A 57,465-nucleotide genomic window follows, 5' to 3' on the forward strand; every position below is an offset into this window, starting at 1 on the left:
ACATCGGCCAGTCGGATGGCAAAGCTGTCCACCGGCGCAGCGGGTAGAACGTCGGTGGAAGTCTTGGTCGGACCAGTACAGCCCACTAGTGCCAAGGCCACGGTGCAGAACAGGAGAGTATCCTTCATGAGAGGGAAAAGACGAAGCCCCGGACCCTTTACAACCGGGGCTTCGAAAGTAGAAGGCTCAACACGTTGAACCACCAAGACCGAGCGCCAAGAGCGACGAGCAATGAACCTGTCAGGAACCCTGCTCGAACATTTGCTCCGTGCCTCTGTGCCTCTGTGGTGAGATCAGGCTTCCACCTTTACCTCAGCGGTCTTCACCGCTTCCTTGATCTTCCCTTCCAGTTCTTCGCACAATTCCACGTTGTCCTCCAAGAGCTGGCGCACGGCGTCGCGGCCCTGGCCCAGCTTGTTGTCCTGGTAGGCGAACCAGCTGCCGCTCTTCTTGATGATGTTCATCTCCACGCCCATGTCGATGATCTCCCCGGTCTTGCTGATGCCCTTGCCGAAGAGGATGTCGAACTCCGTTTTGCGGAACGGCGGCGCCACCTTGTTCTTCACGATCTTCACCTTGGTGCGGTTGCCGATGGCGTTCTCACCGTCCTTGATCTGCGTCATGCGGCGGATGTCGATGCGGATGCTGGCGTAGAACTTCAACGCGTTACCGCCGGTGGTGGTCTCGGGGTTGCCGAACATCACGCCGATCTTCTCCCGCAGCTGGTTGATGAAGATGCAGCAGCAGCCCGTCTTGCTGATGGTGCCCGTGAGCTTGCGCAGTGCCTTGCTCATCAAGCGCGCCTGCATGCCCACGGCGCTGTCTCCCATCTCTCCTTCGATCTCCGCGCGCGGCGTCAGAGCAGCAACGCTGTCGATCACCAACAGGTCGATCGCGCCGGAGCGGATCAGGTTGTCAGCGATCTCCAGCGCTTGTTCGCCGTTGTCCGGCTGGCTGATCAGCAGGTTCTCCGTGTCAACACCGAGGCTCTCGGCATAGAACCGGTCGAACGCATGTTCCGCATCAACGATGGCCGCAATGCCACCTTTCTTCTGCACCTCGGCGATGGCGTGGATGGCCAGCGTGGTCTTACCGCTGCTCTCCGGTCCGAAGATCTCCACGATCCGGCCCTTGGGGTAGCCGCCAACACCCAATGCAAGGTCAACCCCGATGCTTCCGCTCGGGATCACTTCCACTTGCTCAACGGCATTGTCGCCCAGTTTCATGATGGCGCCTTTGCCGAAGGTCTTCTCCATCTTGTCCATCGTGAGCTGAAGCGCCTTCAGCTTGTCCTTGTTGATCTCAGCAGCCATGGTATCGTGAGGGTTTTGTGTAGTGTTCAGAAGGGTCTTGACGGATATTCTGTCAGATTCCTGCCGGACAATTAAGCAATGAGTTCTGATCCTGCCAAGCGAAGGGGCCGAAAAAGATCTGAACAGGGGCCCGGGCATCGTCCATCTTCGCACACCCGACCCATCGGGATGCAAGCACATGCGCGTGGTGGTGGAAGTCTGTGTGGCCTCTGTCGATGAGGCGGTGGTGGCCGACAACCTCGGCGTGGACACCATAGAGGTGTGCCAGTGGCTGGCCTGCGGCGGGGTTACGCCCAGCTTCGGGCTGCTCAACGTGTTGCAGGAACGCGTGCGCGCGCGCAAGCGCGTGCTCGTGCGCCCGACCCCCGGCGGTTTCCGATACACCCAGGATGAACGACAGGTGCTCCTGCGCGATGCACTGATGACCGGCGTCGGCGATGATCACTGCGGCATTGTCACAGGTGCACTGGATGCCGACGGCATGCCTGACGCCGAACTGGTGCGCGGTGTGCTCATGGGTGCCAATGGCCGCGAAGTCACCTTCCACCGGGCCATCGAGTTCTCACCCGACATCGACGAGGCATTCGTCCGCTGCATCGACCTTGGCGTGCAGCGCGTGCTCACATCGGGCGGTGGTACTGCGGCCATGGACAGCCTCGATGTCCTGCACGCCATGGTGCGCCATGCCAACGGCGCGCTCATCGTAGCGGCGGCTGGCGGCATCAACCCCGGCAACGTGGTGGAAGTGGTGGAGCGCACCGGCGTGCCTGAAGTCCATTTCTCGGCCTTCCGCAGCAGCATGGTGGTGGAGCGCGGCCATGCCCTGGGCATCGGCGGTAGTGCGGCCAACTTCAGCACCGAGCCCGATGTTGCGAAGATCGAAGGGGTATTGAACGCCTTGGTGAAAGCGGGGTTGAGATGAGGGAGAAGAGCTTTTGGCTTTTGGCCGTTGGCTTTTGGCTGCTGGCGGGCGGGGCCGCTGCGCAGGAAGTGTTCGTTCCGTTGCATGATGGCTGGTCGTTCCAGCAAGTGGGGAAGGAGCAGTGGTTTCCCACCGAAGTTCCCGGCACCGTGCACGACGACTTGCTCCGCAACGGACTGATCCCCGACCCCATGCGCAACGCCAACATCGACAGCGTGCAATGGGTGGAGAACGAAGACTGGGTTTACCGCCGTGCGTTCACACTGAGTGACACGCTTGCCGACAAGAAGAACATCGACCTCGTCTTCAAGGGCCTCGACACCTTCGCTGATGTCTACCTCAACGACTCGCTGCTCGGCAAAGCCGACAACATGTTCCGGCAGTGGGAGTGGCCAGTGAAGCAGTTGCTGCGGTCCGGTGCGAACGAACTCAAGGTCGTCTTCCGAAGCACCATCAATGAGGGCGCAAAGCTCCGCGACGCTTATGGCATCCAACTACCGCATGACAACGACCCCAGCGGTGTGAGCCCCTACGTGCGCAAGGCCGCCTACCAGTTCGGTTGGGACTTCGCGCCGAGGCTGGTGGGTTGTGGGATATGGAGGGAGGTCGGATTGAGAGGATGGAACAAAGCGCTGCTGGATAACATGCTGGTCATGGGACCAGGCTCTAATGGGAAGTTGACCATCGTGCCCCATTACACACGGGTCAGTTCAATGCGGGGTGCGGAGTACTGGACCTGGGTAGATGGAAGATTGGTTGATCGCTCAACATTGAAACGAGCTTGGAAGCACTTGATAGAAACCAACATTCCTGAGGGGGCCGGGCTTCTAGCGACATTGGAGGTTCGAGTTGAGCTGCGAACCAACCGTGGTGTCGAATCGGTTTACACACGCCGCATTCCGCGATCTCGTCACTGGGAAAGATGGGGTACCGAAGACGCGCCTTTTGAGTTGACCGAATATAGAAGAGGGCGCTTCCTGAAGGGAGCCAATGTCATTCCGCCGCGTGCTTCCTCGGATTCGTCTTGGTTGGATATCGTCAGGGTAGCACAGGGAAGCCATTCCGACATGCTCCGCGTTTGGGCAGGGGGTGTGTATCCTCCTGATATCTTCTTTGATGCCTGCGATACCGCCGGCATACTTGTCTGGCAGGATTTCATGCTGGCCAATCTTGTGCCTGACAACGAGTTGATCTTGTTGAGCACTTATATCGAGGCGTTGGAGCAGTTGCGCAGGATTTCCCGTCACCCATCCGTGGCCCTCTTTTGTGGCAACAACGAACTTGACGTGGCCTGGGACAATTGGGGCTGGCAGGAACGGTATGCCCTTCACGGTGCGGATTCAGCCAAAGTCATTGGAGCAAACAGAAGACTCTGGCGGGAAGCACTTTCAGCATTGGTATCTGGGATGGCACAATCCTCCTACACCCCGTCCTCCCCCCTCAGCAACTGGGGCTCCGCCGAGGGCCTCAAGAGCGGCGACCTGCACTACTGGGGGGTGTGGCACGGCGACAGCGCCTTCTCCTCCTTCCGCAACAACGTGGGCCGCTTTGTGAGCGAGTACGGCTTCCAGAGCTACCCCGATAGCGTGACACTGGCGCATTACATCGGCCCGGAGCACCTGTACCTCGGCTCGCCCATGCTGGCCAAGCGCCAGAAGAGCTACAAGACCGACAAGCCCATCTGGACGGCCATCGAGCGCGAGATGGGAGAGAAGCCCACCACGCTCGGCCGCTTCATCGATTGCAGCCAGGTGATGCAGGCCGAGGCCTACCGCATTGCCATTTGGGCGCACCGCACCAACCAGCCGCACTGCATGGGCACCCTCTACTGGCAGCTGAACGACGTGTGGGCCGCACCCACTTGGAGCACCATCGACGTGGACGGTCGCTGGAAGGCGGCCCACTACGAGGTGAAACGCAGCTACGCCGATCGAGTCCTGGCCTTCGAGCCGACCGCAACCGGCGGAACGGCCTTGGAGCTTTGGAGTGACACCGAACTGAACGGCGATAGCGTGGTGCTGGAGCTTTGGACGGATGCGGGCCTATTGCTCGAACGACAGGTCCACCGCCTGGAAGGCTCGGGCAAGAAGCGATTGGTGGAATGGCCAAAGGATGGTTTTCCGCAGGGCGTCGTTGCGTTTGCTTTCGGCTGCGGTGCGGATGCCCGTTGCCACCGGGCCGAAGTGCTGAAGACCATGAACGCCCCGAAACCGGAGTTGACCCTGACCCCCGTGCCCGCTTCCCCTGGTGAGTGGGAGGCCAGTTGCCCGGTGCCCGTCCGCCTAGTGGAAGTGGTGACCGGTCGCGGTGAGCAGCCTTCCGACAACTGGTTCCCGCTCGTGCCGGGCCATCCCAAGCGGTTCAGGATGGAGCCTTTGGACGCTGTCCCGCAGCTTTCCACCTTCCTCCGTTGATAGGGGGACGATCAGTTGTCCGGGGAGCCGGGCACATGGTTACTTTCGGCCGCGACCGCACAAAACCGCTAACCCTACGCGCATGCTTGCTCGTTCACTACGCGTCACCACATTCTCCCTGGCCACCCTGCTCATCAGTGCATCCGCCTTTGCCCAAGGCGACGATTGCACGTTGGCGGTGCCTGTTACTCCTGGCACGTACACCGCAGACGGTCCCGCGACCGGATTCGGTGCCTCGAACATTTGTGCCGCAGGAGCCACGAATGGTGATTGGTACAGCTACACACCTAGCGGCAACGGAACCTGGACCGTGGGCTCTTGCTTGGGGGGAGCCGATACCCGCCTGAATGTTTACTCAGGGGCCTGCGGGGGCCTGCTTTGCATTGGAAATGCGGACGACACGTGCCCGATGACACAAGGTGGCGCCGGTTTCGCCAGCGAGGTGGCCGGACTTCCAGCCGTTGCCGGACAGACCTATTACATTGAATTCGATGATTACTGGACCACGTCGGGGTACGACTGGTACTTGAACTTTTTCTGTTCCGGGGCACCCCAAAGCACTTACGATGTTGTGCCCGACTGCGCCAACAACCAGTTCTTTATCGACGTCACGCTTACGAACTTGGGTACGGCCACATCGGTCGATATCACCAATACAGGTGGTGCACCAACGATCTCAGGCGTTGGTGCAGGCACGTACACCATTGGGCCCTTCGCCCTGAACACCAACGTGAGCTACAGCGTGGTCAATCTACAGGACCCCGGTTGTGATTCCTTCTCGCCGAGCATCACCAACTTCCCTTGTCCGATCGTGAGCTGCGGACCTGACAACTACACCCACTGTTACACGGACAACGAGAACTCGTACTTCGTTTACCAAAGCGCAACCACCTATCCGGTCGCGATCGTTATCAACGCCGGCCAGATGTCCACGTTCGGTGATCTATTGACCATCTACGACGGTGATGACGATCAAGCCCCGATCCTTTATCAAGGGTTCGGGGACGCTAATGGCAATTTGGCAGGTCTCATTTTCGTGAGCACCAATGCGCAGAACGTCCTTACGATAAGCATCACGAGCAATGGCTTCACCAGCTGCTTCAGTGGTGGCCTCACACCGATGGATTACACCGTTAGCTGCCTGGATTGCCTCAACCCCGGTGCCACCTTCACCGTGGTGCCGGATTGCCCGCACCGTGAGTACAGCATCCTGGTGAACGTGACAGGCACGGGCAACGCCACCGATGTGGACATCGTGAACAGCTTGAACACCGACACGCTGCAGAACGTGCCGATGGGTTCCTACACCATCGGGCCTTTCGGTAATGACACCATCGTGGAGATCAGTGTGCAGAACGGGTTGAACAGTCTCTGCCGGTTCAACAGTGGTGAACTCGTTCAAACCGATTCGGCTTGTGTCATCGTCACCTGCGGCATCAACCAGACCTATTGCTACACCAACAATGATGAAGCATGGTGGGTTTACCAAGCCTTGAACCCCGGCCCCATAACAGTGCAGTTCCTGCAAGGGGAAATGCTCGACGGTGACAAAGTGGTGGTGTACAACGGGTCCGATGACCTGAGCGCTCTGCTGTTCAATGGCAACAATGGTGGCGACATGACCGGGCTGGCCGTTAACTCCTTCAACCCCGGCAACAAGCTTGCTATCCGTGTATTGAGCGATGGTACAGGAAGCTGCGCGGGCGGACAGGTGGACGATGAACTGTTGTGGTACGTGAGCTGTGGCGCCGTGAACGTTGATGAGGAGCCCACGGAGAGCGACTTCGTGCTCTTCCCGAACCCCAACCAAGGCACGCTCAATATCGGCTTGAACCACCACTGGACGGGTGTGGTTACGGCCAATGTGTTGGACCTGAGCGGACGTGCCGTGCTGAGCCAGCAGTTGACCGTTCTGGGCAGTGGCAACATCACCACCTTCGATCTGACGGCTTTGAGCAACGGCCAATACGCCGTGCAACTAACTACGGATCGCTGGACCCGTACCAAGCAGATCCAGGTCTTGCGCTGATAGCGCCTGTCTTGAACGAAGAAGCGCGGCCTCAGGGCCGCGCTTCTTCGTTGTGGTCAGTGCGCCGGATGCGGTTGTGCCTTGTTGAGGAGGTATTCGGCAGGCCGGTAGAGCCGTTGCATGTCGCGCTCACGGTCCAACCAGAACTTCAGGTCAGGGCGGCCGCGCTTGATGAGCACGAGATGCGCGCCAACGTCGAAGACTTCCACCACCATCGGCCCGGTGTTCGACGGTTCTATGGTTATGGTATAGATCGGTGACAGGCCCGTCACATCCGATCTGTCGGCGTAGCGGCTGCTGCGCCCCTCACTGAGGGCCTTCATGAACTGATCGGTGCGGTTGGGGTCCGTGGCTTCACCGTTGATCGTCCAGGAGGCGCCGGTGCGGACCATTTCGTAGCCGGTACCATCGCCGAAGCGTAGTTGCACCTTGCGCCACTCCGCAGGTGTGCCGCCAATGAGGATGTGTTCACGCCACGATGCTGTAGGCAGGTCCAAGGCGTGCGTGATACTGCCCTCGATGACGTGGATGCGGTCTTCGCCGTCCACGTTCACGAACGTTTCGCCCGCTTCGCGCGCTTCCGTGTTCACAAGGCCGCAATTGACGGTGATGGGCTCGTCATCGCCGGAACGGAAGGTGATGGACGTTCTCGCGGAGTCCGTCAGTTCATACTTGGAGGCATGCTTGGCCATGCTTCCACCCATCCTCAAGGTCCTAAGGCGTTGGAATCCGCTCAGCGCCATGTCGAAGGATGCCTTGTCCACGGTGTACGTCCCAATGCTATCGGTCACGGTCCACATGCCACCATTACGCTGGAACTCCAACTCGGCACCTTTCAACCGCCTGGGCCGAATGGTCACACTGGTCAGTTCGGCGGTGTCCACCTCAACAACCACACTGCGCACGGTTCCCCGGCCTGCGCCACCACCGTACTTGCTGAACAGCCATAAACCGGCCAGAAGTGCGGCCGCAATGAGCAGTCCCTTCGTGCCGATCCTAGTGAACATGGCCGGGGTCCATCCTCCGTTTGCGTTGTGCTTTGCGCCAGGCAGCTCGCAACAGGCCGTAGAACAGGGCACAAACGATCGGAAGCAGAAGGTTCAACCACTTCAAGGTGTTGCGCTCTGCGTCCGTCACTGCGCGGAGCGGCCGGAAGTTGACCTGCTTGGTGCGCAGTTCGATTAGCCCGGTATCGTCCACCAGCCAGTCCACGGCGTTCACGAAGAGGTTCACGTTGTCCGGGTTCAATCGCTGCTGCTGGCCCTGAGCGCCGTTCACACCGAACCGGCCGTTGCTGAACACTACCATCCGGGCTGTTGTGGGGCCCGCTAGCGGCCCGCTCACTGCGGCACCCAACGTCAGGCCGCTCAATGGAAAGTCCTGCGGTGTCCATTGCCGCTGCGGGTCGACGAACTGCGGGGCTTCCCATGCCTGCGAGTGTTCGCTGGTGCTGAGGAGCGGAGTGAAGGTCACATCGGTGCGTTCGCTCTGCACCAACGGGCTGCAGAACTGCAGCGTAACGGCTTCCAATCCCGTGGTGATGGGAGATCCACCGAAAGCGCGCACCAAAGGGAACCACGGAAAGGCGATGGGCACCTGGAAGAGCATACTGCCGCGCTGCTGGCTCACCTGCACCTGGCCGCATTGCTCATCGCTGACGATCCGTGGTTGTACCGTTACCCCTTTGCCGGCCAGCCAAGGCACGAGGTTGCTCTTGCGAATGTCGAGCATGGGCGACGTGCCCAGGTCGCTCGCGACGTTGCTATAGGCAATGAGCACCGGTCGTCCGCGCGCCAGCATTTCGTCCAGCACGCGCAAGTGATGTTCCGGAAAGGAATCCACGGGATCAACGATCACGAGTGCCGCAAAACGATCGGGCATGGAGAGCGAATCGGGGAGGGGGATGGTGGCCACTTCGTAAAGCACGCTGAGGCTCTCATACACCTCGGGCATCTCGGCCAGACTTGGCTCACCGTGCCCTTGCACGTAGCCGATGGTCTTCTTGCGTTCGATGCTCACGCGTTTCACCGCCATGCCGAGCGTGTGCTCCATGCTGGTGCCTTGCACCACCTCGATGAGGTCGTCGCGCGTGCCCATTTTCACGTGGGCGCTCATGTAGGCGAGCATCTGCTCGAACTTGTCCTTCTGCGGCACGTTCATGGTGAGCGGCCGGATACCGGCATCGGCCGCCTCCTTCTTACGTTCTTCGTCTTTTCCGGGGTCAACGAACTCGAAGACGAGGTTGCCGTCCGATGCATCGTGGAACTCGGTGAGGAGGTCGCGGAACTCTTCGCGCACGGCAGCAGGTTCGGCGGGCAGTTCCTCGCTGAAATAGGCAGTTACCGTAACAGGCTCGGGCAGGGAGGCCAGCAGGTTGCGTGTGGCGGAGCTCAGCGTATAGCGGCCGTCGTCGGTGAGGTCCGCTCGCAGCTTGAAGCGGTCGCCAAGGATGTTGACCAGCACTACGGCCGTGCACAGGACCAAGGTGTAGAGAAGGACCTTGCCCCGGCTCCGAACCGCACTGCGCTTGGCCAGGTTGGCTTCGGCCAGCACGAGCGCGACCGCGGCTATGCTCACGAAGTAGAGCACATCGCGGCTGTCCAGCACACCGCGGCTCAAGCTGGCGAAGTGCGCATCCACGCTCAAGCGATGCAGCACCAAGGCCGCCATGCCGCTTTCACCTTCCACCACGAAACCGAATAGGAAGTGGAAGAAGAAGATGGCGACCAGGGCGATCAGCGCGGCCACCACTTGGTTGTTGGTGAGGCTGCTGGCCCAGATGCCGATGCCGATGTAGGCCGCGCTCATCAGCAGCAGGGCAAGGTATCCGCAGGCAATGGCGCCGTGGTCGGCAGGACCGAGGTAAGCGATGCTGGCCCAGTAGGGCAGTGTGCAAACGAGGGCCAATGCGATCAGCCCCAGGCAGGCGAGGAACTTCCCGAACACGATCTGCCAATCGGTGAGGGCCTTGGTGAGCAGAAGGTCAAGAGTACCCGTGCGGCGTTCCTCGGCCACTGAGCGCATGGTGAGCAGCGGGATGAAGATGAAGAGCGCCCAATAGGCCGAGCCCCAGAAAGCGCCGAGCCCGGCGGTGCCTTGCATGAAGATGTTGCCGCTGGGCCACATCCAGGTGAGGAAACCGCAGAAGCCCAGGAAGAGCGCGAGCAGCACGTACGCGATGAGCGAATCGAAAAAGGCCGCCAGTTCTTTCCGTGCGATGATGAGGGTCTTGCGCATCATCGGGTCAGTTGAGCGTGAGGTTTCGGAAGACTTCCTCCAAGCGTGCTTCCATGGGGCTCAGTTCGGTGAGCAGCCATCCGCTGCGCGAGCAGAGCTGATAGACCTCGGCAGCTGTGTCCGCACTGCCGCTCTGGAGGATGAAAACGCCTTCGCCTATAGCCTCCACGTGTTCTACACCGGGCAATCCGGAGAGGATGGGGGAGACGTACGCGGGATCCGCCACAGGAATGCGGACGCGCAGGACATGCCGCCCCTCGGAACGCTGCCGCAGCGAGCGCGGGTCGCCGTCGGCAACGATGCGTCCTTTGTTGATGATGAGGATGCGGTCGCAGGTGGCCTCGACTTCCGGCAGGATGTGCGTGCTGAAGATGACGGTCTTGGCCTTGCCCACCTCTTTGATGAGTTCGCGGATCTCCACGATCTGGTTCGGGTCCAGGCCGGTGGTGGGTTCATCGAGGATGAGTACGGCCGGGTCGTGCACCATGGCTTGCGCAAGGCCCACGCGCTGGCGGTAGCCTTTGCTCAGTTCTTCCACGCGCTTGTGTCGTTCGGGCCCAAGTCCGCAGGCCTCCACCATGGCGCTCACACGCGCGATGCGTTGGTCCTTGGGCACGCCCTGCACCTTGGCGGTGAAGTGCAGCAGGTCGAGCACGGGCATCTCCACATAGAGCGGGTTGTTCTCCGGCAGGTAGCCGATGTGCTTGCGCACTTCCCCCGCGTTCTTCACCACGTCGCGACCGCCCACTTCAATGTTCCCTTGGTCGGCGGCCACGAGGCCGCAGATCATCTTCATGGTGGTGGTCTTGCCGGCGCCATTGGGGCCCAGGAAGCCGAGCACTTCGCCGGTGCGCACCGTGAACGAGATGTCGTCCACGGCTTTCTGCGCTCCGTAGCTGCGGCTCAGGTTGTTGATGCGGATGTCCATACGGCAAGGTGGACGGCGAATCTATCCGGTGGTGGCTTGGCGGGTGCTTGCGCAGCGTGTGAAGGAGTGTTGATCAGGACAGGCGCTCACCACCTCACCGCAAGTCCAAAGGTGAGCATGACAGCGCGCCAGTGGACCGTCAAGGAGGTGTCCTCGTTGATCGCGCCAGCGGCGCCTGACCTGGAGAGCACAGCGCGCCCGGTGGTGTGCCCGCGCAGGGCTACGAAACCGAGAATGCTCTTGTGGACTTGGCGCAGATACCGCACGCTACCGTTGGCAGACCAACTGTTCGCTTCCTGCGGCAGGCGCTCGTTCAAGCCGCGGAAGGCAAAGGCCGATGAGCCGAAGCCGGTTTCCACTTCAATGGCGTGCAGATCGGTTTGCCATGGACGGTAGGTGCCGTGCACATGCAACAGGGCAATGCGCGCCTGCGCCATGGTGTCCACGCTTTCGGCAAAGCCAAGGCGATCGTAGCGGATGCCCATGCCCCAGTTGGTGTTGAAGGCATAACCGAAGGCGAAGCTGAAATTGCCGCCGTAGGCGCCGGGCACATCGAAGGCACGTAATGGGCTGCGCAGTTCTCCCCAAGCGCCGCCGATGCCCACGGCCGTCACAAGATCCTTCTTGCCCACCAACTGCGCCGACGCTTGCCCGGCGCACAGTGCGGACAGCAGAACCAGGAGGGCGTAGCGGGACATGCGGCCAAAGATGACCAAGGCTCCGAGCCAAATCGCCCAAAGCGTTTCCCAGGCCTTGTTGCGTTCCACCTTTTCCTTGATGAAAAGGTGGAGCCAAAAATCAACCACGATCAAAGCCGCAGCCCGGCTCGCACGGGCCTTCAGCACAAGCGCCCCGAGCCGGGCGCGGCCGCGCTGATCGTGGACATCCCCCCGCGACTGCCTGCCGATACAAGCACGCGTGGGCAAACTGCGGCCACCCCGAACGACATTGCTTGGGGTGCGCGATACCTTCGGAACGGATCAGCGTTTCAATATCCGTGACCGCCTTCTTTCTCAGTGCAATGGGCCTGCTCGCGTTGGCGTACGTGGGCGTGTGCCTGTTCTATTGGGTGGCGCAGGAGCGCTTCATCTTCATCCGGTTCCGGTTGCCGCAGGATTTCCGGTTCAAGTTCCGCGCAGGGCATCCGCCACATGAGGAGCGGTGGTTGCGGCCGGGGCCGGACGTGGTGCTGCATGCGTTGTACTTCAAAGCGCCACAACCGAAAGGCGTGGTGCTCTACTTCCACGGCAACACGGGCAGCTTGCGGCGCTGGGGGCGCCGGGCGAACCGCTTCACGCAATTGGGCTACGATGTGCTGATGCCCGACCCGCGTGGCTACGGCAAGAGCCGTGGCCGACTGAGCGAACCGGCCCTGCACGCCGACGCACAGGCGTGGTATGATGAGTTGCGGAAGGACTGGTCGCAGGAGCGCACGGTGTTGTACGGCCGATCGCTCGGCGGCGGACTGGCAACGCCCTTGGCGGCGGCCAACAGGCCCAAAGCCCTCATTCTCGAAACGCCTTTCGCGAACCTGCGCGATGTGGCCTTGCATTACAGCGTGTTGCTGCCGTACCGTCTGTTGCTGCGCTATCCGTTCCGCAACGACAGGGCGGTGGAGGGCGTGCAATGCCCAGTGCTCATCATGCACGGCCGCCGCGACAATGTGGTGCCGTACACCAGCGCATTGAAGCTGTACGCCGCCGTGCCTGCCACGGTGCACCGCGAGATGGTGGCCTTCCCGCGTGGCCACCACAGCGATCTGGCACGTTTCCCGGACTATCAGGCGAAGTTGAGGGAGTGGTTGGGGAAGTGACTGCGGCCAGCAGCCATCGTGCCGCCCATCACTTCATCTGATTTCCGTCCTCGATATGCCTGGATGTTGAAAGAAGTGGATCACAGCTGGACATGTATGTGGTCTGCGTGGCTGACAGCATGACAACCATGGAACCTGATCTTGCTGTTGTACAATCCCCATCGCGTTGCCAGGAACGGCTCTACGAAGACCTTATTGATCCGTGGGTCCGAAACGAACCGTTCCACCAGTTCTTTCGTGCGAGCTTCGTCGAGTCTGAGATCTCTGTTCTTGGGAAGTAACCCTAGCCTGCTGTACCACCAAGAGCCTCTGGCTGCGCACTCCGCATGCGTGTCGCGTTCACCACGGAACCGATCGGCAAAGGAGCCATATCCGATCAATGTTGGCGTGGACCAGAACTCCGTGGTGCCATCGGATCTCCGATAGCGGAAGGCGATATCGACCTTGTCTCCATCGTTGTGGCTGAGGTGAGGCAGGAGAGGGAATCCATCCCAAAAAGGGAAACACGCATCAAGATAGAGGATCGTGCTTCCCGGGTAGGAGCTCAGGGTGCCACGCTCCACGTCCCGCAATACCGAATACAGTTCTGTGGAGACGTAATGCCGGTTCAAAACAACAGTCCAGATCGTCCTCGGCATCAGTCCTTTTTCGGCGCCCATGGGTAGGGGACGCCGACCGAATGCTGGTGCCAGAAGCGGAACGATCAAACCGGTTGCGAGTCCGTAGGAAATGAGGAACAGGATTATGCCTGCGGTACGCGGGTGGTTGAGCTTGTGCTTTCGATCGATCCAAGTTTGGAGCAACAGCGATGCTACGAGGACAAGTCCACCTATCTGGGTAAGGGTCGTCAGGACACAGAACCCGAACAGGCGCCAAAACCACTTCAGGGCTAAACCGAATGCCCTCACGGTCCTCACTTCATCTGGCTCCCGTCACGTGCGCACAGCACTGGAATGCCTGCATCGTTGAAGAGCAGGCGCTCCTTCTCGGCGTCGGCGATATGGTGCATATCGGGGGAGGCATCGGCGATGACGGCGATGAGACCGGCGTTGACCTTCTTGGCGTAGCCGATGATGTGCTGGGCATAGCCGATGGAGAAGGTCTCGGGCGGCAGGTTGGCTTCCACGTGCACGATGCCTTCGGCCTGGAGGCGGTAGAGCATGTCGCGCTTGTTGAGGAGGAGCTGCTCGCTGGGCTGGTCCATGGGGCGCATGGCTTGGAAGACGTGCACCTCGGCGCCGAAGGCTTTGGCGGTGGCGCACACGGCATCGAGGAGGTGCTTCACGTCCTTGTGTCCGGCCACGGGCATCACGATGCGCGACATGGGGTTGGGCGAGGACTTCTCCTGCACCACGATGCTGGGCACGTGCACCTTGCGCACCAGCTTGAGCACATCGGCGCCGAGCAGTTGCTGCTTAAGGTTGCGCAGGCCGTGGGTGCCGAGCACCATCATTTGGTGGTGGCCCTCGGCGATGGCGCCCGGGATGGCGTGGAAGATGTCGCCCTCGTGCACCAGCGCTTCGCACTCGATGCCCTTGGTGCGCACCATGGCGGCGATCTGGCCGAGGTCGGTCATGCTGCTGCCGTGTTCATCGGCATGGCGCACCACGTGCAGCAGGTCCACGTGCGCACCGGTGCGCTGCGCCATGGCGGTTGCGGTGTCGATGGCGTGGTCGCCAGCGCTGCTGAGATCGGTGGGGCAGAGGATGCGTTGCATGCGGTGCGTGGTTCGGTGCGAAAAGTAGCCGGGGGCGCGAGTACCAAGCGGGTTAAAATTCTAACCGCAACGGCGCGACGGGCGCCACGATGGGGCCGGGCTGGTAGCGGGGCCGACCCTTGATCTGGCGGGTCGTTGCGCCGTTGCGGGGTCTGTTAGATTAAGTGTGTCACGATCTTGATCACTGATGTTGTTGATGTAGTTGGGTTTTCAACGAGGGGGTCTGGGGGAGACTGATAACGTGTTGATCGGTGTTGGCCAGTTGTGGATCGAAGCGCGGTCCGAAGAGCAAGCGTAACTCGGCTGCGATCTCACGCCAGGCGAAGATGGGCTTTGCGGCCATCTTCTCCACGATGCGCTGCTGGGCCAAGAAGAGCAGTTTGAGCAGGGCCATGTCGTTCTCGAAGACGCGCTTGGTCTTGGTGTATTTGCGCAACTGGGCATGGAAGCCCTCGATGGGGTTGGTGGTGTAGATCAGCCGCCGGATACGCTCGCTGTACCGGTATTGGCTGGCCAGAAGCGGCCAGTTGATGCGCCAGGAGTTCACCGCTTGCGGATAGCGCTCGCCCCATTTGTCGCTGAACACTTCCAGTGCTTGCAGGGCACGCTCCTCGTTGGGTGCCCGGTAGATGGCCCGCATGTCCTTGACCACTTCCTTGTAGTGCTTGTAGCTCACGTACTTCAAGGTGTTGCGCACCTGATGCACAATGCACAGCTGGATGTCGCTCTGCGGGTACACCAGCGCGATGGCCTCGGAGAAGCCGCTGAGGTTGTCGATGCACGCGATCAGCATGTCCTCCACCCCGCGCTGGCGTAGGTCGTGCAGCACGCTCAGCCAGAACTTGGCGCCTTCGTGCTGGCCAACGTAGAGGCCAAGCAGGTCCTTGTGGCCATCGGGGCCCACGCCAAGGGCGGTGTAAACGGCTTTGTTCACCACGCGACCCTCTTCCTTCACCTTGAAATGGATGGCATCGAGCCATACGATGGCGTAACGCGCTTCCAAGGGGCGCTGCCGCCATGCCTGCACATCGGCGACCACCTGGTCGGTCACCGCGCTGATGGTGGCTTCGCTCACTTCGATGCCGTAGAGGTCGCGCACATGGTCGCTGATGTCGCGCTGGCTCATCCCCAGTCCATAGAGCTTGATGATCTTCAGGTCCAGCTCGGCGTTCAGAACCCGTTCCCGTTTAGGCAGCAGCAGTGGGTCGAAGGTCCCGTTCCGGTCCCGCGGGGTGGCGATGTCCACCTCCCCGTGTGCGGTCTTCACCCGCTTGCGGCCGTGCCCGTTGCGCCGGTTGGCCTTGCCGGTGTCCTCTTCCAGATGCGCGCTCAGCTCTCCCCGTAGGGTGGCTTCCATCAGCCGTTTTACCAAGGGCGTCAGCACCCCTTCGCTGCCGCTGAGCGGCTTGCCCAGAAGCAATTGCTTCATGGCCTCCTTCTCGAAGGCTTCGTAATCGAACTTGTCCGTCTTGTCTTCCATGGGTCAGGGTTTGAAGTTCGCAACTCCGGCCTGACACACTTTACTGAACAGTCTCTGCACTGGCACATCCCAACCTTGATTGCTCGCCTCGCCCATGCTGCAATCTATGCTCAACACCGGACTGCATGGGCGTTCCCCCGCGCATCCTCGCGTATCACACCTCCCCGCCCTCGCTCGTGTAGTACACTTCGTTCGTTGATCTCAGCAGGAATACCGCCGCACTTGCTCGCGTGTTGCACTGTGGGGGTTGATCGCACTCGGCTGCCGCTCGGCTTCGCAAGCAGCCGCTCGGCTCAACACTTTGCGATTGCTGGGTTTGCGCGTGCCGATTGGCTTTCGGTCGTGGGCTTGTGGCCCCGTGATCATCCCTTTTCCTCAGCAGCGCGTTGCGCATTGGCCCACAAGCCCCCTCCCCCTCGTCCAATATGATGAGCCCCCTACAGGCATCTTCGCCCAAACCACCTCGTCCATCCCTTGAACCGCTCAACGGTCTTGCCCTATGCGCACAACCATCGCCCTTGCCCTGCTCCTTTCCACAGCAACGCAGGCCCAGCACAATTGGCAGTGGGACATCTGTCCGGACTTCACGGTAACGGACATCAACGGCAACAGCCACAACCTCTACAGCTACCTGGACCAGGGCTACACGGTCTATCTCGACATCGCCGCGACATGGTGCATCACGTGCTGGGAGATCCACACCAGCGAAACCCTCGACAGCCTCTACCTGCTCTATGGTCCTGGAACGCCGGAGAACAAGGTGATGGTGCTACTGATCGAATCGGATGCGAACACGGGGTTGAACGAATTGCAGGGCATCAGCGGTGCCACCCAAGGCGATTGGATTACCGGCACGCCCTACCCCATCATCGACGATGCCTCGGTGATCTCCCTGCTGCAATGCCCCGGCTATGGGCACGTGCATGCCATCTGCCCGAACAGGCAGGTGATCGGCGGCTGGCAGTACACCACCGCCCAGATGTGGCAGGATGCACAGTACTGCGCGATGTACACGGCCACCACACAGAACGATGCCACCTTGAGCTACATCCCCGACCATGGGATCTGCGATGGTTCGGCGCCACAGATCAACATCCGCCTGCAGAACACCGGCACCAATACCCTCTCCTCCGCCGCTATTGAGACAACGGTCCACTACCACCAGGACCAAACGAACGCCACCGCCGTGGACACCTTTTTCTGGAGCGGTGCCCTTGCCACCTACGCCTATGAGGAACTCACCGTTGCCCAGGTGCCAGTGGATATCGGCCTGCACACGGCCGGCATCCGGCTCTTGGACCCCGATGACAAACCCCAGAACGATCTGATCCACCAAGGCTTGAGTTCCAGCGCCGTAGCGCCGGGCACCACTGTGAACATGGAGTTCCTTACCGACAACGACGCCGAGCAGACGTTCTGGTCGCTGCGCCGGTTCCCCGATGCGATGGTCATTGACGAAGTAGCGCTGGGTGCCTACGCCGACAACACCACCTACCAATACACCTGGCAGTTGGACAACAACACCTGCCACTACCTGCTGTTGCAGGACATGGGCGGCAATGGCCTCGCTGACCCAGCGTATGTGAAGCTCTCCGTGAACGGCACCGTCTTCGCCGATATCCAGGACTTCCTCTTCAACGCGGACCAGATCGAATTCCTGACCGATGTGCAAGCCGGTGTGGGCGAGGCCCCGCCGCCAACCACCTTGTTGCTCGCCCCGAACCCGATGGACGAGCAGACCGTGCTCGACCTGTCCGGCATGGAAGGGCGGCTGCTACTGCGCTTGATGGATGCAGCAGGACGCTTGGTGCGCAAGGAGACCTTGATGGCTGGAAGCACTGTGGTGCTGGCACGTAACGGACTTGCTGCCGGGTGTTACACCGTGCTGGTATCCGGTGGCGGGAGCGCTGGGCGCGCGCAGGTGGTGATGCGGTGAGTATCGGAGAGGTGCTGAGGAAGAGTGCAGCAACCCGTGGCACGGGACCACGGGCTTTACGCCCCCCGGAGCTGTGGCGGTGCTAGCTCACGCTTTGAAAGCTTCAGGAAAGTGTTTGCGTAGCTCTCTTAAAATCACCAAGGTTGCTGTGGCCTCAGAGCGCAAGCGGAGACTGTTCAGTAAAGTGTGTCAGGCCGGAGTTGCGAACTTCAAACCCTGACCCATGGAAGACAAGACGGACAAGTTCGATTACGAAGCCTTCGAGAAGGAGGCCATGAAGCAATTGCTTCTGGGCAAGCCGCTCAGCGGCAGCGAAGGGGTGCTGACGCCCTTGGTAAAACGGCTGATGGAAGCCACCCTACGGGGAGAGCTGAGCGCGCATCTGGAAGAGGACACCGGCAAGGCCAACCGGCGCAACGGGCACGGCCGCAAGCGGGTGAAGACCGCACACGGGGAGGTGGACATCGCCACCCCGCGGGACCGGAACGGGACCTTCGACCCACTGCTGCTGCCTAAACGGGAACGGGTTCTGAACGCCGAGCTGGACCTGAAGATCATCAAGCTCTATGGACTGGGGATGAGCCAGCGCGACATCAGCGACCATGTGCGCGACCTCTACGGCATCGAAGTGAGCGAAGCCACCATCAGCGCGGTGACCGACCAGGTGGTCGCCGATGTGCAGGCATGGCGGCAGCGCCCCTTGGAAGCGCGTTACGCCATCGTATGGCTCGATGCCATCCATTTCAAGGTGAAGGAAGAGGGTCGCGTGGTGAACAAAGCCGTTTACACCGCCCTTGGCGTGGGCCCCGATGGCCACAAGGACCTGCTTGGCCTCTACGTTGGCCAGCACGAAGGCGCCAAGTTCTGGCTGAGCGTGCTGCACGACCTACGCCAGCGCGGGGTGGAGGACATGCTGATCGCGTGCATCGACAACCTCAGCGGCTTCTCCGAGGCCATCGCGCTGGTGTACCCGCAGAGCGACATCCAGCTGTGCATTGTGCATCAGGTGCGCAACACCTTGAAGTACGTGAGCTACAAGCACTACAAGGAAGTGGTCAAGGACATGCGGGCCATCTACCGGGCACCCAACGAGGAGCGTGCCCTGCAAGCACTGGAAGTGTTCAGCGACAAATGGGGCGAGCGCTATCCGCAAGCGGTGAACTCCTGGCGCATCAACTGGCCGCTTCTGGCCAGCCAATACCGGTACAGCGAGCGTATCCGGCGGCCGATCTACACCACCAACCCCATCGAGGGCTTCCATGCCCAGTTGCGCAAATACACCAAGACCAAGCGCGTCTTCGAGAACGACATGGCCCTGCTCAAACTGCTCTTCTTGGCCCAGCAGCGCATCGTGGAGAAGATGGCCGCAAAGCCCATCTTCGCCTGGCGTGAGATCGCAGCCGAGTTACGCTTGCTCTTCGGACCGCGCTTCGATCCACAACTGGCCAACACCGATCAACACGTTATCAGTCTCCCCCAGACCCCCTCGTTGAAAACCCAACTACATCAACAACATCAGTGATCAAGATCGTGACACACTTAATCTAACAGACCCCCAGTGCATCGTGCTCTGCAAGCCCTGCCGTCGTTAGACCATTATCTCAGCCGGTTGAGCGCACTTCGCGAACGAGACCTGTCGGAAGCTACCACCGCGGAGATCAAGCAAGCATTTTTCGATGCTGTCGTCATTTGTCCGTTCGTAGCGGCCCGCATCAAGTCGAGTGACATTGGCCGTGCTTTCTACCGTGCCCGGAAGAACCCCGGCAATCCGGACGACCCTTCGCAATACAGCTACCCGAACCCCGACCAAACCAAAGTGCATCGCCTTCGTGCAAACCTCGAAGACCGACCGGTGTTCTACGGGTCGGATCTGCCCTTCACTGCCTTCTTGGAAGTTCGACCTGGTCCAGGGGACGAAGTGTTCCTCAGCGAGTGGTCGTTGCATTGCACCCGCCAGATTCTCCAACTCGGATTTCTGCCTGGCAATATGCCCTCGCACAACCCGTGGTTTAGATATGCTGTCAACCAGCATCTGGCCGTTGCACGACACACGGAATCATTGGGGGCTTACGGCGGCCACATTGAAAATCTGTACCAGTATGTAGCCCACCTGTTTGCTGAGGAGGAATCACCATATCCTCTCTCTTCCATGCTAGCCGATAGCTCCCTCTACGGTGATGACGTCGACTGCATCGTGTACCCGAGCCAGGGAATGCGCAGCGAACAATGCAACATCGCTGTCCATCCAAGAGTCATCGATGCATTCGGGGAGCTACAGCGAGTAGCACGTTTGGAGGTTGTTCGTGTGGAACAGACGTATCGCTACAAGCTCCACCAAGTGGGGTATCCTCGGAACGGAAAAATCCAATGGGAAGCCCCGACCCGGGCGAATACCAACTGGAACGGGATTAAGCTGCTTCCCTTCGACCAGCGCGGAGAGATGTAACAAGTGATTCCCCTAGCAGCAGCTCGCGTGAAGCGACAAGCTCGCGGAACGCACTTGGGCCAACGCTCGGCTGTGCCGAGCGTTCTTCGGTCGCGCGCCTTGGGTCTCGCACCGCCTCGGGTTCAGAGCAACGCACGCGCTTGGGTCGGCCTGTGTGTGGGCTGGCCTTGCACGTGCCGAGTGCAGCCCACTGAACAACTAGGCCTTCCTCGGGACCTGGTTCGCCCGCAAGTTCTTCGCCGCCATCTCCACCGTCGTCGCGATCCGCTTTTTCCGGGTCTCCTCGGTCTTGGCGCTCGTCACCCAATGCAGGATGATCTTCTTGGCGCTGGGCGGGAAGACGTTGAAGTGCTTCTGCGCGGTCTTGCTGCGGGCAAGGGCCTTGGCCAGGTCGGCGGGCATTTCCATCCGGTCAATGCTGGTGAGCGTATGCCATGAGCCATCGGCCTTGGCCGCTTCCACCTTCGCAAGGCCGGCGGGGGTCATGAGCTTTTGCGCCACCAGCCGTTCCACGTGCGCCTTGTTGATGGCGCTCCATACGCTGCCCGGCTTGCGCGGGCTCAGGTAGTGCATGGTGCGGTCGGCATCCAGCTTGCGCGGCGTGCTGTCGATCCACCCGAAGCAGAGCGCCTCCTGCACCTTGTCCTCGAAGCTGAGGTACTTGTCAGCGACGTGCTTCTTGTAGGTGATGAGCCAGATGCCTTCGGGGCGCTTGTGATGCTTCTTCAGCCACGCGCGCCACTCGGCGCGGCTGTGCACCTGCACCTGTTCCAGGGTGTCGAGCTTGCTCGCCATTCACATGCCGGGGATCACCACCACCTCGTAGCCGTCCAAACTGAAGGTGGCCGCATCAACCGCAGTAGTGCTCAGCTCGTGCACGTTGCACACCACGCGCTCCTTGCCATCAGTCGATAGCCACTCGTACTCCAGCGGGAAGCCGTTCAGCTTGCTGACTTCCGCGGCCACGTCGCGGTCGCCCATGTCCACGCTCTTCGCGATGTCCTTCATCGGCGAGGTGAGCTTCATGGCCACCCAACCCGTCCAGGTGCCCTTGGTGCTGGTGCCGATCACCTTGGTGCACAGGTGCCCGTCGATGGTCTTGGTCTCCCGCGTCACGGTCACTTTCACTTCCGGGTTGGGGGCATCCTGCGCTTGACCGGTCATCACCATCTTCTTCTTCTTGCTCTTCATGGCCATGCGTTTGCCACTGGCGTCGGCCATCAGCATGTATTGCCACTTGCCCTTGTGGTCGGTGAGCAGCTTCATGCCTTCGCTGGGCTGACCGGGCAGGGCCATCTGCACCATGCTCATCTCCGGGCTGCTCCAGTAGCGCATGTTCATGGGGCTGTCCTTCTTCTCGGCGCCGTTCTCGAACAGGTGCGTCTCCATGCGGAAGCTGCCGGTGAACGCGTTGGGCACGAAGGGGTCGTTATCGTCCTCCATGCGCATGTTCAACCCTTGCTGCTGCAGGATGGCGTTCATGTCCACCTGGGCGTGCAGGGCATTGGCCAACAGGACGAAGCCGAGGGCAGGAAGCGTTTTCATGGGCGGAGTTCTGTGCCCAAAGTAACGGAGGCGAGGGCCCCTTGAGCGTGCAATCCCGTGGGCTGCCCAACACAAAGGTCACACGGAGGCACGGAGACACGGAGGATCCTGAACGACAGCATGGCAGGGGCGCTCCGTGTCTCCGTGCCTCCGTGTGCGATACCAGCCTCCATGGTGTGCAGCGTTACCGATGGACCCTCGGCCAACTGACCGTTGTGTCTATCACGCGAATAAAAGCCCGAGGGTCTTACTCCGCCTTGTACAACAACACCACCACCGCATTCTGCTCATCCATCAACCGCAAGGCCAGCCGCTCGTTCGTGAGCGTATCCACCGCGAAGCGCTGCACGCCTCCGGCACTGCTGTCCATCAGGTGCAGCTCGCTGGCCGTCTCCATTTTCCAAGCGCCTTGTGTCTGCGCGCCAGGACCGGTCATGGTGTACGTGCCATCGTCCTTCAAGTGCATGCGGATGCCGGCATCCTTCGGGAAATCGGGGTCCAGACTGCCATTGAAGGAAATGCCCGTGGCGAGCCAGGGGCGGGCGATGGGAGCGGAGGGTGCGCTTTCCGCAGCGACCACTTCGGATGTTCCAATCGTTGGAACCGCCGGGGCTTGAGACGTCGGAGACTTGTTCTCGTTCGCACAGCCAAGAAGGCTCAGGACGATGAGGATAAGTGGCACCGTCGTTTTCATGCATGCTCAGATCACGCCATCCTTCATCACCAGCTTCCGGTCCGCCATGTCGGCCAGTTCTTCGTTGTGGGTGACGATCACGAAGGTCTGGCCGAGCTCCTTGCGCAGGTCGAAGAAGAGCTGGTGCAGCTCGCGGGCGTGGGCGCTGTCCAGGTTGCCGCTGGGTTCATCGGCGAGCACAACACTGGGGCTGTTGAAGAGGGCGCGGGCCACGGCAACCCGCTGCTGCTCGCCGCCGCTCATCTGACCGGGCTTGTGCTCTTTGCGTTCGGCCACGTTCAAGCGGGCCAATAGTTCTTCGGCACGCGGCGCACAATCGCCCATGCTGCGTCCGGCGATGAGGCCAGGCATCATCACGTTCTCCAAGGCCGTGAATTCCGGCAGCAGGTGGTGGAACTGGAACACGAAGCCGATGTGCTTGTTGCGGAAGGCGCTCAGTGCCCGTGTGCCCAGCTGGCCGATGTCCGCACCGTCGATGGCCAACGTGCCGCTGTCCGACTTGTCGAGGGTGCCGATGATCTGCAGCAGGGTGCTTTTGCCCGCGCCGCTGGCCCCCACGATGCTCACCACTTCGCCCTTCGCCACGTGCAGGTCAACTCCTTTGAGCACTTCCAGGGTGCCATAACGCTTGCGGATGCCGTTAGCGGTGATCATGCTGTGCAAAGAAGGCGAATCGACCCGTGCAAAGTGTTCAAAGCCATCACCTTACTTCGCCGCCCGAAACGAACGGACCGATGAACCTTCACGAGTACCAAGGCAAGAGCATCCTTCAGAAATACGGTGTCGCCATCCAGCGTGGTCTGGTGGCCTACAACGCCGACGAGGCCGTGGACCAGGCCAAGCGCTTGAGCCAGGAGACCGGTACCAAGTGGTGGGTGGTGAAGGCGCAGATCCACGCCGGTGGCCGTGGCAAGGGCGGTGGCGTGAAGCTGGCCAAGAGCATCGATGAGGTGCGCGAGAGGAGCGAGGCCATCATCGGCATGATGCTGAAGAGCCCGCAGACGCCCCCGCAGGGCAAGAAGGTGCACAAGGTGCTCATCGCCGAGGATGTGTACTACCCCGGCCCCAGCGAAACGAAGGAGTACTACATGAGCGTGCTGTTGGACCGCGCTAGCGGCCGCAACGTGATCGTGTACAGCACCGAGGGCGGCATGGACATCGAGGAGGTGGCCGAGCACCATCCCGAGAAGATCCTGAAGGAGTTCGTGGACCCGCGCGTGGGCCTGCGTCCCTTCCAGTGCAACAAGATCGCGACGGCCTTGGGCGTTACCGGCCCGGCCAAGAAGGCCATGAGCAAGTTCGTGGCCGACCTCTACAAGGCCTACGAAGGCTGCGATGCGGCCATGTTCGAGATCAACCCCGTGCTGAAGACCAGCGACGACAAGGTGATCGCCGTGGACGCCAAGGTGCGCCTCGATGGCAATGCCCTCTACCGTCACCCGGACTACGCCGAAATGCGCGACAAGACCGAGGAGGATCCCATTGAAGTGGAAGCCGGCGAAGCGGGCCTCAACTACGTGAAACTCGACGGCAACGTGGGTTGCATGGTGAACGGCGCTGGCCTGGCCATGGCAACAATGGACATCATCAAGCTGAGCGGTGGCGAGCCGGCCAACTTCCTCGATGTGGGCGGCACGGCCGATGCAGCGCGCGTGGAGAAGGGCTTCCGCATCATCCTGAAGGACCCCAGCGTGAAGGCCATCCTGGTGAACATCTTCGGCGGCATCGTGCGCTGCGACCGCGTAGCGCAGGGCGTGGTGGACGCCTACAAGAACATCGGCGACATCAAGGTGCCCATCATCGTGCGTCTGCAAGGCACTAACGCCAAGGAGGCCAAGGACCTCATCGACAAGAGCGGCCTGAAGGTGCTCAGCGCGGTGGCCTTGCAGGAGGCAGCGGACCGGGTGAAGGAGGTGTTGAAGTGATCATCTCATTTTCTGATCGGTACTTCCTTCTCGTAAGCTCTCCGTGCTTTACCTCTGAAGTACACCTCTCCGCAATACGTGTAGCCCTGCTTGTCCAAGATGCGCAGCATGGGCGCATTGTCGAAGTTGGTGTCCACCTTGATGCTCGGCACGCCGCGTTCACGGCATAGATCCTCCACCATGCGGAAGAACGCCGTGGCAATGCCCTTGCCCTTGGCTTGTGGCGAAACGGCTATGCGGTGCAGCACCGCATACGGTCCGTTGGTGAGCCAACGCCCTTCAATGGTTTCGTACGCGGGTTCGGGTTCGAAGAGAATCGCCGCGTAGAGCAGCAGTTCGCCGTTCTCTTCCAGCACGTAGGCCGCGCCGCGGTCCAGGTCGCTTTGCACGGTGTCCGGGTTGGGGTAACCGTCCTGCCATTGGGTGCTACCGTCCAAGCGCCGCTGCTCGATGGCGTATTGCAGGATGGTCCAGACGGCGGAAAGCTCCGAGGCTTGTGCGGGGCGGAGGACCATGGCTTAGGCGAAGATGGTGCGCAAAAGAAAACCATGTCCATGTGCCCATGTGTTCATGTGTCCATGCGACCATGAGCACATGGCCGCATGGACACATGAACTACACCCCCCCGCCAATGCCGCGGCCATCACCACCATCAATATCAGCAGCGGCAGCTCGGCCACGGTGAGCCGGGCCAGCAGTGTTGTCTTCCCAAGGTCGATGAGACCACCTTGCTTGCGCGCGCGCCGACAACGGATGAGCATGATCATCGGGTAGAGCTCCAGGAGGAACACGATGGTGAAGAGCGTCATCTTGCCAAGGAACCAGTGGCTGTCCAGGTAGTAGGCTGTGCCCTTCTCATAGCCACCGAAAGCCCGCACGAGACCGGTCACGAGCCAGATGATGACCGCAAAGCCGTACCAGTTGTCCGCAGCGAAAACGTCGGGTAGATCGGCAGTGGACTTCGTCCGTTTCAGCGCTCGCCAACGGCCATACACAGCAGCAATGCCGATGGCCAATGCGATGAGGTGCAGTACGGCCAGCCAGAAACGCAGGGTCATCATTGCGCACCGAAAGTAGCGGCGCTCATTCCAAGGTGCCTTTGCCACCGGCCATGAAGGCATGCATGGCTTCAGCATCGCCAACGAGCCAGATGAGGTCGTCCTGCGCGAACACCGCATCGCTCTCGGGGTTGATGATGCGCTCGTCGCCGCGTTCGATGCCCGTCACCAGTGAGCGGCCCATTTCGCGTATGCCCGATCTGCGGATGCTGAGCCCGATGAGCGGGGAGCGGGGTATCACGCGGTACTTCTCCAACTGGATGTCGGTCTTCTCCACCAAGGACTCCTCAACGTTCGGTTCGGCCGTCAGGGTCTTGTTCGCTTCGGCGAGCTGCTCATCCGTGCCGATGAGCACGAGGTTGTCGCCGGGGAGCAAACGTTCGTCGCGTGGAGGCACCGGTATGGTCCGCTCACCGCGTTCGATGAGCGCCACGTTCACCCCGAAGCGTTCGCGCAGCCGCAACTCGACAAGGCTTCTGCCCACCGCTTCCGAAGCAGGTGGCAACTCCAGCTCGGCCAAATGCAGGTCCCACGGTGCCAGCGCAGGCCGTTGCTTGCGGCGTTCACGTTGGTAGAAATTCAATAGGAAGTGCTCCTCCACGCGTTGGTAGAAGGACTGGAGCCGTGTACGCAGGATGAGCATGGCAGCCACGAGGACGATGAGCGCAGCGATGAACGCGGTGCCCGTCCCGAAGAACTCGTTCACGAGGATCGCCAACACCACTATGGCCACTGAAAGGCGCACGACCTCAATTGCCGCCAGCGGCCCGCGGAGCGATCGTTTGTTCAGCCAGAGGTGCCGGTAAGCATCGCGCTGGATGCGCCGGAACGACATGGCCCAGATGCACGGAACAATGGCCAATAAGGTGATCAGTCCGGCAATGAACCTACCGTCGAACCAACCGAAGCCGGGTTCGAGCCGGGGCGGCAGGTACCGGCTTCCGATGAAGATCAGCGCCAGGGAAAGCAGCAGGAACGCAGCCAGATTGAGCCCATAAGCGCGCAACAGTTTCCGCCAGTCGCTGGTCACTTTCACCTGTTCGGTCTGCTGGCTGTACCGTTCGACGGCAGCCACCCAAGCCGAGGGCAGCTTGCGTTCCAATAGCGAACTTGTGTTCGATGACGCGCGGATCATGAACGGTGACACGAACGTGGTGACGACGGACACGGCCACGGCAATAGGGTAGAGGAGAGGGCTGGTGACCCCCAACGAAACACCCAGCGTTGCGATGATGAACGAGAACTCCCCGATCTGCGACAGGCTCATGCTGGCCTGCACGGAGCGCTTCAACGGTTGCCCGGCCAGCAGGGCGCCCAGTCCGCTGCTCAGCGGTTGCCCGATGAGGATCACGGCGCTGATGAGCAGCACGGTGGGCCACTCCGCCACCAGCACTTGCGGGTCGATGAGCATGCCAACTGAAACGAAGAACACCGCGCCGAAGAGGTCCTTCACCGGCATCAGCAGGTGCTCGATGCGCTCGGCCAGTAGCGTCTCCGCCAGGATGCTCCCCATGATGAAGGCCCCCAGCGCCGCGCTGAACCCGGCCAGTGATGCCAGGTAAGCCATGGTGAGGCACAGGGCGATGGAGACGATCAGCAGCATCTCGTCGTTCATGAACCGGCGCGTGCGGTCGAGCAGTGTGGGGATCAGCACAATGCCACCAACGAACCACAGCATGAGGAAGAACCCGAGCTTGCCCAATTCCAGCATCAGCTCACCACCGCTGAACTGCTGGCTCACGGCCACTGTGCTCAGCAGCACCAACAACAGGATGGCCACCAGGTCTTCGATCACCAGCACCCCCACAACAAGCCGTGCGAACGCTTGCGTCTTCAAGCCCAGCTCGTCGAAGGCACGGATGATGATGGTGGTGGAACTGATCGACAGGATGCCGCCGAGGAAGAGGCTGTCCATGCTGCTCCAGCCCAAGGCTTGGCCCGTTGCATAGCCGGCGCACAGCATGAAGGCCACGGTGGTCAATGCGGTAACAGCCGCAGCGCCGCCCACCTGCGCCAGTTTCTTGAAGCTGAACTCCAAACCGAGCCCGAACAGCAGGAAAATGACGCCGATCTCGCTCCAGGTCCGCACGTTCGCTTCATCGATCACCGTGGGCATGAAGGCCACGTGAGGGCTTACCAGGAACCCGGCAATGATGTAGCCCAGCACCACGGGTTGTTTGATCCGCTTGAACACCAGCGTCGTCACAGCAGCCACGGACAGGATCAGTCCGAGGTCGGTGATGAAGGGTGGCAGGTGGCTCATCGGAGTGCGCGAAGTGGCTTCGGCACAAGGTAGGTCCGGCGGTAGCGCGGTCCTACGGTGACTCCGGCAGCGGCCTCCAGTGCGTCACATCGTCGAAGAACTTGTTGCTGCCACCTTCGCCCAGCCAGAAATGCGGACTGCCCGCGTAGCCGGTCTTCGTGGGGTTCTTCAGGAAGTGCTCGTGCGCGAACTTCATGATGACGGCATGGCGTTCCTCGCTTGCTCCTGTTTTGCCGGGCAGAAAGACGGTGTTCTTGGGCAGCCAGCACAGTACACGCTCGCCGTCCTGCGGCAAGCGCTCGGCTGTGCTGATCCAGCCGGTTGCGGCGCTCATGCGAGTTCGGGGTGTTGGGCACGCAGGCGGTCGAGGCGCGGATGGACCACAGCGGTCCATATCGGTGGTACAAGGCTCAGCAGCATCATGCCAGGATAGCCCGTGGGCAGCTGCGCCCCGGCTTCAACGCCTTCCAGCACTTGGTACTTCTTGCTGGCCGTGTGATGGTGGTCGCTGTGGCGCGTTAGTTCGAAGAGCACGATGCGGCCAAGGGGATGATCGCTGTTCCACGAATGCGCATGCTGCACGCGGCCATAGCTGCCATCGGCGCGCGCCACGCGCATCAGACCGTAGTGCTCGATGTAGTTCACGGTTTCCAACAAGAGCACACCGATGCCCGCCGCCGCAAGGAAGGCCAGCAACGTGAACGTGCCGAAGGCCCACCAAACCGCAATGCAGAATAGCAATTGGAGCGCGCTGTACCGCAGCATTTCATTGTGGTGGCTCCACACGCCAAGTCCGGCCTTCCGCAGCCGTCCAGTTTCAATGCTCCATGCGCTCATCCAACTGAAGACGATGGTCCGCACCCAGAACGAGTAGAGCATTTCACCCCTGCGTGCGGTAGCGGGATCCTTCGGTGTGCCCACGTGCCTATGGTGGCCACGGTTGTGCTCCACAATGAAGTGCATGTAAAGCGAAGAGAGCAGAAGCGCCCGGGCCATGTTGCGCGCGCTCCGTTTGGCGCGGTGGCCGAGCTCGTGCGCCACGTTGATGCCGTAAACCCCGCAGAGCATGCCCATGGTGGCGATGCGCCCCGCGACTTCCCAAACGTTCAGGCCCGGTTCGTTGATGGTGAAGAAGAACAGGACGAGCAGGCCCCAGTGGATGGGCACAATGGCGTACACGATCCAGTCGAACAACGGCTCGCGCAGTGCGGCGGCTTCCTCTTCTTCAGTGTAGGCGCTGTGCTTTGCTGGCAGCAGGGCATCAGCCAATGGCACAAGTGCAAAGCCGTACAGCGGAAAGCCCCAGCACCACAGCCCATGTCCCAGCAAGCCCGCAAGCCCGAGCAGAGGGCCGATCAAGGCGAGCAGGAACAAGCAAGCGCGACCCCGTGCCGCTTTCCGGGCAGTGGGTGACAATGCAGGTGCATCAACCTTCACCATGCGCCCAAAAGTAGCCGCTCACTGGCGGCACCCCGGCTACATTAGCGGCCCTTTGAACGGAACCAACGACATGAACAGAGCCAGTATGGCACCCGTGGCGGCCGCCTTGGCCGTTTCAGCCTCAGCGCAAATGAGGCCCATCGAGTTCACCGAATTCGACCTGGACAACGGCCTGCACGTCATTCTCCACGAAGATCACAGCACGCCCATCGTCAACGTGAGCGTGATGTACCACGTGGGCAGCAAGAACGAACAGCCCGATCGCCGTGGCTTCGCGCACTTCTTCGAGCACCTGCTGTTCGAGGGCTCGGCAAACATCGAGCGGGGCGAATTCAGCAAGTACGTGGAGAAGGCCGGTGGCGTGCTGAACGCCAATACGAACGGCGACCGCACCTATTACTACGAGGTGTTGCCGAGCAATCAGCTCGAACTGGGCTTGTGGCTCGAGAGCGAACGCATGCTGCACGCCAAGGTGGACCAGAAAGGCGTGGATACGCAGCGTGAGGTGGTGAAGGAGGAGCGGCGCCAGCGCTATGAGAACCAACCCTACGGCAGTATTCTCATTGAAGTGCTGCAGCGGGCTTACGCGAAGCATCCCTATCAGTGGCCCACCATCGGCTTCATGGAGGACCTGAACGCGGCCAGCGAAGCCGACTACCAGAATTTCTACCGCACCTTCTACGTGCCGAACAACGCCGTGCTGGTGGTCGCAGGCGATATCAAGCCCACCGAGGCCAAGGACCTGGTGAAGAAGTACTTCAATGGCATCCCGAAGGGGAAGGACATCCCGGAAGTGACCGTGGTGGAGCCGGAGCTCGGAAGCGAGGTGCGCGACATCGTCAAGGACAACATCCAGCTGCCCGCGGTGGTGCAGGCTTACCGGATACCGGCCAACGGTACGGACGACTTCTACGCTGTTGACATGTTGAACCGGCTGCTGAGCAACGGTAATTCGTCGCGCTTGCAGCGGCGCTTGAAGGACCAGGAAGAGAAGGCCCTGTTCGTTGGCTCGTTCAGCCTGCCGTTCGAGCATCCCGGACTGGCCATCGCCTTCGCGGTTGCCGCGGTGGGTGTGGATCCCGACAGTGTTGAAGCCAGTATGAACGACGAGTTCGCTCGCGCGGGCAAGGAGCCCGTGAGCGAGGCCGAACTCGCCAAGCTGAAGGCCCAGTTGGAGACGGAGTACGTGCAGGCGAACAGCCGGATCACCGGCGTGGCCGAGAACCTGGCCAGCGCTTACACCTTCCACGGCGGCACGAAGCAAGTGAACACCGAATTGGCACGCTACCTGGCCGTTACCGCCGCTGACATCCAGCGGGTGGCCAAGCAATATTTCGTTCCGCAGAACCGCGTGGTGTTGCACTACGTTTCCCAAAACGCACAGAACTGATGGCCCGCTTTTCAGCCCTCCTCGCGGCGGCCGTCCTCCTTCCCGCAATGACGACCGCACAAATAGACCGCACCAAAGCCCCGAAACCCGGTCCAGCGCCCAAGGTGCAGGTGGGCAAGCACAGCACCTTCATGCTCGACAACGGCATGCGGGTGATCGTGGTGGAGAACCACAAACTGCCCACCATCAACGTGCAGGTGAAGTTCGATGTGGAGCCTTTCCTGCAAGGGACTTCCACCGGCTACCAAGACCTCGTTGGCGAGCTTCTCACCAGCGGCACGCGCCGGCATACAAAGGCCCAACTCGATGAGGAAGTGGACGCGATGGGCGCCACGCTGAGCGGATCGGCCGATGGTGTGTATGCCAGCGGCCTGAAGAAGCACTTCACGCCGCTGATGAACCTGGTGTATGAAGTGGTCAGCAGCGCCAGCTTCCCGGTGGACGAATTCGAGAAGGCGAAGACGCGCATGCTCAGCGGCATCCAAAGCCGCAAGGACGACCCTGATGCCATTGCCGATCTGGTGGGCCGTTCGCTCACCTTCAGCAAGGGGCACCCGTACGGTGAAGCAGCAACGGAGAAAACCGTGCAGGCCATCACGCGGAAACAGGTGGATGCGTACTACCGTCGCTTCTTCAAACCGGCGAACAGCTACCTCGTTTTCGTTGGTGACATCACTCTGGCGGAAGCACAGGACGCTGCCAAGAAGTACTTCAGCATGTGGGCCGTGAACACCGTGAGCGAACCCGTGTTGGGTCCGGACGGTGTGGAGGTCGTGGAGGGATTGGGCCCCATCCGTACCGTGAACAAACCGCCTGTGGCGCCTGCGCAACGGCGTGTCGCATTGGTGGACCGTCCTGGTGCTGCACAATCGCTGATCCGGGTGGTGTTCCCAGTGCACTTGCACCCTTGGGACCCCGATGCAGTGGATGCCCAGGTGCTCAACACCATCCTCGGTGGTGGTGTGTTCAACGCACGCCTGATGCAGAACCTGCGGGAGCGCAATGCCTTCACCTACGGGGCATACAGCAGCCTCGATGCTGATCGCTATGCCGGCAGCTTCAGCGCCGGTGCAAGTGTGCGCACAGCAGTAACGGACAGCGCGGTGAACGAGTTCATCGTGGAGATCGAGAACATCCGCCTCAACCCTGTCCGGGAGGATGAACTATCGTTGGCCAAGAGCTACTTGGCTGGCAGTTTCGCTCGTTCGCTGGAGGATCCGCGCACCATTGCACGCTTCGCCCTCAATACGTACTTGTACGGTCTGAAGCCGGATCACTATGACACCTACTTGCAACGCTTGGACACGGTTTCCATCGCAGGGGTGCAGGCTGCCGCGCGCAAGTTCCTCACCCCCGACAACAGCAGCGTGCTGGTGGTGGGCGACCGCGAGAAGGTGGCAAACGGGCTTGTGCAGTACAGCTTCGAGAAACAGGTGGTGCTGTACGACATCAATGGCGATGTGTTCAAGGAGACGGTGCAACCACCGCCGGCGGGAATGAAGGCCGAGCAAGTGCTGGAGGCCTACTTCTCCGCTATCGGTGGGAAGAGCAAGCTGTTGGAGGTGCGCGACCTGAAGACCACCATGAACGCAACTGTGCAAGGCATGACGGTGACCGCGACGACCTGGAACAAGGCAGGGAACAAATACGCAAGTGAGATGAAGGCCGGTCCAATCACCTTACAGAAGACCGTATACGATGGTGTGCGCGGGATCACCGTTGGTCAAGAAGGCAAGAAAGAACTGGTGGACCTGGAACTGGAGGAGATCGCCTTCGAGGCACCCGCGTTCCCGGAGCTGACCTACCAGCGCATGGGCCGGCTGATCCTTAGTGGTATTGCCGACATCGAAGGTGAAGAGTGCTACAAGATGACCTTGCTGCTTGACAACGGCAGCCAGCTCACGGAGTATTACAGCAGAACGACATCGCTGAAAGTGCGCCAAGTAAGGATGAAGCAGACAGCCGAAGGTGTAATTACGGTGACCACCGGATTCAAGGATTTCCGGCCCGAAGGCGGTATCCTCTTCCCCCACCTCATTGAGCAAACGGCCGGTATGAGCTTCGCTTTCGTGGTGAGCGAGGTATTGGTCAACAAGGGTGTGGGCGACGGTGTGTTCCTCGTTGAATGATGCCAAGGACCTGAACGAACAAGGGCGCTCAACGGCGCCCTTGTCCGTTGAAGCCGATGTACCGGTCCAGAAGGACCTGTGTGATGGCTTGACCTCTTGCCAGTTGCTCCGACTTGTCCGCGTTGGCGCGCGTGTCGCCGAGCTGTTCCAAGTAGCGCTGCGCGACGTTGTCCCAAACGAGCGTCCGTTCATCCGTTGCAATGCCGAAGCCGTCGTCGAAGCTCCAATAGGCGAAGTGAGGACCGGGGCCGAGCAGGTCATGGCCCCACGGGATAGGGCTGTGCAATAGGCCGAGCTGGTTCAGCACCGTGGTTGCCATGTCGCTGTGGGAGCCGAACGTGGTGTTGCGCCCACCTCGCATCTCCGGGGATAGCGCGGGTCCTGTCAAAAGCAACGGGATGTGGTGCCGCGCAGCTTCGAACGGTTGGCGATAGAGGGGGAGGAAATGCCCGTGGTCCGGCACGATGATGAAGAGTGTGTTCTCATACCACGCTTCCTGCTTGGACTTTTCCATGAACCAGCCAAGCCATTCATCGGTGTAGTGCACCGTGTTGCGATAGCGGTCGGGTTCGCGCTTGCCGGTGAACGGGCTCTTCACATCCGCGATGAAGGGCTCGTGGTTCGTTGCGGTCATCAGCACGTTCACGAAGGGCTCCTGCATGCCGCGCATGTCCTCCAACGCGAAGGCGAAGAGGTCTTCGTCGTAAGCGCCCCAGCGTGTGCGTTGTTTTCCGGGAATCGTGGTCTCGTCGTGGATGACGTCGAACCCCATGGCCTGGAAGTAGGTGCGTGTGTTCGCGAACGTCACATCCCCACTGTACGTGTAACGGCTGTTGTATCCGGCGCTATCAAGGGTACGCACCAGGCTTGGCAGTTGGTCGAACTTCCCGAACTGGCGCACGATGGTCGTCTTCGGTTGCGACGGGAAGCTGCTCAAGATCGCGCACAGGCCTTGCTCCGTGCGGAAACCCGTGCTGTAGAAATTGGTGAACAGCAAGCCTTCGTTGCACAGCCGGGTGAAGTTGGGCGACACATTGGGCTCGCCGCCGATGGGCGCTGTTACATCACCGCTCCAACTCTCCAACAGGACCAGTACGATGTTCGGTCGGTCGGTGGTGAGGATCTTTCGTGCAGGTGCGGTCGGTGCTGGATAGGCTTTGGACACGCTGGCTTCCGCATCTTCGGAAGTCAGATATGAGTATGGGTTCGACGCATATTCCGCAGGCGTAAAGAGCACATCGAGCACGTTCCATGTGCCGTTCACCGCCGCGAGGTTCAGCACCTGTTTGTCCGAGAAGTAGGCCCAGCTCCGGCTGATGGGATAGTCCTGCCATCCACCACGGATCGCCAGGACCACCAGACCCGGTAGGAAGAGCACCAGTGGGATGCGGGCCATGAAGCTTGAACCTGCAACCGGTTCCTTGAGCCGCGACTTTCCCAGCAGCCACAAAGCGACCACGAGCAAAAGGAAAACCGCCAACGAAGGCCACAGTACCGGTGCACCGCCGGCAGCGGCCATGGCTTCGTCGGGATAAACGAGATAGGAGAGGGCCTTATGGTTGATGCGGGTGCCCCATGCAGCAAACAAGCCGATATCGCTGACGGTTACCAAGGAACACAACACGAGCAGCGCGACCTGCAGCCAATGCGCCAAGTTCCGGAAGAAGGCGCCAGCGGTAAAGGCACCGATGCACCAGCACAGCACCGGCAGTGCGAGCATGTAGCCGGCCGCGCTGAGGTCCATGCTCAAGCCATTGGCGAACGTTTGGCACCATTCACCGGCCGATGCTTGGAACGAATACGTGTGCCCGAACAACAGGAAGACCAACCGATGAGCGCTGAAGAAGCCGAGCCAGAGCGCAACGCAACGGAGCATGAGCACGACATGGAAAGGGACGGCACGCATCTACTTCACGCCTTTGGTCCAGCGGCCTCCTAGGTATTGCAGCCAAGTGGGGTGGTGCCAGAGCTTACTGTCCATTTCGTTGGTCACGCTCGACAGCCCACCACCAGCAGCTTGGTCCAGAGCCACTTCCAGCAGTTCCAAGCCTTTGGCGAGCTGGAGCATCGGATAAGTGGTGAAGTTGTCCTCGGCGCTGTGCGCGACCCTGGCTTGTGCGACGATGCTGCCGGTGTCGATGCCGCTGTCCACGCGATGCACGGTCACACCTCCATGCTCCGCGTCATTGTTATAGAGCGCCCAGTAGAGCCCGTGTATCCCACGGTAACGTGGCGTGATCCCGGCATGGACGTTCAGGAACGGAACACCGACCGCGCTGAGCACCTTCGGCGAAATGATGCGCGTCCCGCTCACCACGACGATCGTGGGTTCCAAGTTCCGCACGGCATCAATGGCTTCATCGGAGTTGATGGACACTACACGCTGTGGGCCCAACCCGGTCGCCTCAGCATCGCTCAGGTCATGTCGTTCGAGGATGCTCGCTTTGCGGGCACCACCTTCCCGTCGCAACCACGGCACAATGCCATAGACGAAAGCAAGTTGACCGAGCATCTTCCACCAACCGATACGACCTGCCCGTCGGCGCATCAACAACCATTTGTCCTGCGGGCCCTCCATGACCACGCCCACGAGATCAGGGCGGTTGCGCAGACGGTTGAGCAGGATGTTCGTTGGTGCACCCGGCCCAGCCACCACAACAACTCGCTGCGGGCTCATGCCAAGCTGGGTTCGATGCGTTGCGCCACCTGCCACATGGTCTCGGAACGCATGCCTTTCGTTCGTTCCAAGCTCCTGAAATGTTCCAGCGCTTTCCGCAGGAAGGCGATGTTGTCTTGAAGGTCTACACCGAAGTTGTGCGGGTGCCACCAGAGGTGATAAATGCCATGGCGCTCCGCCGCATTGGTCATGCTCTTGGTAATGCGCCTCGATCGCAAAGGTTCAAGCATGCCCAGCTGCTTCGACACCGGCCGGAGGAACCGACTGGCGGGCACGTTCACCGGAAGCGTCCCTTTCAGCTCGTCAACACGCGGTGTATGGTGACCTGTGACATTCACGTAATGGTCCAGCAATCGAATGGCACGCCGCAATGGTGTGCGACCACTATCGGGCACCGGCCGGTGCACCCAGTGGTCCTCATTGCCCCGGTAGCACTTCAGCCCTTGTTCAGCGCATGCTTCCAAATAGGTTGGCGCATACTGGTTGCGCGGGAAAACGATGCTGCGGATCATATGCCCTTGCTCTTTCGCAACGGTATTGGCGCATGCCAGATCCGCCTTGAACTGCTCAACGGTCTGGCCGGGTTCCAGGCAGTAGTAATGAGACCACGTGTGCGTGGCGATCTCGTGCTGTCGGCGGGCTGCTATCATATGCAGCGGGCTGGTGCCGAAGTGGTGCGGGTCATCGGCTTCGCTCTGGCCGACCTGCCCGAAGTGACCATTGAACGGGGAGAGGTTGGCGTCCGCATAGCTCGGCTTCAAGGCCGGTGAAGCACTGAGCATGCCCTGCTTGTCGGGTTTGAACAAGAGACCGACCGTAGCGAACGTTGCCCGCACCCCGAACTCATCGAACAGATCGAGCATGGCGGGAATGGCCTCCTTTACGCCACGCACATGCGCACCATAGTCAGCTATCGTGCGGTGGTCGCGAACGCCCCACATCAGCTCGAGATCGAGCGAGATGACGAAAGACCCGTACTGCGAAGGACCGGCGGACATAGCTGCGGCCGAAAGTAGCCGTGCCGGATCGTCATCTTTGCCGCCATGTTGAACCTTCAACTGCCCACCGACCCGCGTTGGGTGCATCTGGTGGAACAGGACCTCCGCCAAGCCATGGTGGACCATGCGTGGTGCGAGCACAAAGCAGCCAGTAATGCCATGTCCATCATCGTCCGCTATCCGGAGCACACGGACCTGGTGCAGGAACTCACCCGCATTGCCCGTGAGGAGATGGAGCACTTCGGCATGGTGGTGGACCGGATCGAGGCGCGCGGTTGGCAGCTCACCCCGGAGCGCAAGGACAACTACGTGAACGACCTTCTGCAGTTCGTTCGCAAGGATGGTTCCCGTGAAGAGCGTCTGGTGGACCGACTGTTGTTCAGCGCCATGATCGAAGCACGAAGCTGCGAGCGGTTCAAGCTCCTGAGCGAGCGCACCAGCGACGAGGAGCTTCGCACGTTCTACAGGGAACTGATGGAGAGCGAGGCCGGGCACTACGCCACCTTCATCGGCTTTGCCCGCAGCGTTGCCCCGCGCATGGACGTTGATGCCCGTTGGAAAGCCTTCCTGGAATACGAAGCCGAAGTAGTTGGCCGCTACGGTAAAACCGCCACCATCCATGGCTGAGCCACATGAGGTGACCGCTGAGGTGCTGAGCATCGGCGACGAACTGCTGATCGGCCAGACCATCAACACCAATGCGGCTTGGCTGGGCCAGCAGTTGGCGCTCATTGGTATCCGGTCCCTGCGTTCGCGCGTGATCGGCGATGACCGCTCGGAGATCATCGAAGCGCTGCGGACCAGTGTGGCCGACGTGGTGCTCATCACCGGTGGGCTGGGGCCTACCAAGGATGACATAACAAAGCACACGTTGTGCGAGTTTTTCGGTGCCCGGCTGGTTCGCAACAAGATCGTTGAAGAACACATCGAACGGCTCTTCGCCAGTATGGGCCGTGACCCCAAAACCCTACAAGAGGTCAACCGTGCTCAAGCTGATCTGCCGGAGAACTGCGTTGCCATACCCAATTCAAGAGGCACGGCGAGCGGCATGTGGTTCGAGCAAGGTGGGCGGGTGTTCCTGAGCATGCCCGGTGTCCCCTACGAGATGAAGGGGATCATGCAGGAGCATGGTTTGGCCAAGCTGCGCCTGCACTTCAAGCCGCCGGTGATCGTGCACCGCACCATCCTCACTGCCGGCTTGGGGGAGAGCCTGTTGGCCGAGCGTATTGCCGATTGGGAGGATGGGTTGGCCAAGGAAGCGATCAAACTGGCCTACCTGCCTTCTCCAGGGGTGGTCAAACTCCGGCTTTCCACCTATGCCAACACTGATGAGCAAGGCGCCAAAGCCAGGGTGAACGCCCAAGCCGATGCGCTTTACCGGTCCATACCGGAGCTCATTTTCGGTGAAGGAGAGGAGACCCTGGAGGAGGTACTGGGTCGGATGCTGAAGGAACGTGGTCAGACCCTTGCCCTTGCGGAAAGCTGCACAGGCGGCTACCTCAGCCATCTGATCACCTCGGTGCCGGGCAGCTCGGCCTATTACATCGGCGGCGTGGTGAGCTACGCCAACGCGGTCAAAATGGAGGAATTGGGCATCCCGAGCGACATGCTGGACATCAACGGCGCGGTGAGCCAGCCAGTGGCCGAGCGCATGGCCAGTGGCGTACGGGCGGCGTTACGGAGCGACTGGGCCATTGCCACAACGGGCATCGCCGGCCCGGATGGTGGCACCCACGACAAGCCCGTGGGCACGGTTTGGCTCGCCGTGGCGGGCCCCAACGGGGTGGTGAGCAAGCTGGGCAACTTCCCGGGCACCCGTGATCTGGTCATTGAACGGGCCGCCCGCAGCGCGCTCAACCTGCTCAGGAAACAACTATCGGGTGGTTGATAAGACAGGTCGGAGCACCCCGTACCATCGTGTTGGAACTTATCCTACTTTCGCCGCCCAATTCGACGAGCCATGAGCAAAGTGTGCCAGATCACCGGCAAGCATGTGATCACCGGCAATAGCGTGAGCCACTCCAACCGCAAGACCCGCCGCACGTGGGCGCCCAACCTGCAGGACCGCCGGTTCTGGCTGGAGGACGAGAAGCGCTGGCTGGACCTGCGCGTGAGCACCAATGGTCTCCGCACCATCAGCAAGATCGGCCTGGGCGAGGCGCTGAAGCGTGCCCGGGCGAAAGGCTACCTGAAGTAAACCAACAGACACCCGCTGAGCCATGGCCAAGAAGGGCAACCGCGTACAAGTGATCCTGGAGTGCACCGAGCACAAGAACTCGGGCCAGCCGGGCACCAGCCGCTACATCACCACCAAGAACCGCAAGAACACCACCGAGCGCATGGAGTTGAAGAAATACAACCCCATCCTGCGCAAGATGACCGTTCACAAAGAGATCAAGTAAGCCATGGCAAAGAAGACCGTTGCAACCCTGAAGAAAGCGGACGCCAAGGTGTTCGTGAAAGTGATCCGCATGGTGAAGAGCGACAAGACCGGCGGATACCAGTTCCAAGAGCAGATCATGGCCAGCGAAGAGGTGGACAAGGCCCTCGCCAAGAAGTGATCGAACGTTCCTGATATTCCGGAGAGGCCCCGATGCGTCGGGGCTTTTTCATGCACCCACCATGGCATTGTTCGGACTGTTCAAGAAGGCGGCTCCCACGGAGGCCGAGAAAAAAGACCTCGACCAGGGCCTTGAGCGCTCACGCACGGGCTTTTTCGCCAAGCTGAAACTCGCCATCGCGGGCAAGAGCACCGTTGACGATGACGTACTGGACGAGCTGGAGGGCGTGCTGGTGCAGAGCGACGTGGGCGTGGACACCACGCTGCGCATCATCAAGCGCATCCAGGACCGCGTGGCCCGCGACAAGTACGTAGGCACCGATCAGCTGAACGGGATCCTCCGCGAGGAGATCGCAGCGCTGATGAAGGACCCGGAGAACCCGGGCTATGATCTGCCCAAGACGGACGGACCGCACGTCATCATGGTGGTGGGCGTGAACGGCGTGGGTAAGACCACCACCATCGGCAAGCTGGCCAACGCCTACAAGAAGGCGGGCAGGAGCGTTCTGTTGGGGGCGGCCGATACCTTCCGTGCAGCGGCCGTGGACCAACTACGCATCTGGAGCGAGCGTGTTGGGGTTCCCCTCGTGCAGCAAGGCATGGGCGCCGATCCGGCCGCCGTGGCCTTCGATACGGTGCAGAGCGGCAAGGCGAAAGGAAGCGAGGTGGTCATCATCGACACGGCTGGCCGCCTGCACAATAAGGTGAACCTGATGGCCGAGCTCACCAAGGTGCGCAACGTGATGCAGAAGGTCGTCCCCGCGGCGCCGCACGAAGTGTTGCTCGTGCTGGATGCTTCAACGGGCCAGAACGCCTTCGAGCAGGCCAAGGCCTTCACGGCCGCAACCCAGGTCACAGGGTTGGTGCTCACGAAGTTGGACGGCACGGCCAAAGGCGGCGTGGCGATCGGTATCAGCGATCAGTTCCAAGTGCCCATAAAGTACATTGGGGTGGGAGAGGGCATCGACCACCTTCAGGTGTTCGATCGGCACGCCTTCGCGGCGGCGCTTTTCAAACAATAGGACCTAAACGGCCTTGGCGTTGCCGCGGTCCTGGACCGGCACCACGGTCATCGGCATGCCGAGCATTTCGCTGAGCATGGCTTCGGTCTCCAGCAGGAGTTCATCGTCCTCTTCAATGTGCCACTCCACGGTCACCTGGCTGCCCATGGTGTTGGCATCCTTGATCTGCTTCAGCAGCATGTAGAGGGCCTTCAGGGAGGTGCTGTTGAAGTACGACAGCTTCACGCGGAAGGGAATGGGACGGGTGATGTCCACCAGGTTGTTGGCCAGCCAATCGAGCACGGGCTGGTAGAACTCGCTGGCATTCTCCGGGATGGAACAGCCTGTGAGTTCCAACGTGTCGCTGGCAGGCTCGAACCACACGCCGGGCGTGTTGTCGGTTTGGGGGATGATCAACGGGTTCATGAGGGCTTAGTTCAAGGGTGCGGCCACTTGGCTGGTGCACAGGTATTCGTTGCTATTCTCGGCGGCTGGCTGTGCGGTCGCCACAAGGCGGCTTCCGGTCTTCTTGGCGATCTGCAGGAAACCGAGGCCGGCCCCGCCTTTCGCTCCGAAGCTCTCGTTCGTGAGCTGCTGGCGGAACGCATCGGCCACCTGGTCGGGGGTCATGCTGTTGATACCGTCCACGATCTGTACCAAACGCTCGGCATCCTCTCGCATGGCGTGGTTGGAAATGCTCACCACGAGGTGGTTCCCCTCGATGCGCCATTCGAAGTTCACGCCACCGGAGCTGCAATAGCGCTGGGCATTGTCGAGCAGCTCCAACGCGATACCGCAGAGCTTTTTCAGGTCGTTGCGCTTGCCCATGTTGGCGAGCGAGACGACGTTCAGCAGGTCGATCAGCTGAACACGCACCTCGGAACTGAGGCGGCCTTCGTATTGGATGTGGTTCTGGCTCATTGAGGCGGGGCCTTCAACGCCGGTCAGGATGGAAGGGTTACACCCCGTGCCGTTCCGTTCCTTTGCGGCCCGCATGAAAGCCAAGACCCTCAAGCCCACCAAGGTGAACGTCGTTACCCTTGGCTGTTCGAAGAACACCTTCGATAGTGAGGTGATGATGGCCCAGTTGAAGGCCAACGGCATCAGTGTGGACCACGAAAGCGAGAACGGGGAGCACAATGTGGTGGTGATCAATACCTGCGGATTCATCGACAACGCCAAGCAGGAGAGCATCGACACCATCCTCAGCTACGCCAAGGCCAAGGATCAGGGACTGGTGGAGAAGGTGTACGTGACTGGTTGCCTCAGTCAGCGTTACGCTCCCGAGCTGAAGGCCGAGATCCCACAGGTGGACGCCTGGTTCGGCACGCGCGACCTGCCGAGGCTGCTGAAGACCCTAAAGGCCGACTACAAGCACGAACTGGTGGGGGAGCGGCTGCTGACCACGCCCGCGCACTTCGCCTATTTCAAGATCAGCGAGGGCTGCGACCGCAAGTGCTCGTTCTGCGCCATACCGCTCATGCGCGGCAAGCACGTGAGCACGCCCATGGAGCAGTTGGTCGCCAATGCCAAGGGCTTGGCCGCGCAAGGCGTGAAGGAGCTGATCCTCATCGCACAGGACCTCACGTACTACGGGCTCGACATCTACAAGAAGCGCAACCTGAGCGAGCTGCTGGCGCAATTGAGCGATGTGGAAGGCATCGATTGGATCCGCCTTCATTACGCCTTCCCCAGCGGCTTCCCCATGGATGTGCTGGATGTGATGCGGGACCGCAGCAACATCTGCAAGTACCTGGACATGCCCCTACAGCACGGCAGCACTCGCATGCTCACGCGCATGCGCCGTGGCATAACCCAAGAGAAGACCGAGCGTTTGGTACAGGACATCCGGGAGCGCGTGCCGGGCATTGCCATCCGCACCACGCTCATCGCCGGCTTCCCGGGCGAAACTGAAGAAGACCACGAGGACGGCCTGCGCTGGATCGAACGCATGCGCTTCGACCGGCTAGGCTGCTTCACCTACAGCCACGAGGAAGATACGCACGCCCACACCTTCGAGGACGATGTGCCCTTCGAGGTGAAACAGCAACGCGCCAACGAGATGATGGAGGTGCAAGGCGGCATCAGCTACGAGCTGAACCAGGCCAAGGTGGGCCGCACATTCCGTGTGCTGGTGGACAAGGCCGAGGGCGGTTTCTACCACGCCCGCACCGAGCACGATTCACCCGAGGTGGACAACGACGTCCTCATCCCGCTTGCTCCCTTCCCCACCGGGGAAGGGCCGGGGATGGGGTCACTGCGCATCGGCGACTTTGCGGAGGTGAGGATCACGGGGGCGAGAGAGCATGAGTTGGAGGGGGGTGTTGCAATGCTCTGACGCCTTCGACCGCAATGCCTTCTCCTTCTGACCCAATGACTATGATGCCAGAGCACGATCCCGCGAGACACCTCGGTGATTCGTTCAGTGGTGCCCTGAGAACGTTTGCCTACTTCATGTCCAGCGGCACTCATTACATGCTCGAAGGAGTTGACTACATGAAGTTCTATGGCGCAGCACCAAGTGTCATTGAGAAGGTGTTCGCCATCTATGCCAATGTGATCAAACTGGATTCTGAAGGAGCCGTGGTCAATGCGAAATGGGCGGAGAAGCGTGCAACTGACTACTTGCGCGCATACTGCGACCCGAACTATGTGGTGAACCCTCCTTTCGATGATTGGGAGACCGCTCTGCACGAGCCACCTCCACTTGTGGACATAGACGGAAAGTTCGATGGGCGCGGCGGGACTATTTAGTTCGGTCCCTAGGAGGACCGGTCAGAACTCTATCACGCTCTTCTTCCGTCCCTTCTTGGGCTTCTTGGGGATCTTGTCGGCGTCGGTAAGGCAGTAGTTCTTCTGGATGAAGATGGCGTCCTTGTCGCCTTTCTGCGCGCTGATGCGCCAGCTCTCGCAAGCCTTCTGTTTGTCCTTGAGCTGGTAGTAGCAGTCGCCACGGTAGTAGTAGGCTTCAGCGGCGCCGGTATCGGCCCGCGCGATCACGTCGTCGAGCTTCACAATGGCTTCCTCCCAGCGCTCTTCGTCGTAGAGCAGCATGGCCAGCGCCATGGCACCACCGGGGATGGTGCTCTTCATCTTCAGCGCGGCTTCCACCTCTTGCATTCCCTCTTCCGTGCGTTGCTCTTCGCCTTTGATGACGCCGCTCAGGAACAGGGCATCAGCGAACTGGCCGTTCAACTTCATGGCACGCTGGGCATCGCGCAGGGCACCGGGGTTATCGCCGCCCATGTACTTCGCGCAGGCGCGGTTGTACAGGATGTCCGCATCGTCCGGGGTCAGCTCCAACGCTTTGTCCAGGTCGGTGAGGGCTCCGTTGAGGTTGCCGGTGGTGATGCGGGCAGCGCTGCGGCTCACGTACGCCCTGGCGTCGGACTTGTCGAGCTTGATGGCTTGGGAATAGTCCTCAAGGGATGCCTTGTGCTCGTTGCGCTTCTGCTTGCAATCGCCGCGGAGCTTCCAGGCTTTGGCCAAGGTCGGATCGGCAGCAATGGCGCTATCGGCCAATGCGTGCGCGGCGCTCCAATTGCCAGCTGTGTAGGCGGCTTGGGCGTTCAAGAGGTGTTCATCGGCCGGGCCTTGGGCCACGGCCAGCAGGGGAGCAACGAGCAAGGAGAACAATGCGAGGCGCATGGATACAAAGATGGCCGCCTATGGCATGCGGTGTAAACGCTCCACGGTCCAAGCTTCGGCGGGGGCATCGAACATGGCTTTCACCGTGGGCCAAACGTCGGCGAACACGTCCGAGCGGCGGTAGTTCTCCAGGTCCAGTTCGGCGTCCCATTCGCTGTACGTGAAGAAGACGCGAGGGTCCTTCTTGTCGTGCAGCAGCTCCAAGTAGCGGCAGCCGGGGAAGGGCCTGATGCGGTGCCGCCAGCCTTCGAACAGTTCCAGGAAGCGTTGCTCTTGACCCGCTCGGAAGGTCATTTTCACCATGCGTACAACCATGCGGGCGAAGTTGAGGAAGGAAAACCGCAACGACCCGACGAGCACAACGGGTGTTCGGTATTCGCGTTGCGACCGCTGCGCCGTTGCGGTGATCGACCCCTACTGGAACTCCACCCGGACGCTGTCCCGCACTTTCAGCCCGAACAACCGCGAAGCGCTACCGCCCGAGCCGTCCACGCCTTTGTTCACGGCCACTTCCAAGTAGCCGGTGTCGCCGAAGAAGGCAACTTGCTTACCCTCGCTCACATCGCTGTACGTGTTGTGCAGTTCGGTGATCTCCACGCCGGGCTTGATGCTCTTGATGGAGAAACCACGCCGCTTGCGCTGCTCCTCGAACAGCGCCTTGGTGATGTTGGTGACCACGTTGCCGTAGCCGTCCACATACAGCACGGTGCCGCGGATACTGCGGTCGTCCACCGTAGGCCGGAAGCCGATAAGCTCGCGCAGCTCCGTGGTCCTGCGGCCGATCACTTCCGGGGTTCCGCCGCGCGCAATGTGGCAGGCCGCCTTGCACAGGACGTTCTTCACCGGGAAGGCCAAGTGGTCCGCATCGAGCTTCATGGTGAGTTCAAAAACCTCGTGCGGTTTGCCTTCGAACAGCAGGCTGAAGATGCCGTTATCAGCACCAACGAAGTAGTGACCATCGTGGCGCACTACAACGTGCGGGGTGCGGCCATCGGCCTCGGGGTTCACGCCGATGATGTGGATGGTGCCGCGCGGGAATTCACCGAACGCGTTGCGCAGCACGAAGGCGGCCTGTGTGATGTCGAACGCCGCCACATGGTGCGAGATGTCCACGATGATGGCCTCTGGGTATTGCGTGAGGATAGCGCCCTTCACCGCGGCCACGTAGTGGTCCTTGATGCCCATGTCGGTGGTGAGAGTAATGATGGGCATGGTGATGGGGCCTTGCGAAGTGAAGGCAACTTCCATGGGTCCACCGCGCATCAACGAACGAGTTCTTCAACCCGCACGGTGGAAAACAAAAACGCCTACGGCTCGGTCTCCACCAGGACCTCGTCCAGGAAGATCCAACTGGCGCCACCTTTCCCCAGGTGCCAATCCGGGCACTGGCCGGCGTTCTTCGCCATGATCTTGATGTACTGGGCCTTCTTGCCGATGAGCGCGCTCCACAGTTCCGTGTTCTGCGATGCCTCCGAACGGCGGTCAACGTTATGGGTCAGTTGAACGCTGCTCCATGTGCGGCCGTTCGAGCTCCACGCCACGTCCACGTACTCGGGGTACCAGATCCACGAGCGGCTGTCCTGCAGCATGCTGATGCCCAAGCGCTTCAAGCGTTTCACCTTGCCGAGGTCGATGGTGGCCAGCACATCCTGGCCCTGATAGCCCTGCCATTCGCCGGTGCGGAAGTCGGGGCCGCCACGCTGTCCGTCAACCAGAGCATTGTCGCCACCGGCGGCGTATTGGTTGGCATAAGTTGAGCCGAGCTTGATGGCCATGCTGCCGTCAATGCGCGTGAACTGCCCAACTACCGGTTGGAAGGTCTCGCTCCATTTCACCTCGATGCGCGATGTGCTGGTGATGGTGAACGGTTCGTTCACTGGGCAATCGCGTTGGCCTGCAGCGTCGTGGATCGTGCACGTGCCACAGCCCACCACCTTAACTGATAGGCTGTCCGTGAAGGTTGACTTGGCAGCCTCAATGATCGGCGCTCCGGGCCGCGGGCACTTGCGGATGTACGCGCCGTCCAAAACCACGGGTTCGGACCTCCTACGGCGCAATTCTGCCACACGAGCTACGTCGAAGTTGATACTTCCACCAGCCACGATGCTGGAATGGTCCAAACGAGTAGGATGGAAGTGTGTCGCGGAATGGTCCGGCTTGGTGGGTGTGGCCGAAATGCTGCCCTTCCTGGTCCGTTTCCGATCCGGGGCAAGCTTCCGTTGCCATGCCACTTCATCCAACTGTGCCCATGTGCTGTCCTGCACCGTTATGGTGAACGTTTGTTCCGGATCGACAACGATGCGTGCTTCATCGAAGAGCGGATAACCGAGGTCGTATTCGGTGCTGATGCCGGGCGAAACTTGGTAGAGCCCCAACGCGCTCATCACGTACCACGCGCTCATCTGGCCGCAGTCCTCGTTGCCGCTGAGACCGTCAGGTGCGTCGTGGTATTGCTCGTCCAGGATGCGCTTGACGATGGCCCGGGTCTTCTCGGGTTTGCCCACGTGGTTGTACAGGTACGCCATGTGGTGACTGGGTTCGTTGCCATGCGCGTATTGACCGATGAGCCCGGTGATGTCGGCTTGCTCCCGACCGGAGGTGGACGAGGAAGCGCTGAACAACTTGTCCAGGTGTGCCTCGAGTTTCTCCTCACCGCCGTGCAGATCGATCAATCCCCAGACGCTCTGCGGTGCGAACAAGCTGTACTGCCATGCGTTCGCTTCTGTGTAGTTGAAGTTCACCTCGAAGGGATCGAACGAAGGCACGAAGCCGCCGTTGCGCCGTGCCCGGAAGAAACCGGTAGCCGGGTCGTAAAGGCTTTCGAAGGCTTGGCCGCGGTCGTTGAGCAGATCGAGCTTCCATCCTTCCAAAGCGCCATCGGGGATGTTCAGTTCGCTGGCCATGGACACGATGCAACGGTCGTCGTAGGCGTATTCCAGTGTTTTGCTCACGCTCTCGCTCTGGTCCTCGCTGCTGATGAAGCCTTTGCTGGTGAGCGCATTCAGGCCGGGCTCGTCGCGGGTGGCACCGGCGATCATCGCTTTCAGCACCGCCACTGCATCGTAATCCCGGATGCCTTTCGCGTGCGCATCGGCGATCACGCTCGCGCTGTGGTATCCGATCATGCAGTCCGTCTCGTTGCCCCATAGCTCCCACACCGGCAAGCGGCCGCCCTGTTCGTAGTGCAGCAGAAAGGTCCTGATGAAGTCATTGGTCATGTCCGGCTCAAGGATCGTCATGAGCGGATGCAGCGCGCGGAAGGTGTCCCAAAGGCTAAAGACGGTGTACACGTTGTGATCGGCGTGGTGAACCTCGCCGTCCATACCGCGGTAGTGCCCGTCCACATCGTTGAAGACGTAGGGTGCCACGTAGCTGTGGTAGAGCGCGGTGTAGAACACCCGTTGCTGCTCCTGTGTTCCGCCCTTCACTTGGATCTTGTTCAGTTTCGCGTTCCAAGCGTCCTCGGCCTGTTTGCGCACCACGTCGAAGTCCCAATGCGGCACTTCGGCTTCGATGTTGGCTCGGGCGCCTTCTATGCTCACGGCGGAGATGCCGACTTTGACGATGAGGGGTTCACCCTTCAACGACCCGAATGAAAGGGCGGCGACCGAAGGAAAGACGTACACACCCTCGGACACGGCGGAGTTCTTTTGGTTGTTGTAGTCGTGATATCCGATGACGGGCTTGCTGAAGCGAACGATGAAGAACAGCTGCTGGTCCCTCGCCCAAGACCTGCTTCGACGATGGCCGACGACTTCCGAATCGTTCACTACCTCCATGTTGTAGTCGAAGGCCATGTCGCGATGGCTCAAGTCGACAATGACATGGGCCTCATCCTCGCCGGGGAATCGGTAGCGGTGCAGTCCAACGTGCGGTGTCGCCGTAAGCTCAACATCCGTATTCTCCTCATCGAGGCTGACCCTATAGTATCCTGCATGGGCAGATTCGTTCGCATGCGAGAACTTCGACTTGTAGGTTTCTGGATACAGCGAGTATTCACCACTCATCGGCATCAACAACACATCGCACAGGTCCGCCACACCGGTGCCGCTCAAGTGCGTGTGGCTGAAGCCGTAGATGAGACTATCGGAGTAGTGGTAGCCACCGCAGCCGTCCCAGTCGTTGTAGCCGTCGGGGCGTGTGTCGGGGCTTAGTTGTACCAGACCGTTGGGCACGCAGGCACCGGGAAAGGTGTGGCCATGGCCACCGGTGCCGATGAAGGGGTTAACGAGTTCGCGCGCGGGGTTCACCTGCGCCATGGCCGTTGTCAAAATGGTTGCACAGATCATCAGTGCGTGCAACCGTAGCGTCGACCCACTGGGTCGACCAGCTACAATGTGAGGTGCCGTGTAGGTCATCGTGTCGATCAGATCGTTCCTAGCGCCGCCGCCCCCAGCAACGCCGCATCATCATCCTCCAGCGCGCTCACTGTAAGGTCCACCCGGCCGCGGTAAATGTTGAGCAAGACCGCGTGGAAACGCTCCCGCAATGGTGCCAGCAGTAGTTCGCCATTGCGCGCTATGCCCCCGAACAGCACGATGCGCTGCGGGCCTGTCGCGCAGACCGCGTTCGCCAGGCCGATGGCCAGCCAATCGGTCGTGCGTTTGAAGCATTCGACCGCCGCAGCATCACCGGAGTTCGCCCGTTCGGCGATGGTCTTCACATCCTTGACTTCCGCCGTGCCGCCAGCCTCGGCATAGGTGGCGATCATGCCGCGAATGCTCACATAAGCCTCCAGGCATCCGCTGCGACCGCAGGTGCACGACCGGCCCTCCGGCACTAGGATCATGTGGCCAAGTTCACCGGCGTTGCCAGCGCTTCCGAGCACCAGCTTTCCGTTCACGATGAAGCCGCTACCGACCCCTGTGCCCAGCGTCACCACCAAGAGGTCGTCGATGCCTTGCCCGGCGCCGTAGCGCCATTCGCCGAGCGCAGCTGCGTTGGCATCATTGCCCAATGTGGCAGGAACGCCCAACCGGTCGCTCATCATGCGGGCCAGGGGCACATCGTGCTTCCATGGCAGGTTGGGCGCCATCTCGATGATGCCCGTTAGCTGGTTCGCGTTGGGCGCACCGATGCCGATGGAATGAAGGGGTACATCATGATGCGCCCGGACCAATTCACGAGCGGTGTGTGCGAGGGTATCGGCAAAAGCATGATCATCGGCATGGCCGGTGGTGCTGATGCGGGCGCGCGTGATCACCTTGCCGTCCTGCACCAAACCCAACTTGCTGGTGGTGCCTCCAATGTCGATGCCCAGGATCATGCCTGCGCGTGGTGTTTCGATCCGCGGAAGCCGTACCAAGCGAGGAAGGCATAACAAAGCATTGGAAGCACGAAGCTCAGCGGGAATCCACGGCCAGGGTCCGCGTCGGTTTTCATCAGGTCGATGATGGCGCCTTGCAGCGGCGGGATCAATGCACCACCAACGATCATCATCACCAACAGGCTAGAACCCTGCGAGGTATCATCGCCCAAACCGTCAATGGCAAGCGTGAAGATGTTGCTCCACAGAATGGAGTTGAACAAGCCCACGGCCACGATGGCCCACATCGCCCAAGCGCCTTCGGTGGCAATGACGACACCCAGCAGGCCCATGGCCGCCACAGCGAACAGGCCCAACGCACGCGAAGGGTTCGGTCCGGCCACAACGAACGCCAGGAAGTTGGCTGCTATCAGTACCGCCATGGGCCAGGCATGCTGCAGACCGAAACGCGAACCACTGTTCAACACGAACAACAGCACGAACATGCCAGCGCCGAGCAGGGCCATGTACACGTAACGCATGCTGTCCAGGCTCCTGTTCAATGCCAGTGCACCAAGGAAGCGACCGGTCATAGCGCCGCCCCAGTACAGGCTGAGGTAGTGCTTGGCGCTGTCCTCGGGCATGCCGAGCACGCTGGGCAGCTTCAGGAAGTTGATGAGCAAGCTGCCCACCGCCACTTCGGCACCCACGTAGCAGAAGATGGCCACCATGCCCCAGCGCAGTTGAGGGTGCCGCCAGGCGTTGCTGCGGCCACTGCTCACGTGCGGTGGTTCGGGCAGGTTGGTGAAGTGCACCCACACAGCTTGCAGCAGCAGCAGCCCGGTGAACGCTGCGTACGGCCAGCGCACGGCATCGGCGCCTTTGAAGACCGAGAAGATCAGCGTGCCACCGATGATCGGGGCCAATGTGGTGCCCAATGAATTGAACGCTTGCGCCATGTTCAGGCGGCTGCTAGCGCCTTCCGGACTACCAATGATGGCCACGAACGGATTGGCCGCGATCTGCAAGAGGGTGAAGCCCAGTCCAAGCACGAACAAGGCGAAGAGGTAGAAGCCAAAGGCATTGACGTAGGTGGCGGGAACGAACAGCGCAGTTCCCAAGGCCGAAACGAGCAAGCCAGCAATGACCGCCCGCTTGTACCCGAAGTGGGCAATGGGATCCACCCCGCTCAATGACTTCAAATAGTACAACAGCGACCCCACGAAGTAGGCCCCGAAGAAGCAGAAATTCACCATGAGCGTCTGCCACCAGGGCATGTCCGGGAAGACCTCGCGCAGGTGTGGTATGAGCACATCGTTCATCACCGTCATGAAGCCCCACATGAAGAAGAGGGTGGTGAGCACGATAAGCGGCCAAAGGGCGGAACGCTGGCCACCGGCGGAAGTCATGGACATGGGGTTTGTTGACAATAATAGCCGACCACTGGTTCGGGAAGTGACGGACGGGGATCTAACATTGTCCCACAAACCAGAACGCATGAAACACATTACCCTCTTGGCCGCAATGGCCGTTACGCTGCCTGTGGCAGCTCAGATCACGGACGGAGGTTTTGAGGCTGGCATTGGCGCCGGTACTTGGACCGAAGCATCCGCAACCTTCGGAACTCCGCTCTGCGACGCCGCTTGTGGAACCTGTGGTGGTCCTTGTGCACCCTTCGCAGGAGCATTTATGCTTGGTACGGTGGCTCTGGAGCTGACACGGAGATCGGCTCTTTGGAGCAGTCAGCTCTGATCCCTACCGGCACCACGGTGGAGTTGATCATGATGTTCAAGATCGCCGGTGTGGGTGACGGAACTGCAGGCAACTACGTGAAAGCTTACATCGACGGAACGGAAGTGGGCATGGTTACCGCTGTGGACAGTACCACCTATGTTGATTACACAGAGTGGGCCATCGACATCACCAGCTTTGCCAATGGCGCCGCACACGCTGTGAAGATCGAAGGGAAGGAGAACGGAACAAGTGCGTTCAATGGTCTTGTGGACGATGTAGCCATCCGCGTGGATGGAAACGTGATCATTGGTCTCTTCGAGAACGAGTCGCTTCCCGGCATGAGCGTTTACCCCAATCCCGCCAATGAACTCATGACCTTGTCGTTCAACGGCTTGAAGGGTGAAACCGTCGTCACGATGACCGACCTGAACGGCAAACTCGTGAGCACGCAAGTGCTCAGCGAAGTGTACCAGCGCACGTTCAACTTCGCTACCGCGGATCTCGTGGACGGTGTTTACGTGGTGAACGTGACCAACAATGGCAACACTTACGCCCAGCGCGTGATGGTGGCCCACTAAGCCAATAACCTTTTGAGAGAGCCCTTCCCGAATGCCGGGAGGGGCTTTTTCGTTTCCTTCGACGGCATGGACCACACCAACGACCGAAGGGATTTCCTGAAGCTCAGTCTCGCCGGAACCGCGGCCTTGCTCGCCGGGTGTTCGGGTGCTGAGGAAGGAGTGCCGGAACCTGCTCCCGCACTGCAAGGCAACAAGGGTCCCATCGTCCTTAGCACGTGGGACCATGGAATGGCCGCCAACGCCAAGGCCTTTGGTGTGCTGCGTGGCGGAGGGAGCGTGCTGGATGCCGTGGAGCAGGGTGTGATGGTGACCGAGAGCGATTTCACCAATAGGAGCGTGGGCTTGGGTGGCATGCCTGATCGCACCGGCATAGTCACCCTTGATGCCTGCATCCAAGACCACGACGGGCGCGCTGGATCAGTCGCGTTCGTCAGCCGCTTCGAACATCCGATCAGTATGGCGCGCGCCGTGATGGAGAAGACGCCGCATGTGATGCTGGTAGGAGAGGGGGCCGAGCTCTGGGCACTGGAGAACGGCTTCCAACGCTATGACTTGCCCATGCCCGAAGATATCGGGAAAGCCTGGGCGGAATGGAAGACGAAGAATGGATCGGTTGATAGCACTCGGGTGAACGTCGAGAACCGGACCGCACCTTCCGGCGACAAGGACAACCACGACACCATCGGTATGATCGCGATGGACGCCAACGGACGCTTGGCCGGCTCTTGCACCACCAGTGGATTGGCCTTCAAGATCCGTGGACGCGTAGGCGATTCGCCCATTATTGGCGCGGGCCTTTTCGTGGACGGCGAAGCCGGAGCGGCTTGCGCTACAGGCACTGGCGAGCTTATGATCCGCACGGCAGGCAGCCACACCGTGGTCGAACTGATGCGGCAAGGTGTGGCTCCGGAGGAAGCTTGCAAACAGGCCGTCGAACGCATCATGCGAAAGCACCCGGGCATGACCGGTCAGCAGGTCGGGTTCCTCGCCCTGCGCGCCGATGGCGCATACGGAGCCTACAGCCTGTACAATGGATTCAACTACGCGCTGCACACAGAAAAAGGCAACGATCTGGTCGACGCTGCCTTCGCGAAGAAGTGGGAGTGACGATGCTCAGGCGTCGAACTTGTAGCCCACCCCCTTCACCGTCTTGATGTTCTGCTCGCCGATCTTCTCGCGCAGCTTGCGGATGTGCACATCGATGGTGCGGTCGCCCACGAAGAGGTCGTTGCCCCACACTTGGCCGTAAATGTCTTCGCGCTTGAACACCTTGCCTGGTTTGGAGATCAGCAGGCTGAGCAACTCGAATTCCTTCTTCGGCAACTGGACGGGCGCACCGTTCACATGCACTGAAACCCGGTCGAGGTCGACGCGCACGCCATTGGCCTCCATCACTTGGTCTTCAACGCGCCCGCTGCCTTTGCGTTTCAGCAGGGCTTTCACCTTGCTCACGAACACCTTCGGGCGCACCGGCTTGGTGATGTAATCGTCGGCACCCGCTTCGAACCCGGCGATCTGGGAATAGTCCTCGCCGCGGGCGGTCAGGAAAACGATCAGCGTATCGTGGAACTCGGGCAGTTGGCGCAGTTGCATGCACACCTCCACGCCGTCCATGCCGGGCATCATGATGTCCAGCACGATCAGGTGCGGCTTGAGCTCCTTCGCCTTGCGCAAAGCCTCACGGCCGTTCTGGGCGGTGCTCACCTGCATGCCCTCCCGTTCCAGGTTGTACTTCAGCAGATCGAGGATATCCACCTCGTCGTCCACCACAAGCACTTTCGAACTCGTCCAACTCACGCCGTCTTCCATTTGTGCGGCAAAGGAACCGAGGTCCATACGGGGCTACGTTAAGGGATGGTCAAAAGTAGGTTGCGTCCGGCCGCATCCCGTCGTCCTGTCTCCGCCTACATTCGCCGCACAAGCGGGAGTAGCTCAGTTGGTAGAGCATCAGCTTCCCAAGCTGAGGGTCGCGGGTTCGAGTCCCGTTTCCCGCTCCGGAACGGAGGCCACAAGCCTCCGTTTTCGTTGGTGCTAACGCCATGGTGTTCGTGGTTCGCTGCGCCGGTCGCCTTCCACCTTGAAGCAGCGGGCATTTTTGCCCCGCATGGCAAAGCGCACGGCCGGGACCGCACGGACCAGCACCTTGAAGGTGGTGGAGCTCTTCGCTGGCGTTGGCGGTTTCCGGCTCGGGCTGGAGGCAGCTTCCCGCGGGCGGCGATCGGTGAAATTCGAGGTAGCTTGGAGCAATCAGTGGGAGCCGAGCACCTCGGTGCAGCATGCATCCGATGTGTACACGGCGCGCTTCGGCAAGAAGGGCCATTCGAACCTGGACATCAGCACGGTTGATGTGGCGGACATCCCGGACCATGACCTTTTGGTAGGGGGGTTCCCTTGCCAGGATTATTCAGTGGCCAGCACGCTCATCAACTCCAAGGGCTTGGTGGGCAAGAAGGGCGTGCTATGGTGGCAGATCCATCGCATACTGAAGGGCAAGCGCCGAAAACCGCAGTACCTCCTGTTGGAGAACGTGGATCGGCTACTGGCCTCGCCCGCCGCACAACGCGGTCGGGATATGGCGGTAATGCTCCGCAGTCTCAGCGACTTGGGCTATGCTGTTGAATGGCGCGTGGTGAACGCCGCGGATTATGGCATGCCCCAGCGTCGAAGACGCGTTTTCATCTTGGGTGTTCACCGCTCAAGTCCCTTGTTCAAGCGGATGCAGGCCGAGTTTGCTTCCGAAGCGGCTATCGGTGGCCTGCTGAACGAGGCATTTCCAGTGCAAGAGCCCGTAGAGAAGGAGCATCGTTTCACGTTGGAGAAGAACCTACGGACCGTCAGTGACCGCTTCAACGCCAAGCGCGCCAAGAGCCCGTTCCAGAACAGCGGGATGATGGTTGATGGTGCCGTGCGCACCCGCAAGGTGAAGGCTGCCTATTCCGGTCCGGTGGCTACGCTGGGCCAGGTGCTGGTGCCGACCAAGCTGGTTCCGAAAGAGTTCTTCGTTCAAGCCGGTCAACTGCCCGCGTGGCGCCAACTGAAAGGAGCGAAGCGCGAAGAGCGGACGGCCCGCACCGGACATCGCTACACCTATGCGGAGGGCGCCATGGTCTTCCCGGATGCGTTGGATCGCCCGTCACGGACCATCATCACCAAGGAAGGGGGCTCGGCACCCAGCCGGTTCAAGCACGTGGTGCGCACCCCCGAAGGGAGGCTCCGCCGCTTGGTACCCGAGGAACTGGAAGCACTCAACATGTTCCCCGTGGGCCACACGGCCGGCGTGGATCCCGCGCGGCGTGCGTTCTTCATGGGGAACGCCTTGGTCGTGGGCGTCGTGGAACGCATCGGCAAGGCGTTGGGTGACGCCATATCCAAGGAACCGCGTTAGCCGCCACCTTTGCGGCAACATGGAAACAGCGGTTCTGGGTGCTGGGTGCTTTTGGTGCGTTGAGGCGGTCTTCAAGGAGGTGCGCGGGGTGACTTCCGTGACGCCCGGCTTTTGCAACGGCCGCACACGCAACCCCACTTACAAGGAAGTATGCACGGGAACGACCGGTCACAATGAGGTGGCGCGCATCGTGTTCGATCCTGCTGTGGTCAATTTCGCGCAGTTGCTGGAGGTGTTCTGGGGAACGCACGACCCCACTACCCTGAACCGGCAGGGCGAGGACATAGGAGAGCAATACAGATCCGGTGTCTACTACCTGAACGAAGCCCAGCGTGCAACTGCCGAAGCCATGAAGCAGGCGTTGGACGGCAGTGCGGCTTTTGGCGCCCCGGTGGTTACGGAGGTGGTTGCGCTGGATGAGTTCTTCCCGGCCGAGAACTACCACCACGATTACTACGCCAACAACCCCGACCAAGGGTACTGCCGCGTCGTACTCCGGCCCAAGCTGGAAAAGTTCCGCAAGGCGTTCGCCGCATTCCGTTGAACGGCACGGTTCCTGATCACTGCCCTATTTTCACACCGACCCCACGCACATGTACAAGAAGACCATCGTAGTGATCGCGACCCTGTCCGTTGCCTTTGCCACCGCACCGCCCGATGAAGGCGTTGAACTCATCGAGAACGGCGGGTTCGAAACCATCACCAAGGAAGCCAACACATGGGACCAGATCCGTTTGGCCACCGGTTGGGGCAACGCCACGTTGGGCATGAGCGAGCTCTTCAGCAAAAGTGCCCCCGCCAAGACCGTGGGCATTCCGGATAATGAATACGGCTCTTGCGATCCCTTTGATGGTGAGCACTTTGCGGGCTTCCACGCATGGAAGGACGATGTGCGCTTCGATTGGGGAAGCAGCGACCCCGAGGAACTCTTCAAACCCGGTTGGAACCTCTACGCTGAGTACATCCAATGCGAGATGAAGCAAGCCTTGTTCGAGGGGCGTACCTACGAAGTGGTCTATCGCATCCGGCTCTCGAAGAACAGCGATCGCGCCGTTAGCGGTATCGGCGCCTATTTCGGCCCCGAGAAGATGGAGTACTACCACCGGCACTACCTGGCCGAGAAGCCTGTGGTTTACACAGAGACCATCACCAAGGACAAGGACAAATGGACCGAAGTGCGGGGCACGTTCGTGGCGGATGGTGGTGAGAGCTGGTTGTGCATCGGTGTGTTCCCGCACGCTGGCATGGACCAGACCAGGATCATCGAGGGGCTGGACAACAAATACGCTTACTACTACATCGATGGGATCAGCGTGAGGGAAGTGGAGCCGGACAAGTGAGGTTCGCAGGGTTTTGTGACCTTCGCGCCATTGTTGCGTCGCAAACCCTGTTCAACCCAAAACCTTCCCGCTATGAAGAAACAACTTACGCGTCTGGCTGCCATTGCAGCTTGTACAGGCCCGGTGGCACTCCATGCCCAGAACATGGTGCGCAATTCCGGGTTCGAAGACATCGGAACCCCGGTCACCACCTGGGATCAACTGGACCACGCCACCGGCTGGAGCAATGCCAATGCTGGCAGTTGCGACGTGTTCCAGAAAGATTGCAAGGACAAGAGCACGGCCATCCCCGACAATGAACTCGGCAGCGCCGCACCGAGCGACGGTGAGCATTATGCCGGTTTCGTGGCCTATAAGGACGACCGCAAGCACAACTGGAAACGGACGTTCCTTGGAACGCACGACCACGAGCGTTGGATCGAAGCCTACCAGAATTACAGCGAGTACATGCAGATCGAGCTTTCCGGTCCGCTTGAGGCCGGCAAGGAGTACGATATCGCATTCAAGGTGAGCCTGGGCGAGCACAGCGACCGCGCGGTCAGCGGCATCGGTGCCTATTGCTCACCCGTACAACTGGCCCACGCTCACCGCCACTATCTTGACGTGAAGCCACAAGTCTTCACCCGCGAGGTGCTGAAGGACAAGGCCAACTGGGTGGATGTGAAGGGTACGTTCAAGGCTGACGGCGGTGAGCGTTTCATCGTGATCGGAGCATTCCCCACAGCCGGTATGGAGAAAGTGAAGGTGATCGAAGGCGGTGATAGCCAACGGGCTTACTACTTCGTGGACGGGGTAAGCCTTGTGCTGCATCCTGAGCCCGATACCGATGGAGACGGTGTGATCGACAAACTGGACAAGTGCATGAACGTGCCTGGTTTGGCTACCCTCGACGGCTGCCCCGATAAGGACGGCGACGGTGTTACCGATGCCATGGACGCTTGCCCGGACAAGAGCGGACCCGCCGACAAGCAGGGCTGCCCTGACACCGATGGTGATGGCGTTACCGACAATATCGACCGCTGCCCTAACGAGAAAGGCGTGGCCAGCATGAAGGGCTGCCCGGAGATCAACGAGAAGACGAAGCAGTTGTTCCAGCGTGCGCTCACCGGGGTCAAGTTCGATACCGGCAAGAGCACCATTAAGAAGGAGAGCAACACCATCCTGAACGAGGTGGTGAAGGTGATGCAGGAGAACCCGACCTACAACTTGGAGATCCATGGCCACACCGACGACCAGGGCGACGATGCCAAGAACTTGAAGTTGAGCGACGACCGTGCGGCTGCCGTGCGCGAGTACCTAACCAAGGCCGGTGTATCCGGCGACCGTCTGCGTTCACAAGGCCACGGCGAGACGATGCCCGTCGCGGACAACAAGACATCGACCGGCCGGGCTACCAACCGCCGCGTTGAGTTCAAGGTCACGTTCTGGGAGTAACCGCCCCGATCGCTTTCAATGAAAGAGGCCGCTCGTGTTGAGCGGCCTCTTCCGTTCTGTTCCACTGGGCGCGCTCAGCGCAGCTTCTGCACTTTCCATCCGTAGCGCTCCTCAGCAATGCGCATGGCGTGCTTGAAGGCGGCGTGCGTGCGCAGGAAATCGTAGCGCTCCTCAGCCACCTTGTCC

The 57,465-nt window shown here is 60.6% G+C and carries 52 protein-coding genes, 1 tRNA gene and 2 pseudogenes (2 of these 55 only partly in view); 25 read left to right on the forward strand and 30 right to left on the reverse strand.

Going from position 1 to position 57,465, the window contains the following annotated elements; genetic code table 11:
• Together IPJ76_16360 and recA are read right to left on the reverse strand one after the other, a co-directional pair.
• On the reverse strand, positions 1–128 hold the 5' portion of the coding sequence (locus IPJ76_16360; protein QQR86153.1) for a tetratricopeptide repeat protein. The gene continues 886 nt to the left of window position 1, outside the view; only the first 128 of its 1,014 coding nucleotides appear in the window; the start codon lies at positions 126–128; its stop codon lies beyond the left edge, outside the window.
• Between the two features lie 165 nt (positions 129–293).
• Positions 294–1,313 carry a recombinase RecA gene (recA, locus tag IPJ76_16365; protein ID QQR86154.1) on the reverse strand — a complete coding sequence of 340 codons (1,020 nt, stop codon included), beginning with the start codon at positions 1,311–1,313 and terminating at the stop codon, positions 294–296.
• Between the two features lie 178 nt (positions 1,314–1,491).
• On the opposite strand from recA, the gene IPJ76_16370 reads away from it, so the two are divergent.
• The 3 genes from IPJ76_16370 (at position 1,492) to IPJ76_16380 (ending at position 6,678) form a co-directional block, all read left to right on the forward strand.
• A complete protein-coding gene (locus tag IPJ76_16370; protein ID QQR86155.1) occupies positions 1,492–2,235 on the forward strand; it encodes a copper homeostasis protein CutC in 744 nt (247 codons plus the stop codon).
• Complete coding sequence (locus IPJ76_16375; GenBank protein ID QQR86156.1) at positions 2,232–4,649, forward strand: hypothetical protein; 2,418 nt, start codon at positions 2,232–2,234, stop codon at positions 4,647–4,649. The genes IPJ76_16370 and IPJ76_16375 overlap by 4 nt, the downstream gene beginning before the upstream one ends.
• A gap of 82 nt (positions 4,650–4,731) precedes the next feature.
• Positions 4,732–6,678, forward strand: a complete 1,947-nt coding sequence (locus tag IPJ76_16380; protein ID QQR86157.1) for a T9SS type A sorting domain-containing protein — start codon at positions 4,732–4,734, stop codon at positions 6,676–6,678.
• A gap of 56 nt (positions 6,679–6,734) precedes the next feature.
• Here the strand turns inward: IPJ76_16380 and IPJ76_16385 are convergent, their stop codons facing one another.
• The 4 genes from IPJ76_16385 to IPJ76_16400 form a co-directional block, all read right to left on the reverse strand.
• The gene (locus tag IPJ76_16385; GenBank protein QQR86158.1) at positions 6,735–7,685 is read right to left on the reverse strand and encodes a DUF4340 domain-containing protein; all 951 of its coding nucleotides are present in this window, start codon (positions 7,683–7,685) and stop codon (positions 6,735–6,737) included.
• Positions 7,675–9,918, reverse strand: coding sequence for a Gldg family protein (locus IPJ76_16390; protein QQR86159.1), 2,244 nt, complete (start codon positions 9,916–9,918; stop codon positions 7,675–7,677). Before IPJ76_16390 ends, IPJ76_16385 begins: the two co-directional genes overlap by 11 nt.
• Before the next feature lie 4 nt (positions 9,919–9,922).
• Positions 9,923–10,843, reverse strand: coding sequence for an ATP-binding cassette domain-containing protein (locus IPJ76_16395; protein QQR86160.1), 921 nt, complete (start codon positions 10,841–10,843; stop codon positions 9,923–9,925).
• Positions 10,844–10,929: 86 nt separating this feature from the next.
• A complete protein-coding gene (locus IPJ76_16400) occupies positions 10,930–11,541 on the reverse strand; it encodes a hypothetical protein (GenBank protein ID QQR86161.1) in 612 nt (203 codons plus the stop codon).
• Positions 11,542–11,840: 299 nt separating this feature from the next.
• Here IPJ76_16400 and IPJ76_16405 point away from each other — a divergent pair, with 299 nt between their 5' ends.
• A complete protein-coding gene (locus IPJ76_16405) occupies positions 11,841–12,656 on the forward strand; it encodes an alpha/beta hydrolase (protein QQR86162.1) in 816 nt (271 codons plus the stop codon).
• 913 nt (positions 12,657–13,569) lie between these two features.
• On the opposite strand, the gene IPJ76_16410 is transcribed toward IPJ76_16405, so the two are convergent.
• Positions 13,570–14,373 carry a universal stress protein gene (locus IPJ76_16410; GenBank protein QQR86163.1) on the reverse strand — a complete coding sequence of 268 codons (804 nt, stop codon included), beginning with the start codon at positions 14,371–14,373 and terminating at the stop codon, positions 13,570–13,572.
• 283 nt (positions 14,374–14,656) lie between these two features.
• Positions 14,657–15,853: pseudogene (locus IPJ76_16415) on the reverse strand (IS256 family transposase).
• Positions 15,854–16,352: 499 nt separating this feature from the next.
• On the opposite strand from IPJ76_16415, the gene IPJ76_16420 reads away from it, so the two are divergent.
• The 3 genes and pseudogenes from IPJ76_16420 (at position 16,353) to IPJ76_16430 (ending at position 20,235) form a co-directional block, all read left to right on the forward strand.
• Positions 16,353–17,789, forward strand: a complete 1,437-nt coding sequence (locus IPJ76_16420) for a hypothetical protein (protein QQR86164.1) — start codon at positions 16,353–16,355, stop codon at positions 17,787–17,789.
• 223 nt (positions 17,790–18,012) lie between these two features.
• Positions 18,013–19,209 (forward strand): annotated as a pseudogene (locus tag IPJ76_16425) (IS256 family transposase).
• A 189-nt stretch (positions 19,210–19,398) separates the two neighbouring features.
• A complete protein-coding gene (locus tag IPJ76_16430; protein QQR86165.1) occupies positions 19,399–20,235 on the forward strand; it encodes an RES domain-containing protein in 837 nt (278 codons plus the stop codon).
• A 198-nt stretch (positions 20,236–20,433) separates the two neighbouring features.
• On the opposite strand, the gene IPJ76_16435 is transcribed toward IPJ76_16430, so the two are convergent.
• The 4 genes from IPJ76_16435 to IPJ76_16450 form a co-directional block, all read right to left on the reverse strand.
• Positions 20,434–21,030: a YdeI/OmpD-associated family protein gene (locus IPJ76_16435; GenBank protein ID QQR86166.1), complete on the reverse strand. Its 597-nt coding sequence runs from the start codon at positions 21,028–21,030 to the stop codon at positions 20,434–20,436.
• Positions 21,031–21,780 (reverse strand): DUF4412 domain-containing protein, encoded by a 750-nt coding sequence (locus IPJ76_16440; protein QQR86167.1) that lies wholly within the window; start codon positions 21,778–21,780, stop codon positions 21,031–21,033.
• Between the two features lie 247 nt (positions 21,781–22,027).
• Complete coding sequence (locus tag IPJ76_16445; GenBank protein QQR86168.1) at positions 22,028–22,474, reverse strand: hypothetical protein; 447 nt, start codon at positions 22,472–22,474, stop codon at positions 22,028–22,030.
• Between the two features lie 6 nt (positions 22,475–22,480).
• Positions 22,481–23,128 (reverse strand): ABC transporter ATP-binding protein, encoded by a 648-nt coding sequence (locus tag IPJ76_16450; GenBank protein ID QQR86169.1) that lies wholly within the window; start codon positions 23,126–23,128, stop codon positions 22,481–22,483.
• Positions 23,129–23,208: 80 nt separating this feature from the next.
• Between IPJ76_16450 and sucC the strand changes: the two genes are divergently transcribed.
• Positions 23,209–24,399: an ADP-forming succinate--CoA ligase subunit beta gene (gene sucC, locus IPJ76_16455; protein QQR86170.1), complete on the forward strand. Its 1,191-nt coding sequence runs from the start codon at positions 23,209–23,211 to the stop codon at positions 24,397–24,399.
• A gap of 5 nt (positions 24,400–24,404) precedes the next feature.
• On the opposite strand, the gene IPJ76_16460 is transcribed toward sucC, so the two are convergent.
• From IPJ76_16460 to IPJ76_16480, 5 genes are read right to left on the reverse strand one after another with little or no spacing between them, the layout of a single operon-like run.
• The gene (locus IPJ76_16460; GenBank protein ID QQR86171.1) at positions 24,405–24,914 is read right to left on the reverse strand and encodes a GNAT family N-acetyltransferase; all 510 of its coding nucleotides are present in this window, start codon (positions 24,912–24,914) and stop codon (positions 24,405–24,407) included.
• Between the two features lie 3 nt (positions 24,915–24,917).
• On the reverse strand, positions 24,918–25,460 hold the full coding sequence (locus tag IPJ76_16465) for a DUF2214 family protein (GenBank protein QQR86172.1): 543 nt from the start codon (positions 25,458–25,460) through the stop codon (positions 24,918–24,920).
• A gap of 22 nt (positions 25,461–25,482) precedes the next feature.
• Positions 25,483–27,720: a cation:proton antiporter gene (locus IPJ76_16470; protein ID QQR86173.1), complete on the reverse strand. Its 2,238-nt coding sequence runs from the start codon at positions 27,718–27,720 to the stop codon at positions 25,483–25,485.
• 52 nt (positions 27,721–27,772) lie between these two features.
• A complete protein-coding gene (locus IPJ76_16475; GenBank protein ID QQR86174.1) occupies positions 27,773–28,054 on the reverse strand; it encodes a DUF551 domain-containing protein in 282 nt (93 codons plus the stop codon).
• Positions 28,051–29,160: an alkane 1-monooxygenase gene (locus IPJ76_16480; GenBank protein QQR86175.1), complete on the reverse strand. Its 1,110-nt coding sequence runs from the start codon at positions 29,158–29,160 to the stop codon at positions 28,051–28,053. Before IPJ76_16480 ends, IPJ76_16475 begins: the two co-directional genes overlap by 4 nt.
• Positions 29,161–29,230: 70 nt before the next feature.
• Here IPJ76_16480 and IPJ76_16485 point away from each other — a divergent pair, with 70 nt between their 5' ends.
• Complete coding sequence (locus IPJ76_16485; GenBank protein QQR86176.1) at positions 29,231–30,550, forward strand: insulinase family protein; 1,320 nt, start codon at positions 29,231–29,233, stop codon at positions 30,548–30,550.
• A gap of 47 nt (positions 30,551–30,597) precedes the next feature.
• Entirely contained in the window at positions 30,598–32,679 is a 2,082-nt protein-coding gene (locus IPJ76_16490; protein QQR86177.1) for an insulinase family protein, read from the forward strand.
• Positions 32,680–32,707: 28 nt separating this feature from the next.
• Here the strand turns inward: IPJ76_16490 and IPJ76_16495 are convergent, their stop codons facing one another.
• The 3 genes from IPJ76_16495 to IPJ76_16505 are packed head-to-tail and all read right to left on the reverse strand — an operon-like array spanning position 32,708 to position 36,354.
• Complete coding sequence (locus IPJ76_16495) at positions 32,708–34,585, reverse strand: sulfatase-like hydrolase/transferase (GenBank protein QQR86178.1); 1,878 nt, start codon at positions 34,583–34,585, stop codon at positions 32,708–32,710.
• Entirely contained in the window at positions 34,586–35,356 is a 771-nt protein-coding gene (locus tag IPJ76_16500; protein ID QQR86179.1) for a formyl transferase, read from the reverse strand. It abuts the gene before it with no gap.
• Entirely contained in the window at positions 35,353–36,354 is a 1,002-nt protein-coding gene (locus IPJ76_16505; GenBank protein QQR86180.1) for a polysaccharide deacetylase family protein, read from the reverse strand. The genes IPJ76_16500 and IPJ76_16505 overlap by 4 nt, the downstream gene beginning before the upstream one ends.
• A gap of 45 nt (positions 36,355–36,399) precedes the next feature.
• Between IPJ76_16505 and IPJ76_16510 the strand changes: the two genes are divergently transcribed.
• From IPJ76_16510 to ftsY, 6 genes are all read left to right on the forward strand, one after another.
• A complete protein-coding gene (locus tag IPJ76_16510) occupies positions 36,400–36,981 on the forward strand; it encodes a tRNA-(ms[2]io[6]A)-hydroxylase (GenBank protein QQR86181.1) in 582 nt (193 codons plus the stop codon).
• A 10-nt stretch (positions 36,982–36,991) separates the two neighbouring features.
• Positions 36,992–38,242, forward strand: coding sequence for a competence/damage-inducible protein A (locus tag IPJ76_16515; GenBank protein ID QQR88488.1), 1,251 nt, complete (start codon positions 36,992–36,994; stop codon positions 38,240–38,242).
• Between the two features lie 72 nt (positions 38,243–38,314).
• A complete protein-coding gene (rpmB, locus tag IPJ76_16520) occupies positions 38,315–38,551 on the forward strand; it encodes a 50S ribosomal protein L28 (GenBank protein QQR86182.1) in 237 nt (78 codons plus the stop codon).
• Between the two features lie 22 nt (positions 38,552–38,573).
• Complete coding sequence (gene rpmG / locus IPJ76_16525; protein QQR86183.1) at positions 38,574–38,756, forward strand: 50S ribosomal protein L33; 183 nt, start codon at positions 38,574–38,576, stop codon at positions 38,754–38,756.
• Between the two features lie 3 nt (positions 38,757–38,759).
• Positions 38,760–38,915, forward strand: a complete 156-nt coding sequence (locus tag IPJ76_16530) for a DUF4295 domain-containing protein (GenBank protein QQR86184.1) — start codon at positions 38,760–38,762, stop codon at positions 38,913–38,915.
• 61 nt (positions 38,916–38,976) lie between these two features.
• Complete coding sequence (gene ftsY / locus IPJ76_16535) at positions 38,977–39,936, forward strand: signal recognition particle-docking protein FtsY (protein QQR86185.1); 960 nt, start codon at positions 38,977–38,979, stop codon at positions 39,934–39,936.
• Between the two features lie 3 nt (positions 39,937–39,939).
• Here ftsY and IPJ76_16540 read toward each other — a convergent pair whose 3' ends face one another.
• Together IPJ76_16540 and IPJ76_16545 are read right to left on the reverse strand one after the other, a co-directional pair.
• On the reverse strand, positions 39,940–40,341 hold the full coding sequence (locus tag IPJ76_16540) for a DUF1987 domain-containing protein (protein ID QQR86186.1): 402 nt from the start codon (positions 40,339–40,341) through the stop codon (positions 39,940–39,942).
• A gap of 6 nt (positions 40,342–40,347) precedes the next feature.
• Complete coding sequence (locus tag IPJ76_16545) at positions 40,348–40,836, reverse strand: sensor histidine kinase (GenBank protein QQR86187.1); 489 nt, start codon at positions 40,834–40,836, stop codon at positions 40,348–40,350.
• Positions 40,837–40,909: 73 nt separating this feature from the next.
• On the opposite strand from IPJ76_16545, the gene rimO reads away from it, so the two are divergent.
• Entirely contained in the window at positions 40,910–42,253 is a 1,344-nt protein-coding gene (gene rimO, locus IPJ76_16550; protein ID QQR86188.1) for a 30S ribosomal protein S12 methylthiotransferase RimO, read from the forward strand.
• A gap of 44 nt (positions 42,254–42,297) precedes the next feature.
• Entirely contained in the window at positions 42,298–42,669 is a 372-nt protein-coding gene (locus IPJ76_16555) for a hypothetical protein (protein ID QQR88489.1), read from the forward strand.
• A 21-nt stretch (positions 42,670–42,690) separates the two neighbouring features.
• On the opposite strand, the gene IPJ76_16560 is transcribed toward IPJ76_16555, so the two are convergent.
• The 6 genes from IPJ76_16560 to IPJ76_16585 form a co-directional block, all read right to left on the reverse strand.
• Positions 42,691–43,563: a tetratricopeptide repeat protein gene (locus tag IPJ76_16560; protein QQR86189.1), complete on the reverse strand. Its 873-nt coding sequence runs from the start codon at positions 43,561–43,563 to the stop codon at positions 42,691–42,693.
• A gap of 18 nt (positions 43,564–43,581) precedes the next feature.
• Positions 43,582–43,878: an antibiotic biosynthesis monooxygenase gene (locus IPJ76_16565; GenBank protein ID QQR86190.1), complete on the reverse strand. Its 297-nt coding sequence runs from the start codon at positions 43,876–43,878 to the stop codon at positions 43,582–43,584.
• A gap of 99 nt (positions 43,879–43,977) precedes the next feature.
• A complete protein-coding gene (locus IPJ76_16570; GenBank protein ID QQR86191.1) occupies positions 43,978–44,811 on the reverse strand; it encodes an SAM-dependent chlorinase/fluorinase in 834 nt (277 codons plus the stop codon).
• A gap of 59 nt (positions 44,812–44,870) precedes the next feature.
• Positions 44,871–47,822: a GH92 family glycosyl hydrolase gene (locus IPJ76_16575; protein QQR86192.1), complete on the reverse strand. Its 2,952-nt coding sequence runs from the start codon at positions 47,820–47,822 to the stop codon at positions 44,871–44,873.
• 107 nt (positions 47,823–47,929) lie between these two features.
• Positions 47,930–48,829 (reverse strand): ROK family protein, encoded by a 900-nt coding sequence (locus IPJ76_16580; protein QQR86193.1) that lies wholly within the window; start codon positions 48,827–48,829, stop codon positions 47,930–47,932.
• Positions 48,826–50,217: a sugar MFS transporter gene (locus IPJ76_16585; protein QQR88490.1), complete on the reverse strand. Its 1,392-nt coding sequence runs from the start codon at positions 50,215–50,217 to the stop codon at positions 48,826–48,828. Before IPJ76_16585 ends, IPJ76_16580 begins: the two co-directional genes overlap by 4 nt.
• Before the next feature lie 255 nt (positions 50,218–50,472).
• On the opposite strand from IPJ76_16585, the gene IPJ76_16590 reads away from it, so the two are divergent.
• Together IPJ76_16590 and IPJ76_16595 are read left to right on the forward strand one after the other, a co-directional pair.
• Positions 50,473–51,120: a T9SS type A sorting domain-containing protein gene (locus tag IPJ76_16590; GenBank protein ID QQR86194.1), complete on the forward strand. Its 648-nt coding sequence runs from the start codon at positions 50,473–50,475 to the stop codon at positions 51,118–51,120.
• A 66-nt stretch (positions 51,121–51,186) separates the two neighbouring features.
• Positions 51,187–52,227, forward strand: coding sequence for a N(4)-(beta-N-acetylglucosaminyl)-L-asparaginase (locus IPJ76_16595; GenBank protein QQR86195.1), 1,041 nt, complete (start codon positions 51,187–51,189; stop codon positions 52,225–52,227).
• Positions 52,228–52,233: 6 nt separating this feature from the next.
• Here IPJ76_16595 and IPJ76_16600 read toward each other — a convergent pair whose 3' ends face one another.
• The gene (locus IPJ76_16600) at positions 52,234–52,929 is read right to left on the reverse strand and encodes a response regulator transcription factor (protein QQR88491.1); all 696 of its coding nucleotides are present in this window, start codon (positions 52,927–52,929) and stop codon (positions 52,234–52,236) included.
• Between the two features lie 112 nt (positions 52,930–53,041).
• On the opposite strand from IPJ76_16600, the gene IPJ76_16605 reads away from it, so the two are divergent.
• The 5 genes from IPJ76_16605 to IPJ76_16625 all read left to right on the forward strand — a co-directional run bounded on the left by IPJ76_16605 (position 53,042) and on the right by IPJ76_16625 (position 57,279).
• A tRNA-Gly gene (locus tag IPJ76_16605) sits at positions 53,042–53,114 on the forward strand.
• A 110-nt stretch (positions 53,115–53,224) separates the two neighbouring features.
• Positions 53,225–54,505, forward strand: coding sequence for a DNA (cytosine-5-)-methyltransferase (dcm, locus tag IPJ76_16610; protein QQR86196.1), 1,281 nt, complete (start codon positions 53,225–53,227; stop codon positions 54,503–54,505).
• Positions 54,506–54,524: 19 nt separating this feature from the next.
• Positions 54,525–55,049 carry a peptide-methionine (S)-S-oxide reductase MsrA gene (msrA, locus tag IPJ76_16615; GenBank protein ID QQR86197.1) on the forward strand — a complete coding sequence of 175 codons (525 nt, stop codon included), beginning with the start codon at positions 54,525–54,527 and terminating at the stop codon, positions 55,047–55,049.
• 49 nt (positions 55,050–55,098) lie between these two features.
• Positions 55,099–55,845: a hypothetical protein gene (locus IPJ76_16620; GenBank protein ID QQR86198.1), complete on the forward strand. Its 747-nt coding sequence runs from the start codon at positions 55,099–55,101 to the stop codon at positions 55,843–55,845.
• 72 nt (positions 55,846–55,917) lie between these two features.
• Entirely contained in the window at positions 55,918–57,279 is a 1,362-nt protein-coding gene (locus tag IPJ76_16625) for an OmpA family protein (protein QQR86199.1), read from the forward strand.
• A gap of 74 nt (positions 57,280–57,353) precedes the next feature.
• Here the strand turns inward: IPJ76_16625 and IPJ76_16630 are convergent, their stop codons facing one another.
• On the reverse strand, positions 57,354–57,465 hold the 3' end of the coding sequence (locus IPJ76_16630; protein QQR86200.1) for an AIPR family protein. It continues 1,646 nt past the right edge of the window; 112 of the gene's 1,758 nt are visible here — the last part of the coding sequence; its start codon lies off the right edge, out of view; it ends in the stop codon at positions 57,354–57,356.

The organism is Flavobacteriales bacterium, assembly GCA_016699575.1.
In the GTDB taxonomy this organism is placed as follows: domain Bacteria; phylum Bacteroidota; class Bacteroidia; order Flavobacteriales_F; family PHOS-HE28; genus PHOS-HE28.

Coding starts and splice junctions, on each gene's coding strand:
- recA (QQR86154.1), bottom strand. CDS start 1,313: ATGGCTGCTGAGATCAACAAGGACAAGCTGAAGGCGCTTCAGCTCACG.
- IPJ76_16370 (QQR86155.1), top strand. CDS start 1,492: ATGCGCGTGGTGGTGGAAGTCTGTGTGGCCTCTGTCGATGAGGCGGTG.
- IPJ76_16375 (QQR86156.1), top strand. CDS start 2,232: ATGAGGGAGAAGAGCTTTTGGCTTTTGGCCGTTGGCTTTTGGCTGCTG.
- IPJ76_16380 (QQR86157.1), top strand. CDS start 4,732: ATGCTTGCTCGTTCACTACGCGTCACCACATTCTCCCTGGCCACCCTG.
- IPJ76_16385 (QQR86158.1), bottom strand. CDS start 7,685: ATGTTCACTAGGATCGGCACGAAGGGACTGCTCATTGCGGCCGCACTT.
- IPJ76_16390 (QQR86159.1), bottom strand. CDS start 9,918: ATGATGCGCAAGACCCTCATCATCGCACGGAAAGAACTGGCGGCCTTT.
- IPJ76_16395 (QQR86160.1), bottom strand. CDS start 10,843: ATGGACATCCGCATCAACAACCTGAGCCGCAGCTACGGAGCGCAGAAA.
- IPJ76_16400 (QQR86161.1), bottom strand. CDS start 11,541: ATGTCCCGCTACGCCCTCCTGGTTCTGCTGTCCGCACTGTGCGCCGGG.
- IPJ76_16410 (QQR86163.1), bottom strand. CDS start 14,373: ATGCAACGCATCCTCTGCCCCACCGATCTCAGCAGCGCTGGCGACCAC.
- IPJ76_16420 (QQR86164.1), top strand. CDS start 16,353: ATGCGCACAACCATCGCCCTTGCCCTGCTCCTTTCCACAGCAACGCAG.
- IPJ76_16435 (QQR86166.1), bottom strand. CDS start 21,030: ATGGCGAGCAAGCTCGACACCCTGGAACAGGTGCAGGTGCACAGCCGC.
- IPJ76_16440 (QQR86167.1), bottom strand. CDS start 21,780: ATGAAAACGCTTCCTGCCCTCGGCTTCGTCCTGTTGGCCAATGCCCTG.
- IPJ76_16445 (QQR86168.1), bottom strand. CDS start 22,474: ATGAAAACGACGGTGCCACTTATCCTCATCGTCCTGAGCCTTCTTGGC.
- IPJ76_16450 (QQR86169.1), bottom strand. CDS start 23,128: ATGATCACCGCTAACGGCATCCGCAAGCGTTATGGCACCCTGGAAGTG.
- sucC (QQR86170.1), top strand. CDS start 23,209: ATGAACCTTCACGAGTACCAAGGCAAGAGCATCCTTCAGAAATACGGT.
- IPJ76_16460 (QQR86171.1), bottom strand. CDS start 24,914: ATGGTCCTCCGCCCCGCACAAGCCTCGGAGCTTTCCGCCGTCTGGACC.
- IPJ76_16465 (QQR86172.1), bottom strand. CDS start 25,460: ATGATGACCCTGCGTTTCTGGCTGGCCGTACTGCACCTCATCGCATTG.
- IPJ76_16470 (QQR86173.1), bottom strand. CDS start 27,720: ATGAGCCACCTGCCACCCTTCATCACCGACCTCGGACTGATCCTGTCC.
- IPJ76_16475 (QQR86174.1), bottom strand. CDS start 28,054: ATGAGCGCCGCAACCGGCTGGATCAGCACAGCCGAGCGCTTGCCGCAG.
- IPJ76_16480 (QQR86175.1), bottom strand. CDS start 29,160: ATGGTGAAGGTTGATGCACCTGCATTGTCACCCACTGCCCGGAAAGCG.
- IPJ76_16485 (QQR86176.1), top strand. CDS start 29,231: ATGAACAGAGCCAGTATGGCACCCGTGGCGGCCGCCTTGGCCGTTTCA.
- IPJ76_16490 (QQR86177.1), top strand. CDS start 30,598: ATGACGACCGCACAAATAGACCGCACCAAAGCCCCGAAACCCGGTCCA.
- IPJ76_16495 (QQR86178.1), bottom strand. CDS start 34,585: ATGCGTGCCGTCCCTTTCCATGTCGTGCTCATGCTCCGTTGCGTTGCG.
- IPJ76_16500 (QQR86179.1), bottom strand. CDS start 35,356: ATGAGCCCGCAGCGAGTTGTTGTGGTGGCTGGGCCGGGTGCACCAACG.
- IPJ76_16505 (QQR86180.1), bottom strand. CDS start 36,354: ATGTCCGCCGGTCCTTCGCAGTACGGGTCTTTCGTCATCTCGCTCGAT.
- IPJ76_16510 (QQR86181.1), top strand. CDS start 36,400: ATGTTGAACCTTCAACTGCCCACCGACCCGCGTTGGGTGCATCTGGTG.
- rpmB (QQR86182.1), top strand. CDS start 38,315: ATGAGCAAAGTGTGCCAGATCACCGGCAAGCATGTGATCACCGGCAAT.
- rpmG (QQR86183.1), top strand. CDS start 38,574: ATGGCCAAGAAGGGCAACCGCGTACAAGTGATCCTGGAGTGCACCGAG.
- IPJ76_16530 (QQR86184.1), top strand. CDS start 38,760: ATGGCAAAGAAGACCGTTGCAACCCTGAAGAAAGCGGACGCCAAGGTG.
- ftsY (QQR86185.1), top strand. CDS start 38,977: ATGGCATTGTTCGGACTGTTCAAGAAGGCGGCTCCCACGGAGGCCGAG.
- IPJ76_16540 (QQR86186.1), bottom strand. CDS start 40,341: ATGAACCCGTTGATCATCCCCCAAACCGACAACACGCCCGGCGTGTGG.
- IPJ76_16545 (QQR86187.1), bottom strand. CDS start 40,836: ATGAGCCAGAACCACATCCAATACGAAGGCCGCCTCAGTTCCGAGGTG.
- rimO (QQR86188.1), top strand. CDS start 40,910: ATGAAAGCCAAGACCCTCAAGCCCACCAAGGTGAACGTCGTTACCCTT.
- IPJ76_16555 (QQR88489.1), top strand. CDS start 42,298: ATGCCAGAGCACGATCCCGCGAGACACCTCGGTGATTCGTTCAGTGGT.
- IPJ76_16560 (QQR86189.1), bottom strand. CDS start 43,563: ATGCGCCTCGCATTGTTCTCCTTGCTCGTTGCTCCCCTGCTGGCCGTG.
- IPJ76_16565 (QQR86190.1), bottom strand. CDS start 43,878: ATGGTTGTACGCATGGTGAAAATGACCTTCCGAGCGGGTCAAGAGCAA.
- IPJ76_16570 (QQR86191.1), bottom strand. CDS start 44,811: ATGGAAGTTGCCTTCACTTCGCAAGGCCCCATCACCATGCCCATCATT.
- IPJ76_16575 (QQR86192.1), bottom strand. CDS start 47,822: ATGGCGCAGGTGAACCCCGCGCGCGAACTCGTTAACCCCTTCATCGGC.
- IPJ76_16580 (QQR86193.1), bottom strand. CDS start 48,829: ATGATCCTGGGCATCGACATTGGAGGCACCACCAGCAAGTTGGGTTTG.
- IPJ76_16585 (QQR88490.1), bottom strand. CDS start 50,217: ATGACTTCCGCCGGTGGCCAGCGTTCCGCCCTTTGGCCGCTTATCGTG.
- IPJ76_16595 (QQR86195.1), top strand. CDS start 51,187: ATGGACCACACCAACGACCGAAGGGATTTCCTGAAGCTCAGTCTCGCC.
- IPJ76_16600 (QQR88491.1), bottom strand. CDS start 52,929: ATGGAAGACGGCGTGAGTTGGACGAGTTCGAAAGTGCTTGTGGTGGAC.
- dcm (QQR86196.1), top strand. CDS start 53,225: ATGGCAAAGCGCACGGCCGGGACCGCACGGACCAGCACCTTGAAGGTG.
- msrA (QQR86197.1), top strand. CDS start 54,525: ATGGAAACAGCGGTTCTGGGTGCTGGGTGCTTTTGGTGCGTTGAGGCG.
- IPJ76_16620 (QQR86198.1), top strand. CDS start 55,099: ATGTACAAGAAGACCATCGTAGTGATCGCGACCCTGTCCGTTGCCTTT.
- IPJ76_16625 (QQR86199.1), top strand. CDS start 55,918: ATGAAGAAACAACTTACGCGTCTGGCTGCCATTGCAGCTTGTACAGGC.